The sequence below is a fragment of the Lacibacter sp. MH-610 genome (genome assembly GCF_045780045.1).
GTDB lineage: Bacteria > Bacteroidota > Bacteroidia > Chitinophagales > Chitinophagaceae > Lacibacter.
Window position 1 is genome coordinate 1,843,257 of sequence record NZ_CP116002.1, and the last position, 57,001, is coordinate 1,900,257.

The following is a 57,001-nucleotide window of genomic DNA, read 5'->3' on the forward strand; positions in this document are numbered from 1 at the left end:
AACAAGCGGTACCACCAGCGGGGTTAAATACATCCCCATTACCAAGGATTCTATTCCTAACCATATCAATACGGCCCGGAATGCCCTGCTTTGCTATATCGCAGAAAGCGGCAATAATAAATTTCCCGATGGTAAACTCATCTTCTTATCCGGTTCGCCCGAACTGGAACGGATCGGCGACATACCAACCGGCCGGTTAAGCGGTATTGTGAACCACCATGTACCCGGCTACCTGCGCAAAAACCAATTACCCAGTTTTGAAACCAATTGTATTGAAGATTGGGAAACCAAACTGGATAAAATTGTAGAAGAAACCATTCAAGAAGATATGACCCTCATCAGCGGCATACCACCGTGGATGCAGATGTATTTTGACCGGCTGGTTGAAAGAAGCGGCAAAAAAGTAGGGGAATTGTTCCCTAATTTCAGCGTGATGGTGCAGGGGGGCGTGAACTTTCAACCCTACAAGGCCAAACTTTATGAAAGCATTGGCCGGCAGGTAGATTGTATCGAACTCTTTCCCGCCAGTGAGGGATTCTTTGCCTTCCAGGACAGCCAGAAAGCGGAGGGGCTTTTGTTAAATACCAACAGCGGTATTTATTTTGAATTTGTTCCTGCCAACGAAATTTTTAATGAAAATCCCACCCGTTTGAGTTTGAAGGATGTAAAAGTGGGTGAAAACTATGCCCTTATTGTAAATAGTAATGCAGGGTTATGGGGATATAATATTGGAGATACTGTAAAGTTTGTGTCCACGAACCCTTACCGGTTGATTGTTACCGGACGTATTAAGCATTTTATTTCTGCATTTGGGGAACATGTGATTGGCGAAGAAGTAGAGCAGAGTATGTTGCGGGCTGTAGAGGAAGAAAATGTAAAAGTGGTAGAGTTTACAGTGGCACCGCATATTGCACAGGACAACGGAAAAAGCTATCATGAATGGTTTGTGGAATTTGAACACGGCCCTGCCGACATCCAGGCATTTGCAGAGAAAATTGATAACAATCTTCGCTTGAAGAATATCTATTACGATGACCTGATCACCGGAAATATTCTGGAACGCTTAAAAATCACCCCGGTTCGTAAAAACGGGTTCATTGATTATATGAAAAGCATCGGTAAACTGGGTGGTCAAAATAAAGTGCCAAGGTTGAGTAACGACAGAAAGTTGGCCGATGAACTGCAGCCCTATACAATAAATAATTAGCTTTAGCCCCTCACGAGATGTAATTTAATCATGAAACGTATTGCCATATTCGGTTCAACGGGCTCCATTGGAACACAAGCGCTGGACGTAATCCGTGCCAATCCCCATTTATTTGAAGTAGAAATTTTAACGGCTCATACCAACGAGGAGTTATTGATTCAGCAGGCAAAGGAATTCAAACCTAATGCCGTGGTAATTGTGGATGAAAAGAAATACTCCAAAGTAAAAGACGCATTGGCAGCAACGGATGTTAAAGTGTTTACAGGCGAACAATCACTGGAGGAAGTAGCAGCTTTTGATACTTATGATATGATGCTGGCTGCAATTGTAGGCTTTGCCGGACTGAAACCGACACTCAAAGCCATTGACAATAAAAAGGCAATTGCACTGGCCAATAAAGAAACATTGGTAGTGGCCGGTGATATTGTAATGCAAAGAGCAGTTGATAACCGGGTGCCCATTATCCCGGTTGATAGTGAGCATTCTGCCATTTTTCAATGCCTTGTGGGTGAATCCAGGAATAAGATTGACAAGATTATTCTCACTGCAAGTGGCGGGCCCTTCCGTGGGAAGAAACCCAACTTCTTACTGAATGTAAAACGGGATCATGCTTTGCAGCATCCCAACTGGAGCATGGGTGCTAAAATCACCATTGATTCAGCTACGCTTATGAACAAAGGTTTGGAGATGATTGAAGCCAAATGGTTGTTTAACCTGGCGCCGGAGCAAATACAGGTGGTGGTGCATCCGCAAAGTATCATTCACAGCATGGTGCAGTTTGAAGACGGAAGTATTAAAGCGCAAATGGGTTTGCCGGATATGAAGTTGCCTATCCAATATGCTATGGCGTTTCCGCAACGGATACCCAATGATTTTCCAAGGTATGATTTTAAAAAAATCAATATGCTTACGTTTGAAGAACCTGATCTCAAAACCTTCCGTAACCTGGCATTGAGTATGGATGCGTTAGCAAAAGGCGGCAACCTGCCCTGCATCATGAATGCAGCGAATGAAATTGCCGTGTGGGCTTTTTTGAGAAACCGTGTCGGCTTCCTGGATATGACGGATGTAATTGAGAAAACGATGAACTATGTGCCCTTTATTGAAAAGCCAACCATTGAAGAGTACCTGGAAAGTGATGGTGAGGCAAGAAGCTATGCAGCATCGCTGATACAATTATAAAATACTTTGTGGACACCGGTCTTTCAAGGAATGGAAACAATCGCCGCCATTTGCACATGCTATGATGTGTGCGACGCAAGGGACGATGCCACTTGTACCCAAAGACGGTACCACCCATTTACAAAAAATTGGCAATCCACTTGTTTAATTTCACTGATATTTGCAAACATTAAAACAAAACAATATCCATTATGCTTTTAGCGATTAATTGGGGTAATGTGGGAATACAGGCTGCACAGTTGTTGTTGAGTTTATCTATTCTTGTAATACTTCATGAGTTTGGTCATTATATTACTGCCCGCTGGTTCAAATGCAGGGTAGAAAAATTCTATTTGTTTTTTGATCCATGGTTTTCATTGTTTAAAAAGAAAGTAGGCGAAACCGAATATGGTATCGGCTGGTTGCCATTGGGCGGCTATGTAAAAATTGCAGGCATGATTGATGAGAGTATGGATAAGGATCAACTCAAACTGCCGGCCCAGCCTTATGAATTCCGCAGTAAACCGGCCTGGCAACGTTTGATCATCATGATTGGCGGTGTAACGGTGAATGTGATCCTTGCTTTTATTATTTACGCAATGATTTTATTTGTGTGGGGTGAAGATCGTACTCCCATGAGCAGTGTAAAGAACGGTATCTGGATTACTGATAGTTTGATGTATGATGCAGGTTTGCGTAACGGAGATAAGATTGTGAGTATTGAAGATAAACCCGTAACCTATTTTGAAGATGTTAATAAAAACATTCTTACAGCTAAAAAGATGGTGGTGGAGCGCAATGGTGAACAAAAGACAATTATGTTCCCTACAGATCTTGTAGGAAAGCTGGTTGAAAGTAAACGCAGAAGGAGATTGGTGGAACTGCGTGTGCCGGTGATCATTCCAAAGTTTGAAAAAGCGGATACTACCTTTGCAGCACGCAGCGGTTTGAAAGAAGGTGACCGAATTGTTGCAGTTGATTCCGTAACGGTTAACTTTTTTGATGAAATGGTGCCATTGGTTGAGAAAAAGAAAAACGGCACTGTACAACTTACCGTAAACCGTAATGGTGAAATGGTGAATGTTATTTCAAAAGTAGGAGCGAACGGAAGAATTGGTCTTGGTATGACGGAACAGGAAGTATATGTGAAGGAAGGTCTTTTCCAGGTAGAACATTTATCTTATGGTTTCTTTGAAGCCATTCCTGCCGGTATAAAGAAAACATTTGCCAAGCTGGGTGATTATATTGAACAATTTAAATTGATTCTGCGCCCGGAAACCGGGGCATATAAAGGAGTGGGTGGTTTTAAATCCATGGGTTCTATCTTCCCGCCGGTTTGGGACTGGCAGAATTTCTGGAGCATTACTGCTTTCTTTAGTATTGTACTGGCGTTTATGAACCTGTTGCCTATTCCTGCACTGGATGGAGGGCATGTTGTATTTACATTGATTGAGATGATTACAGGCCGCAAACCCAATGAGAAATTTTTAGAGTATGCACAAATAGTGGGAATGGTGTTATTGCTTGGATTAATGATTTATGCCAACGGTAATGACTGGTTTGGGTGGAACAAATAGAAATTGAAAGTGAAAAGTCAAAAATAAAAAATGGGAGAGTACAGAACTCTCCCATTTTCATTGCTATTGATGAAGAAAATGTAAAAAGTATTTTCTTAGTGCCCTTTGTGCCTTTGTGGGATTTTAAATTTTAACAACATTCATCCAGCAAATAAAATATAGATTGATAATTTTTTCCGGTAGCATCGTACAAACTCATTTCACAGGTTTTGCCTGATGAATAATAACCATCATAGCTGCTGCTGTTCACTTCCGTGGCTTCATTTTTAGTGGCAGCACTTGTGAGTGAAGGGTAATAAAAACCCCTGTCGCCTGCCATGCCGCAACAACCGCTGTTAAATGGAACTACAGCTTCTTGAGAACAGTGCTGCCCGATTTTTTTGAGTTTATGAAGATTATTCATCTTATGGGTAGTGCACACGGGATGAAATACAATTTTTGATTTTTGATTTTTCACGTTCAGCTTTGGCAAAAGATGATCGGCTGCAAAATCAATACTGTCAATAATCTGCAGTTGTTTAAAGCGCTGCTTGTTTTCTTCTGTTAAATATGACTCTGAATGCTGCAATGAATACGTGCAGGAAGTTACATCCATGAGCACAGGTAATTGACCCTGCTTTGTTCTTTGCCATAACAATTCAATGGTTTGATTAACGGTGTATGTATAAGCTGGTATAAATCCTTTGGAGGAGAATAATTGTCCGCAGCAAACACCATTATTGTTGTGTGCAATGAATAATTTCAAGCCTGCTTTGTTGCACACAGATTGAATTACTTCACTGATCGGTTTGCTGTTTTCTTTATCAGCACCCATCATTCGTGTAATGCAGGTAGGAAAGTACACAACATCGGCATCATCTCTTTCATTGGCTTTGATGGCAATAGGTTTGCTCAACGATTTTGTCCATAACGGAAATGCGGGGATGAGTTTCTTTACAGAGGACGTGATGAAATGCATCCCTTTACCACCTGTTATTAAGTTGAAGGCATTACCACTGTATAATGCCAGCTTCACCAATCGCTCAACGGCTCCAAAGTTTTTGGCAATACGCAAAGCTGTTTTATTAGCAGATGCAGAATGATTTTCTCTTCGTAAACGTTTGATCAGTTCACCTGTATTGATATTTACCGGGCAATCTGTAGCACACATGCCATCTACTGCACAGGTATCCATCCCGTTGAATTGATATTCATTGATGAGTTGGTTGTAATCATTCGTATTGCCTTCCGCTTTTAATCGTTGCAACGAACGACGTACCTGGATGCGTTGTCTCGGCGTCATGGTAAAATCCCTGCTGGGACAACGATTCTCACAATAGCCGCATTCCACGCATTTATCCACCTCCTCTTCCACCACAGGCATGCTCTTTAAATTTTTGAGATGACATTTTTCATCACCATTAATGATCACACCCGGGTTTAAAATATTTTTGGGATCAATCAATTGTTTGAGTGATTGCATGATGCGGTAGGCATCATCTCCCCATTCATCTTTTACATAGGGTGCAATTTGCCGGCCTGTACCATGCTCCGCTTTCAATGAGCCATTGTATTTCTGAATGATCAGCTCTGCTAATTCATCATTGAACTGTTCAAACACTTTTGTTTCTTCGGTTGTGTTCACCGGTTGTGTGATCAGGAAATGAAGATTGCCTTCCTTGGCATGGCCAAAGATGATCGCATTGTGGTAATTGTATTTTTGAAACAGTGTTTGTAAATCAGTAACGGCCCGGCCCAAATGCTCCAATGGTACAGCCACATCTTCCAGCATAGCTGTTGTTCCTTTGGCACGAACCGCTGCCACTGAAGGATACATGCCTTTACGCAGCTTCCAGAATTTTTGTTGCTGATACTCATCTGTTGTAAAATCAACTTTGGCGAGTAATGGTAATTGGTTGATGATGGTTTGTGCCGATGAAAAGATTTGTTGCAGTTCATCTTCAGTGGTTGCCTGGTATTCACAAAGAATGGCTGTAGCACCTTCAGGTAATGATCTGATCACATCAGGACAATAATCCAGATGTTCTATGGAACGAAGTGCAGGACGGTCCATCAACTCCAATGCCTCTGCATTGGTGGATTTGAGTAACGGAATATTTTCCGCTGCAACAGAAGGCGATTCAAAAAATAAAAGCCCGGTAGTTTTAAAACGTTTATCAGGAATCGTATTCAATACTGCTTCTGCTATAAATGCCAGTGTTCCTTCACCGCCAATGAGTAAATGTGCAAGAATATCCAATGGATGTTCGTAGTCCAGAAATGCATTGATGCTGTAACCAACGGTATTTTTAATTTTATACTTGGTGCGGATTTTTTGAACCAACACTTCATTATTCAATACTTCATTTCTAAGTTGCAGTATTCCATCGGCAATTTGTTTGTCATCCGTTTCAAAGCGTTGATAATCTTTTTTTATTGCTGTATTGTATTCATTTCCATTGGGTAAAACAAAGTGAGTTGAAGCAACAGTGTGATAGGAGTTAAATGTTACACCACAACACATACCACTGCTATTGTTGGAAAGAATACCACCCATCATCGCTGCAGTAATCGAAGCAGGGTCGGGTCCCATCTTCTTTTGATATTGTTTGAGCGAATGATTTACATGGGCACCAATCGCCGCAGGTTGTGCTTTGATCTGTTGACCGTTGTTCAGCGGTTCAATTTTTTTCCAGTTGCGGCTGAGATCTACCAGGATGCCATCCGTAATGGATTGACCGCTTAAACTGGTGCCACCTGTACGAAAGGTGAGAGGAATATTGTGTTGATGAGCAAATGCAAAGAGTTGTTTTACTTCTTCAATAGAGTCCGGTTGCACAACTGCCTGCGGAAGTAAATAATAAAAACCTGCATCAGCAGCAAATGCATGACGGTCGATTAGTTTGGTTTTGATCTTATGCGCAGGTAAAATTGTTTGAAGCAAAGAAGCAATGGTATTCATAACAATTCTAAAGTACAAAGGCTTATAAGATTCATCAAATAAAATATTAAAACTATGGTAACCACTCTCATTCTCATTTTTAATAGCTAATTTTGAGGTTCTCAGTTCGGGGCTGCCCGGTTTTGACAGCATAGGTCTTTGAAAGTGTAAGCATGCAGTGCGTTGTGTAATTAGCACTTTAATATGAATACTCAAAACTCAAATGGCAATACACAGTATGCCATGGCTGCCTAATCAGTGATTAGTTAGTCATTCGGGCCGCCGAGCAGGTTGACTTGTTACCGCCGCTCCGCCGCCGACTCAAAAAGAAAACAGGTTGCTGTTGTTGAAGGCTGTGACAACAACAAAAGACTTATTCAGCTAAGCTTTGTATTGGTAGGTTCAGGTCCTGTACAAAGCCGACAAACAATCATGAAATAAGCATGTAGAAAGCTTTTGGAGAATGTGTTTGGACAGGGGTTCGATTCCCCTCAGCTCCACAAAGAGGGAAGCAATTTGCTTCCCTCTTTTACTTTCAGTATGTTCTGTTTGTACAAATCAGGTTGATTGTTTAGAGATTTCTCACTCCGCCGAAAGACATAAATAGTTTTATGTGTTCTATGGCTTCGTTCGAAATGACGGCGTGTTTAAGAGTGAGGATCGATATAGAGGAACCCTCTGCTATTATTCATCAACATTTTCGATAATCAGAGGCTCGTCATGTTGACGAAGGAAACATCTCTAAACCTGAAGACTGTTTGATGCAAGTTAAAAAGTAACAAGCCATTAGTTTTCAGTAATGATTATTCTTCACTCTCTACGATCGTACCATAATCAATTAACAATTCTTCTCCGGTTTCTATGTCACGCAGGGTTTCAAAATATTCTCCATCGTTGATGGAAATGATATTGGGTGAATCAGAATGATTTAAGTACAACGATACATCCATTACTTTAAAACCATATTCCGGAATCCAGTAATAGTCATCATCAAACAAACAATAGGTTTCAACCAAATACCTGCTGTGCGCAGGAAGTGCATCCACTTCGCTCCGCTCAACTTTAATAAACTCTCCAATGCCTGTTGAAAACATATTTCTGCAGCCCTTCGGAATGGAGCGAATGGCAAATACGCCGTTTCCATGCAGGGGAGATGGTTTGATGGTAACATATGTTTCGTGACGGAGTTCGTGCAGCAGTTGTTCTTTGGTCATGAAAGCAATTTAAATCTTCCAATCCACAATTTCATTCACCCATTCTTCTTTGTATGGAGTGGTAATCTTGATGTAGTTGTCTGTGTAACCTTCCATCATACCATTTTTGCTATGTCCTTCAAACAACACAGGTCTTGTTTCGCCTGCATGTTGTTGGGTAAAATATTGCATCTTCATATAAGAAAGATTGCGGAGGGTTTTGTTACGTTCATGACGAACTGTGTGAGGTACTACCGGTTTCAGCGTCAATGCATGGGTATTGTCACGTTCTGAATAAGTGAATACATGCAGGTAGGAAATATCCAGTGAATGCAAAAAGTCAAAGGTTTCTTTAAAAAGTGCATCTGTTTCGCCGGGGAACCCAACGATCACATCTACACCAATACAACAATGCGGCATGAGTTCTTTGATGAAAGCCACACGTTCAGCATACAACTCTCTTTTATATCTTCTGCGCATGGCACCTAATACGGTGTTGCTTCCGCTTTGCAACGGAATATGAAAATGCGGCATGAACTTCTTGCTCTTGCTTACAAACTCAATGATCTCATTGGTAAGAAGGTTGGGTTCTATGGAAGAGATGCGGTAACGTTCGATACCGTTCACTTCATCTAATTGCTGAATGAGTTCATTAAAATTTTCTGAACGATTTTTTACTCCCTCTCCTTTGGAGAGGGTTGGTGTGATGTCACCTTTGCCAAAATCGCCAAGGTTTACACCGGTCAATACAATTTCTTTGCTGCCGCCTCTTGCAATTTCTTCAGCATTTTTTACCACATTGGCAATACTGTCACTTCTGCTTTTTCCTCTTGCCTGCGGAATGGTGCAGAAAGAACAGGTATAATCACAGCCATCCTGTACTTTTAAAAAAGTTCTTGTACGGTCGTTGATAGAGTAGGAGGCATTGAAACCGGTTACATCTTCAATTTCACAACTGCTTATTTTGGTACTGTCGCCTTTGCTTAATTCTTTGATATGGGCAGCAATGTTGAATTTTTCTGCTGCGCCCAGCACCAGGTCAACGCCTGGTATCTCTGCAATTTCTTTGGGTTTCAGTTGCGCATAACAACCTGTAATTACTACCAGGCTTTCAGGCGCTTTGCGTTGAATTCGACGTACTAATTGACGGCATTCTTTATCAGCATTATCCGTAACGGAGCAGGTGTTGATGACATACACATCCGCCAGGTCTTCAAACTCTTTTTTCTCAAAACCTTCATTCTCCATCAGTCGGCTGATGGTGGAGGTTTCGGAGTAATTGAGCTTACAACCGAGGGTATGAAACGCTACTGATTTGGTTTTTGTCATCGGGGCGCAAAGATAAGAAAAACCCCCCTCTGACTCCCCCTGAAGAGAGGAGGATGCTTGGGCACAGCCCTTGCTATTTAAAGATCAAAATAGGCATTTAAGCGGTAGAAAATGAGATGATAAAAGAGCTATTGTTTATGTGGAAGTTAAACCGTTTGGCATAAAGAAGATGCGCCGCTCCCTCTCCCATAGGAGAGGGAGAAGGAGGGTGAGGTTGCCTACCTCACCACTCCATCCACCACCTGCTTTAACTCTTTATACTTTTCGTTGCGGCCTTTATGCTGGAGATTGTAAACAAACAAAAAGGCACAGTATTTTTTTTCGGTATCTACCCAGGGGAAGCTTCCAAACAATCCCGGGCTTGTTACCGCACTGCTTCGTTTGCTGTCGGGCATGGCGCCTTTTTTATCAGCAATTGCTAGCGGACTGTCCATCACCCATTCACCAAAACCATAACCCCAGCTACCGGCTTCCGCAGGAGATGATGTTACCAATACATCACGACCAATACGATTCTTTTGCATTTCTACGATCAATGCTTTGCTGATAATACGTTTACCATTAAACTCACCTTCATTTAATATCATCGTCAAAAAGTTCATATAATCCTCTGGTGTACTGTAAGCACCGCCTGCTGCAAGCGGAACGCCTTTTTTACCGAAATCAGTATTCTTCATATTCAAAGGTTCGGCAATGCGTTCTTTAAATGCAGTTTCAAAATCTTTTTCACCTGTTTTTTCTATAATGGCTGCTATGATCTGCAACCCTGTATTTCCATAACGGAATGTTTTGCCGGGTTCTCCTTCCATAGGCGACATGGCAATCTGTTCGATCGCTTCGTTCATGCTCTTGATATTTTTCATGCCCTGCAACCACTCTCTCAAATCACCACCTTTAATGCCGGTGGTATGGCTCAGGCATTGCCAGATGCGGATATGTCCTTTGCCATACTTGGTCATGATGGGAAGAAATTTTCCAACAGTATCGTTCAGGCGAAATTTTCCTTCATCAATATACGTCATCGCTAATGCCGCTGTTAACCATTTGCTGCAACTCGCAATCCGTTCACGGGTGGTAGTGGTATAATCCTGTAACAATACTTCTTCATCAGCACCGGTAATTCTTGCTTTGAGTTTTTGACGGTTCTCCTGCTTTTTGCTCAAATTATTAAAAGCCTGTGTGTACAGCATTTTTCCATCTTTATACACCATCAACACAGCACGGCCGCCTAAATCAGGCAGATTTTCATTCACCCATTTGGTGATTTTAGCAGTATCCTGCGACTGCGTTACCTGAAAAAATAACAGGAAAGCGATTGTAATACTGACGATGGTGCGGATTCTATTGATTCTGAATGACATTCTTTCGGAGTTTTTTACTTGGATAATCATTTGAGGATATGGTTTAGGTCTAAAACAAATTAGAATATGAATTTAGGAAACTTCACTATAAAAGCTGCTGAGGCCGTGCAACAAGCACAGCAATTGGCATTTAATTCACAAAATCCAAATATTGAGACGGAGCATATACTGCTGGCGTTGCTTGAGCAGGAGGACAGTCCCGTTGAGTATTTATTGAAAAAAAATAATGTTACCATCAACCTGGTGGAGACAAAGCTCACGTATGCCATCAGCAAACTTCCCAAAACAAGTGGTGAAGCGGCTCAATCCATCAGCCGTGATGCCAACCAGGTGGTATTGCGTGCAGGAGCATCCCTCAAATCTTTTGGTGATGAGTTTGTAACACCTGAACATTTATTGTTAGCTATTGTACAAGGCAATGATGCAACAGCCAAACTGTTGAAAGATGCCGGCTTAACAGAAAAAGGATTGGTTATTGCTATCAAAGAACTACGCAAAGGTGATACGGTAAAAAGTCAAACACAGGAAACACAGTTCAACGCATTGAATAAGTATGCCAAGAACCTGAATGAAATGGCAAGACAAGGTAAATTGGATCCTGTGATTGGTCGTGATGAAGAAATCAGAAGAACACTGCACATCCTTTCACGCCGTAGTAAAAACAATCCCATTCTGGTGGGTGAACCGGGTGTTGGTAAAACTGCCATTGCAGAAGGGTTAGCCATGCGTATCGTCAACGGTGATGTGCCTGAAAATTTAAAATCAAAAATCATTTATGCACTGGATATGGGTCAGCTCATTGCCGGTGCCAAGTATAAAGGTGAGTTTGAAGAGCGTTTGAAAGGTGTGGTAAAAGAAGTAAGCAGCAGTGAAGGCGAAATCATTTTGTTCATTGATGAAATTCATACACTCGTGGGTGCCGGTGGTGGTGAAGGTGCCATGGATGCAGCGAATATTTTAAAACCTGCATTGGCAAGAGGTGAACTTCGTGCTATTGGTGCTACTACATTGAATGAATATCAAAAATTCTTTGAAAAAGATAAAGCACTGGAACGTCGTTTCCAGAAAGTGATTATCGATGAGCCGAGTGTGGAAGATGCGATTTCTATTTTACGTGGTTTAAAAGACCGTTATGAAACACATCATCATGTACGTATTAAAGATGAAGCGATCATTGCAGCAGTTGAGTTGAGTAACCGTTATATCACCGATCGTTTCCTGCCCGATAAAGCCATTGACCTGATTGATGAAAGTGCTGCCAAGCTGCGTCTGGAAATGAACAGTATGCCGGAAGAGCTGGATAAACTGGAACGGCAGATCCGTCAACTGGAAATTGAACGGGAAGCTATCAAACGGGAAAATGATGAGTTCAAATTAAAAGAGCTCAATACGGAAATTGCGAATCTTTCTGTAGAACGTGATACCTTAAAAGCAAAATGGAAAGATGAAAAAGAAGTAGTGGAGAAAGTGCAAAATGCAAAAGCGGAAATTGAAAATTTAAAACTGCAGGCAGAGCGTGCTGAGCGTGAAGGCAATTACGGATTGGTAGCTGAAATTCGATACGGAAAAATCAAAGAACAGGAAAAGTTGATTCAGGAATACAGCGTGCAGCTTGAAGCGAACAGCGAAAAGCGATTATTAAAGGAAGAAGTAGATGCAGAAGATATTGCTGAAAATATTGCAAAGATGACGGGCATCCCAGTTGCCAAAATGATGCAGGGTGAACGGGAAAAATTATTGCATCTTGAAGATGAATTGCATAAACGTGTAGTGGGGCAGGATGAAGCCATCATTGCTGTTGCAGATGCCATCCGCAGAAGCCGTGCCGGTTTGAGTGATCCCAAAAAGCCAATCGGTTCTTTTATTTTCCTCGGTACCACCGGCGTTGGTAAAACGGAACTGGCCAAAGCCCTGGCTGATTATTTGTTTGATGATGAAAGTATGATGACGAGGATCGATATGAGTGAGTACCAGGAAAAGCATACGGTTTCCCGCTTGGTAGGAGCGCCTCCAGGCTATGTGGGATATGATGAAGGTGGTCAATTAACAGAGGCGGTACGCCGCAAACCGTACAGTGTGGTACTGTTAGATGAAATTGAAAAAGCCCACCCGGATGTGTGGAATGTGCTGCTCCAGGTACTGGATGATGGCCGCCTCACGGACAATAAAGGTCGTGTGGTGAACTTTAAGAACACGATTATCATCATGACCAGTAATATTGGTAGTCATTTAATTTCAGAGGCGTTTGAAGGCGTATCTACTGAGAATCAGGCAATTGAAGCTGCAGATAAAGCAAAAGCGGAAGTTCTGACGCTTTTAAGACAAACCATTCGCCCAGAATTTTTGAATCGTGTGGATGAAATCATTATGTTTGCCCCGCTTCTGAGGAAAGAAATCAAGTCCATCATCCGCATTCAGTTGGCCAATCTGCAAAAGCTCGTAGCGGAAAGCGGTATCGACCTCCGGTTCAGTGATTACGCTTTAGATTATTTGGCAGAACATGGTTTTGACCCGCAGTTTGGGGCCCGTCCCTTAAAGCGTTTGATTCAAAAGGAAATCGTAAACGCACTGAGTAAAAAGATTTTGGCAGGAAACATTGACAAAACCCAGCCTGTTTTGGTAGATGTGTTCGACAACACGGTAGTATTCAGAAATGAACTGCCGGAAAAGGTAAAGTTATAGTCAATCTGCAAAGCAACGCAACATTCAGAAGCCTTGCGTTGTTATACAAAAAGAAACTAAAAAAACCCGGAAGGGAAAAGGAGATATAAAGAAATGGCACAACATTCAAAAGCAGCAGAAATAGAAATCATTCCTCCAAAAGATATTTGGGTAGGTAATACAAAGGCGCCGGTTAAACTGGTGATGTATGGAGATTATGAAAGTGAGGCTTGCGCAAAAGCAAATGAAGTGGTGAATGAATTGCTGGAGAAATATGAAGATAAGGTTCAGTTTAACTTCCGTCATTTTCCGTTAACACGTATTCACCAGCGTGCACAAAAAGCAGCTGAAGCATCAGTAGCAGCGGCACAGGAAGGCAAGTTCTGGCCCATGCATAATATGTTGTTTGCAAACCGCCGCAACCTGGGTACCATCAGTTTAAAAGGTTATGCCAAAGAAATTGGTGTAACGGATAAAAACTTTTTGCCAAAGCTGGTTGATTCCGTTTTTGGCTGGAGTGTACGTGCTGATTTACTGGAAGGTGCTGATAAAGGCATCAGGGACGTACCTTTCTTTTACATTAATGGTGAAGCATACAAAGGTCCTGTTAATGTGAACGCTTTCAGCAAAGTGATTGACCCGCTTACAAAGACGATGAAAAAAGTGGGTGCTAAAACTCCGGTAAAAGCAGCTAAAAAAAGAGCTTAAGTTTTTTTACTGATTAAGAAATGAAACAGTGAGTCCCGCTATCGGCGGGACTTTTTTGTTTTTTAGTATTTATGCTCACGTGTCGGAAGGTATCTGATGCCTTTGAGGAATCCTGATACCGGCCTCCGAATGTTAGAGTGCATGTGATGTCAGGACGTTGCAAACGTCAGACACCATTTAAATATGAAATTAATTTTTTAGAAACCTCATAGAGGTGAAATGTCAGTAGAAAAATTAAAGGATGAATATTAATAAGCCCCATCGGGGCGAAATGTTTCTTACATAGCGCCCCGATGGGGCTCTAAAACGTTTTGTTGTATTTTTCTACTGACATTGACCCCCTCTGGGGTAAAAATGACCTGCAATTTTTAACCTCATCAAAGTGGGTAATTAATTATTTCTCATTCCAACATCTTTAATGTGTGTGTAGTTTATGCTCAATAAAGAACAGAACGTATAAGAGTCCCGCTAAAGACGGGATTTGCAATGCGACGCAAATACGACCCCTCGTATGCACAACCGCCGGTAACCCAACAATTATTTCTCCGTCACCAGCAAACGGTAAAAGAAGATCATATCCTTTAAATCACTCACAGCAATACGTTCATCAATACCGTGAAAACCTTTGGCATCACGCATGGGTGCAAAATTGAGCACCGCATCACTAAACGGACGGAAGTATCTTGAATCAGTTGCACCTACAATGAGGTAAGGTGTTACATGCACATTGGGAACTGTTTTGTATACCGCTTCTTCTACTTTCAAAAACATTGGATGACTGGTGGAGGTAGTAGCAGAAGGTTCAAACAAAGAAATGGTTTGTTTCTTTACCTGCACCCGATCATCATTCACTACTTTCTTAACAAAAGCCACCACATCATCACTTGTTTCGCCGGGCAGGATGCGACTGTTGAAGGTAGCTTTGGCTACCGTAGGAATCACATTGTCTTTAATACCTGCTTTTACAATGGTAGGCACCAGTGTGGTATGCACCATGGCGTTGGTTTGTTTGTCTTTCTCCATCATGCTGATGATGGAACCGCTGAGCAACCATTGATTGCTCACACCCAGCTTGGTAGTAAACTCATCAATTGCTGCAATACGACCCAGCATTTCCTGCACGGGTGGTGTAATGCGGCCGGGCATTTGTTGTGCACGGATTTTTGCAATGGCTTTGTTTAATACATCAATCGCTGTTTCCTGTACCGGCATGGAGGAATGACCTCCCGGAATTTCAACAGTTAAATCAATATTGCAATAACCTTTTTCACCAACGCCGATTACAGCAACCGGTCGTCCGCTCTTTTTGAATTTTTCGGTATCAACCATTCCGCCTTCATCTACCACCAACTGTGGTTTGATGTTGTTCTCTTTAAACCATTGTGCAATTTTCGCAGCGCCACGTCTGCCTGTAATTTCTTCATCATGGCCAAAGCATAAGTAGATGGTTCGTTGCGGTTGAAAATTTTCTTTGAGCAATTGCTCCACTGCTTCAAAAATGCCGATCACACTTGCTTTATCATCCACAGCGCCACGGCCCCAAATGGTATCTTTTAAAATTTTTCCGCTGAAAGAGGGAACGCTCCATTTACTTTCTGCCACCGCTTCCACCGGCACCACATCCATATGCGCCATTAATACATAAGGTGCCAGCGTGGTATCCTTTCCTTTCCAGGTAAACACATAGCTGAATTCGCTGAATATCATTCTGGGTAATTGTGTATGCACTGCAGGATAGGTGCTTTCTAAAAAGGAACGGATTTTTACAAACTCTGCCGTATCAATTGCCAATGTATCACCAAAGGAAACGGTTTTGATTTGCAATGCTTCACTCAGGTGTAATGCCGCTGAATCATTAATACCACTTATTTGCAGCGCCTGCCTGGGCGCAGGTGCAGACGGAAAACGAAAAGTGTTGTACAGCAGAACAGCCGATAAGCCAAGTACAGCAATGAAGAGTACGAGCAGCAGTTTTTTAAACATGTGGTTGGTTTTGGTGAGGGGAAGATAAATGATATTTCAGTTATGTTTTTAAAAATGGATGGAAACGGTACTGAAAAGTTGTACCTTATAGGTCCTTGATTTTTCACACCTAAAACTTACAATGATGGATGCAAACAAAAAAGCCGAAAGCTGGCAAGACAAAGCTGAAGACAAACTCCAGGATTTAAAAGCAACCGCTACCGAATGGGCGGATAAAGTTGAAGACAAACTGGAAGAACTCAAAGACAAAGCAGAAGATAAATTTGAAGAGCTGCGGGATAAGGCAGAAGAACTGGGTGCCGACCTCAAAGAAAAAGCTTCTGATCTCTGGAACAAAGTGGTGGATAAATTTGATGGGGATGATGCGCCAAAGAAGGAAGAAACGAAGTGATTTTTTAACACGGAGAAAGGAGATACAGAGAATACAGATTAAATCAGTGTACCTCATTTACTCCTTTCTCTGTGTTTAATTTTATCTCATGGTTAGTCCGAAGCAATTAATTGAAACCTACAACCTGCAACCGCATCCCGAAGGCGGTTATTATGCCAGGACTTATTGCAGTGATGAACAGATTGCTGCAGCCCATTTGCCGGAACGTTTTACCGGCGATCGGTTTATATCCACAGCTATTTATTTTTTATTAGAAGGAAAACAGTTCTCCGCTTTTCACCGGATTAAAAGTGATGAGCTCTGGCATTTTTATGCAGGTACAGGTTTGCATATTTATGTGATTCATCCCGATGGGGCAGGAGAAGTGCTGATGCTGGGCAGTGATTTACAAAATGGATTCTTATTTCAGCAGGTGGTAAAAGCAGGCTGCTGGTTTGCTTCCAGGCCGGTTGATGAAAACGGATTTGCATTCGTAGGTTGCACGGTAGCTCCGGGTTTTGATTTTGAAGATTTTGAAATGGGGGAGCAGGAAGCGTTAATGAAAGAATATCCGCAACATGCACCATGGATCAAACAATTGTGCCGGTGATGATTACGGATTCCTCATTTTATAAATCACCATAAACGCAATCACAATTAAAACGAGAATGATAAATGTAGTGGCAATCAATAAACTTTGATTGGGCAGTTCCCTGCGTTTACGTTTTCTGCGTTTTTTTAATTGCTCGGTAAGAGCAGCGTTCAATTGAGCTGTGGCTGTATCAATCTGCTCTTTATCTTTTATCATCGCAAGTCCTTCTTCTGCATCGCTCAGCAGTTCATGTTCAGCCAAACGAAGTTCTATTTCATGCCGTTCTTCAGCCGAAAGTTTTCCGCTTAAGTAATCCAGCAATTGCTGCTCACTCACCTCTCCCTGCTCTTTTAATATGTTCAGCAATTGTTCGTTCATTGTTGCATGCCTTTGAGTAAAATCAGTTTCAAGTTACGCTTTCCGTTCTGAATATGGCTTTTTACCTGCATCAGGGAGTAACCTGTGAGTTCTGTTATTTCCAGGTAGCTTTTCTTTTCAATATAAAACAACTCAATACATTGTTTCTGTTCTGCATTCAGTTGCGGCAGTGCCTGTGTTAATTCGTTCAGCAGGTTTTCTTTGTGCAGCAGTTCTTCTTTATTGGCTTCTTCGGCAGGTGTGTAGGAATGCCGTTCGTTGAGCTCTGCCGGCAGTTTACCTTTGTCCCGCAATTTCATTAAGCAATGATTCTTGGCCACCATGTAAATCCAGCTCTTGAAATAATCCACTTTATATTTCCCCAGTTCGTGAATCGCTTTTTCAAACACCTGCTGCACGGCATCTTTCGCTTCCTCTTCATTCTTGAGGTATTTCATACACACACCATAGAGCAGTAAGGTATAACGTTGGAGTAAGATGCCCAGCCAGCGGTTGTTGCCGTCACTCTGGTAGTAAGCCAGCAGTTCAGAATCCGTTATGTGATTGTATTGATTCAGTACAGATGATTTATGTGCAATGATAAAAAAGAAACGATTAAGTTGCCACGGCTTGTCCTGCAATATGCGGGAGCGACAAAGAATAAATCCTTGCCGTCTTCCCTTCTTCCTGGTCTATTCTTTTTGTGTCTTCGTTCCTTTGTGGTTTTTTTAACCACGAATCTGCCTGTCGTCAGACAGGGACTCAAAGAACACCTCTTTACCTCTTCTTCTCTTTGTTTAATTATTTCAAGCAATTCCCTTTTTTGTTCACCCTCTTAATCTCAGCCTTGCACATCAGATGCAGGTACAACCGAAATTCCATATATTCACAGAAACGAATTTTGAATGAATAATACCGCCTTGTGTATTGTACCTGTAGCACCCATCCGCAGAGAGCCACGTCACGAAGCTGAAATTACTTCTCAATTGTTGTTTGGTGAAGCAGTAGAGCTCATTTCCAATCTTGGTGATTGGGTGGAAGTGATCTGCACCTATGATGGTTATGCCGGTTTTTGCATGCGCAATCAATTAACAGAAGTAGATTCCGTTATTGCCATGCAGGACCAGGTGCCGCTGGTAAACACCTGGAGCGGTATTATGATGGTGAATGAAGCACCCATGCATGTGCCCTTTGGCAGTGCCGTACCCGCACTCATCAGCAGCGAAACCACCTGGGGCAGTTACCGCATCAAGAGCAGCAGTAAGCTGGTGATGGAAGGTGCTTATGTGTTTGATGAAGAGAGTATTCGTTTTGTAGCGTTTCAATATTTAAACACACCTTATCTCTGGGGCGGACGTTCCGTGTTTGGTGTGGACTGCAGTGGTTTTGTACAGGTGGTGATGCGTTTCTTTGGCAAGCATCTGCCAAGGGATGCAGCGCATCAAAGTCTGCTGGGCGAAGATGTAGGTTTTTTACAGGAAGCCCGTTGTGGTGATTTGGCGTTCTTTGATGATGAAGAAGGAAAAATTATTCATGTAGGTCTCTTACTCAACGACCGTGAAATTCTCCACGCTGCCGGTCGTGTTCGCATTGATACCATTGACAATGCCGGCATTATTAACCGGGATAATTTTCAACGCACCCATAAGTTGAGGTTTGTGAAGAGGGTGTGAGAAAGTAGGAAGTGAAAAATTGCAAGTAAAAAGTAGGATTATGTTACGGGCACATGTGCAAGTGGCATCGTCCCTTGCGTCGCACACATCATAGCATGTGCATAGATGAGCGATGGTTTGATAAATTAAGCAGCTTTAATGGTACTGAAAAAAGCACAGCTCGGTTTGTATCTTCACGAAAAGAAATAATAGTGCAATTGATTTGGTTAGTGAACAAACAAATCAGGGCGTAAGTGCTCCTGTCAAACACCTTTACCCTAACAATTATTAATCATTTGATGAGCACATCAACTGATTAACTAAGGTTTGTCTCTTGGCTTTTATTTGATCGTTATACCAAGTTTCTTGCATTTGCCTACAAGATAGTTTATAAATGAACTACTAACTACAAGCATATATTTTGCGTCATCAAAGTCAGGATTATTATGCTCTTCAATAATTGCGTGTCGAATACCACTTTGCTTATTATTTGTGAACGCATAAATTTTATCAAATCCGCTCTTTAGTTGATCGTCAATTTTTATTCCTTTATGTTCCAATGAATTTAATGCTTTTCCAAGAGTTGATTCGCCGGTCAACACTCGGCAAGTAGTTTCTATAGCAGAAATTGATTCTTTAATTGAATTTCTATAGTCGGGATTTTTTCTATCAGATAATTTTTCAAGTGCATTTGTCAAATGGATATTTGCCCCACTTAGCGATGTGAAGTAATTTACTTGCTCAAGTGATTGCTGAATTTCATTGACCTCAATCTTGTTTGAGATGGGTGCTATCTTCCCGTCTATAAACCTATAAGCGGAAAACTCGTGTTCCAATAAACTATTAATCGCAGTAATAAAGTCTTTTGTGTTTATTTCATCAAAATCAAGGGAGGTCAAAAATTCTATAAAATCATAAGTTTCATACCACTGTCCTTTAAAAAAATTTTCTCTAATGAACTTTTCGGTCTTAAAGTCGTAATCTGGAATAGTATCAATAGGGAGTCTATAGAATTTGTGCCAGAGAATATTAGAAAAAAGATCAAAGTCTGTATCGCCACCGTATTTAGCTCTTCTTGAGATTCTATCTATAATATAAATTTTTGAAATGTTCCAAAGTCCATTTAATAAGTCTTCATCTATGCTCTCTAGCTGTATATTTTTTGTTGCTGGTTTTTTTCCTATTCTTTGTGAAAATTTCATTTAGGTACTTTTGTGTTTACTATTTTTGATAAATACAAAAACTTTTTCTATATGAAAGCTTAATTGATAGTTGGCTAAAATTTCAGTAAATAAAAATATTAAAGTTTTAAAAAACCAAAACTTAATTTTCTCTCTTAGTGGTTGGTAGGGACACCAACCACCTTTGTTACTAAAATTCTGTTTCGGCCGGGGGAGGGTACACTAACCGATAAACCGAATTAATAAAATCAGATCTTATTAAACAACGACATAAGTGACTTATCCCATCCCATCATCTTAAACGCTGTATAAAACAAAACAATCGCAAACACTTTCTTCAACACCTGCTGGTTTACATTCACGGCCAGCTTGCCACCAATCAATCCGCCAATGATAAAAGCAGCAGCAATAGTGAGTATCGCCTGCCATTGAATGGTGTTGCCCGTTTGCTGTCCCATTTTATAATACTGTAAAAAAGCAAGCAGTACCACGGGCATCATAATTACACCGAGCGATGTGCCCTGTGCCTGGTGCTGTGTATAATGCAGAAAGAATACCAATGCCGGCACCATTACAATTCCTCCGCCCACGCCCACCAGTCCGCTCAGGATGCCTGCCGCCAGCCCGATGAGGAGCAGCGTAATGATAGTTTGTGTATCCATTTGTTTGGTCATTGTTGTAGTGAATAGTGAATGAATAGGAGGTAGGATGTAGGAGGTAAGAAGTAGGAACGCCACAAATAATCAAGTCCTCCTTTACTCTTTCCCCTCCTTAATCTCTTAGCTACTTATTAAATTTCTCCTTATAAAATGCAATTGCTTCTTGAATAATCACATACGCTTCTTCTTTGCTTTGAAACTTATCAATCTCCACCACTTTATTCTCCAGTACTTTGTATTGCTCAAAATATTGTTTGAGTTCATTAAAGAAATGTTCGGGCATTTCGCTCACATCATTGATGTGTTTTACCATGGGGTCGTTACTGGCCACGGCTATGATTTTATCATCATGCTCGCCCTGGTCAATCATTTGCATATTGCCGATGACATTTGCTTCAACTAAGCAAAGTGGTTGAATGGCTTGTGAACATAAAACAAGAATATCCAATGGATCACCATCCTGCCCCAAAGTTTGCGGAATGAATCCATAGTTTACCGGATACATAAACGAGGAGTAAATCACACGGTCCAGTCGTAACAAACCGGTGTCTTTATCAATTTCATATTTACTGCGGCTGCCTTGTGAAATTTCAATCAATGCATTAACACGTTCGGGGGCTTTAGGACCATAATGAGCGCCATGCCAGGGGTGAAGAACAGTAATCATTTTTAAACAGTTATTGAAAGCCGAAGTTAATAAGTTTTTGAATGGTTAAAAAAGGAAAAAGCAGTGTAAGAACACACTGCTTTTGTAGATGAATTTCTGTTTGATTGGTAATTTAAATTTGCCGGTAACTCTTAATTATAAATAGTAGGTGCCATTTTTTTAAACTTCTCTCATTTTCTTTTCGACAAACCTGTAAAAATTCCGCTTCCGGGATAGTTGGCATCATTCATCCACAATACTCTTCCGCCTTTGATGGCCGAGAAATAAACATCAAACGTTTTTTCTTTTCCGCCGATGTTTGAAAAAATCATTTGCCAATTATTAATTGATTTAAAACTGCCATCGCTTTTTGTTTGAGCTGCATTCATTACACCTCCACCTGCATTGGTCATCACGGCTTCCCAGTGATAGTTGTTACCACTGCTGAAGTCAAACCATTCTGATGCAGAAAAAGTGCTCATGCCGGTTGCATTGCCTGTGTAGTAGTTGTAATAAAAGGTATTACTGGCATAGTTAGCATTCCATCTGCCGGTATTATCCAGATCAGAAGTTGCAACTGCAAACTTGTTTCTGCCAAACATGTTGTCAAGTTTATTATAAATATCCGCCTCATCTGCCTTTATCACTACTCCCTGACTGTTATCAACTACATAGCCTCCTGAGTATTCGGTTACTTTGGCCCAACGTATCGTTTCAGGGTTAAAGCCAAATTCCTGTGTAAAGGTTTGAACATCGGGTGTAATTACCTCCATCCATCCGGCACCTCTGCGAAACAGTACAACAAAAACGGAGTTGCCTGAATTTACTTCTGTTACTGTTCCCATTCCAAAATAAGGCCGGTTGTTTATTTCAACATAAGCTGTTTTATAATTTGCTAATTGAGAATAGCGGGGGGCAACCAATATATTCCATGCTGCAGTAGTTAGTTGATCCGGTGCTGCCGGAAAAACGGTTCCTTCTTTTGGAAAATGTAATAATATTTTGATGTTTCCTTTTGTTACTTCCACCCAATCTTCCTGGATGGTGCTTGTCCAGCCATCATCAAAGTTGGTAGTATTAAAAGCGTAACCGTTACTTGTATAATTTGTTGGTGGGGTTGTTGTTGATTGTTGTTGAGTGTTTACTTGTGGCTCTGTAGTTGTTTGTTGCTGAATATTTGTTTGCTGCTCGGTAATGGTTTGTTGCTGTAGGTTGGAAGTGTTGAATGCAGCAGGGGCGGCACCTAATTCTCCAAAATAAAGTTGCGTCTCGGTTTTCTTTGTTTCAAAATACAGAATTAAATAGCGGTTGTCTTTTTGAAGCCATGCAAATTTATCATCCGTTTCCAGAGGAACAATCGTATAGCCTAGATTGATTAGATGTTCTACTAATGAGTCTGCAGTAAAATTAGCCACAGCAGGAATCGTTAATACTTCTACTTTAGATACAGATGAACCTGCTTTTTTAGTTTCCAGTTCAAATAAGGTTTTAGCAGTAAGTTCCGTAAGAAAACGACTGTCCTGTTTACTGCCTGCTGGTAAACTGATTCCTGTAAAAGTAGATTGATTGACGGGGATTACTTTTTTTTGAGCACTTGCAGCCATGCCATGTAAAATAATAACCAGAAAAAAAAGTTGTTTCATTTGAATGCTGTTTGTGTTTCAAAAATATCTGAGTAGCCCATTTTTTTTTATCCCTTAAAAAAGGGAATTATAATTCGGCGTTTATTCTTTTGTAATTTTTACATTACTGATATATACTCCGGTTTCTTTTGCGTTTGTAGTAAAGTTTTCCCAACTGATGGTATTAAAAAAAAGACCTGGAGGTATTTTGCAATCTTTACAGTTACTTCCGTAAGCCAGTTTCATATCTGTAAATGAACCTGCTACTTTTTTGTTATTGATTGATAATTGGATTTCTCCAGTAGTAAAACGCAGTTGTACCTGTATTTTTCTTTTTTTATTTGAGAATTCAGTAAGGCTTTTTGTATAGAAAGCTCCTTCAGTAAAGTTTTCACGGAAGAGCGGCGGGTTGGTATGCAGTTCAAGTTTTGCTTCGCCGGTATAATTGTTATTGCTAAGATCGTTTTCATTGCCTGCCCTGATAGTAAGTTTTAACCAGGCGCCATCTTTTGTTTTATTTTCTGCTCCTGTTGCAAGTAATGGATATGTACTCATATAGAGCATTACAGCGCCACCCGTTCTGCTGCTGAATTCATCAGTGGCTATATCGAAACTGATTGTACAATTTTGTGGCAATGGTTTCTTTAACTTGAAAGGTGATACTGAATTATTGTATCCCAATTTCAGCCATTTGCCGGGTTCGTTTTTAAGCGTTCTAATGGTGGAATGCTCACCGGTAGTACTCATCTTCCAGCCTTTGGCATTAGCGCCTTCAGCATTTGAAGAAAAATCATCTGCCAGTAATACATTGGGCGTTGTGCTTGTATTGGTTATACCGGCCGTTTCTGTGCCCTTTTTTCTATAGGCATCTAAACGTGCTTTAAGTTCACCTTCGTTGGCAGGTGTATAGGGCTTGCCTTTTACTTTTTCAGGATCAAAGAAGTAATTATATGCATACTCATAATTGAAGTTTTCAATAACAGATTTGTACATTTCATATTCCTGGTTGCCATCTGTTTTTGTTCTGTAGGGTACTGATATATTCAGCCATTGCGGTTGGTCTGTCTTACATTTTTGAAGTAATTCTTTTGAGTATTTATAAACCCTGTAATAGTCTTTATTATTCAACGCTAATTCACGAATAACAAACGGATCGGGGTCAGTTTCAAAACTATAAATATTCATGCTGTAATTACTTACTATGGCAGGCTCATTTAATGTAGCACTATGTTTTGTTTTCAATTTTTGAATATTGAGGAGATATTTTTCCATTACTTTCTTTCGGCCCTGATATGCTCTTTCAACAGCTTCTTTATCACGTGTGCCGAATTCTTGCTCAACTGTCATTTTCAATTCTTTCAAAAGTATATCGTATGATTCTTCAGCCATTTGTAATAATTCTCCTTTTGTAACAGCAACGATTGGAAGTTTATTACCGGGGACAAGGAAGATGGATTGTACCTGTTTATTTTGCCATGTTAACCATGGATATAGATTAGGATGAATTTTCTGATCAGCTTTTTTTCTTTCATCACCAATTAAGTTACTTCCTGTTTTATCTTCTTCCCAGGTAAACACATAACGGTCATCATTATTGATCCATGATATGGGCCAGGTGCCAGGCAAAGTATTTACCTCAACATCAAAACGTGTATATTCTTCTGATACGGGTTTGAAATGTCCTTTGGCATCTAACCATCTTCCATTGTAAGTATAGGAAACATTCCATACACGGAAATCTACACCATATGAATGTGGGGGATAGCGTTTAATAGGTCTATATTCGCCTTCTGAAATGAAGTATCCATGCTTATGTGTCCCTAAGCCGCCTACAGGCGTATAGGTTTGGCGCATCCATCTGATAATGTCATTTAAATGTTCCTGTTGTTTTACAGAAAACGTTTTGCCTTCACCTGTTTGCGGTGTGGTTGCTTTTTTGGGTGCTGAACTATACCAGCCAATTATACTGTCCTGTATTCTTTCTTCAGGGGTCAGTTGGGCCGTTAAATGATTAAGTAAAAAAAATATAGAAACTATAAATGCACTTATCTTCTTCATGTTGGTTATTTTAATTTTGAAAATGAACTTTCACCTTTTGCGCTGTAACCACTGTTCACACTCCAGCGGCTATCAGCACTTACCTTTACAGAAGGTGCAGCAGGTAAACTTAGTTTTACCGTTTCGGGTTCAGTTACTTTTCCTGATTTAGAGATCATTCCCGGTGTCATTTCTACTTTATTGTCCACTTCCATTTTGCTTGCAATATCCAGTTCTGATTTTTCTTTTACAATAAAGTCGGCTATGATTCCATCTTCACTTCTTGTAAGTTCCATACTTGCACCCAGTTCATTTTTTAATCCTATTTCTACCGGCGCTTCTTCTTCCAGTGTCTTTGGAAGTAAGCTTAATTCTTTATCAATCCCCAGTTCAACACTTCCTTTTTTAAATCCTTTTTCATCAATTTCGGCTTCCATATTCACATCAATTCCTTTTATTTCAGTACCAATACTGCCGTTACCTTTTTCAAAGTTTCCTTTTTCATCAAACTCAGCACCTACTTTTATTTTTACGCCTTTTACTTCAATGCCAACGGATGCCTGCTCAACAAAGCCATCAAAATTTGCTCTTAAGCTGGCATCAAAAGGAATTAATATCGGATTTAAATGAACACTCATTGTATTGCAGCGCATGACAATAGTGCCTAAGCCGGGTGTATAAATCCAATTAAATATTTTACAGTTTACTTCATCAAAGTCATTCAATGGCTTTAAAATGCTGTATTCCTGTTTTTTCTTAAGATCAGAAGTGCAGGGATAGCCTAAATCACTTTCATGAAATAATTCATATAATTTATCAAGAAAGCCTATCCGTAAGTTCAATACTATTAATTGAGCAGTGGCATCTGTATTGGCAGTAGAGGGGTAGTAATAGTATATGTTATAAAATTCAGTAAGCCAGAATGAAACGGATAGCTCATTGAATTTACGATTCAGCTGATTTGTTTTTTCAAGAAATTCATTGATGATGGGCAGCTGACCTTCACAGTTCGCCTGCTTGTTTGCGCCATTTCTGATTTCTTCGTCAAATCGGTTGCGTTCTTTTTCTAAAGCTGTATTGAATTTAATAGTCAGTTCGGTTTTTTGTTTTATGACCAAAGCCAAATTTTCAGTGTATTGCTTTAAACGACGATCAAAGTCCTTAGTATAACTGTTGTATCGTTCAACGGCTTTGGAATGATAGGGTGAATGAATATTAAACCTTGCGGCCTGTGCTTTTTTATAGAAAGCCTGTTCTCCGGCACTTACGTTTTTACTTGCCAATTCTATTTGCCTTGTAATCTTTTCTTTTTCTGTTTTAATGTATTCCCTGAAGGCACGCCATTGTAATTCTATATTACTTCCCAAAGCCGTTGCATAAGTTTTTGGCACCATCGCTGCATATTCATGTAAGTTAAACGTGGTGGAGTAATATACTCTTGGGGCATAAAATCTCACAGGCTTGTATTCGTTAGCTTCCAGCTCTTTTAAGAGGTTTGTTTTTGGAGTGGTGATGCTGTGTTTTAAAGAGCGGTGCAAAGCTGCAATTGATTCGCCTTTTTTGCCTCTTGCTTTCAGAAGTAAACATTTTGTATAGTTTGCCTGTGGATGGTAAGTATAAACACGAATTGCGCTGTCTAAATATTTTTCGCCTTTCTGTTCATCTCCCAGTTGCAGCCAGGCCTGCCCTAAGTTGTTAAGTATGGTGCTGTTGTTTTTATGTACACTGTTTAACTTTTCAAGAATCGGAATGGCAATATGCGCCGCACCACCCATTGTTAAATAGGAAGCAAAGTTATTAAGATGGTCAGCATTAGGGATTGCTTCCGCTGCTTTTCCCATCAGGTAAGTAGCAGATTCTTTATAACCCATCATCCACATACCATTGGCTGCGGAGGCAATCATGTATCCGTAATAGGGGTCATTTTTAAACTGCTCAATGATTTTATCAGCCATTTGCCTTGCTTCAGGTTTAATAACCGATGGAATGGATAAGTTAGTCTTCTTAATAAATGAAGCTAATTGCTCTTTCGAAAAAATCGTTTTAGGAAGCGTATTGATGAGCGCTGTTTTTCTTGCGGGTACTACTCTGTTTTCATCTTCCCATGCATCCGCCAAATGTTTATCAGTAACACCTTGCATGTTTTTCTTATTCGGAAGCTTGATACCAATGCTGTCGTACATTCTCTTTTGTTCCGGTGTCATGTTTTTTAAGATGTTATCCATCTCTTTCATCATGTCATCCATTTCTTTTTGGGTGGGTGGTTTTTCCTGCGGTTTTACCGGTTTGGGTTTGTTTTGCGCAAATGTATTGCTGCATGCTAAGAGTAAAAACACGAAAAATAGTGATGAATAAAATTTCACAGCTGCTGTTTTAAATGTTATCTATAGTGTTCAGAATTTGTTATTTGAAATTATTTTTTACTTAGTTAAATCCTGTCGCATCTTTTAGAATAGTTGATATGATGGGTGTAAAACTTCCATCAGCCCTGCATTCAAAGAATTTTTCCCAATCATTTAGAAATCCACTGGTATTATTGAACACAATTGTTTTTTTACCAAGCGTTGGATGAAGATTGCCATTCTGATCTTTGAATTCCAATGTTACACTGATACCTTCAATACGCCATGCATCTGTGAACAGGTGTGGCAGATACAAAATGCGGAGTATAATGCCTGATTGCTGAATATCAGTTAACAAAAAACTGCCGATGTTTACAGTATTCGTCCATTTATATAATCCAAACTCATTGGTGCTGTTTACCTGCATTTCATTTCTGGTATTGGAACCCGGTTGTTGAAAAAGAATACCTTTCCCTTTTTGTATAAGCCATACAGTTACTTCAGATGGGAATTCCTTATTGTCTCTTCCGGTAGTAATGCTCACACGGGCATTGGTTAATGTATAAACCGGTACTTGTGAAGTTTTAATTGGTTTAAGAGTTGTTATTCTCGTAGGATTTAATATTTGTGCATTAACTGTTGCCATCTCTAACAGGGTGAGTATGGTAACTATAAATAACTTGTTCATTTTAAGTTGATTTGTTTTCTGAAAAAAGGTTTTCTAAACTGCTTTACCTGATGTTGCTTGTTGCAGATGCTGCGGCCTTCGTCATTACCCACAACCCACCACCACTAACACTGGTTCCGGAGCCCCAGGTACCATTCAACTTTGAACCATTGAGTGTTGCAGCAAATGAAAAAGCACTATTGTTTGCAGTATATCTGTACGTTCCGCTTATTTGATTATTTGTAAATCTGTATGTGCCTGTTGCGATACTTCTTCCAGAGCCATCAAGTACTTGCATGGTGCCGTCTGCATTCAATTGAAAGGAATAAAAATTAGGATTGTTATTGCTGCCGTTTCCATATGTGCCTTTCCAGATACCTGTAATGGCAACCGGGGACGCAACAGTTGAAGGTATATTTTGTATAGGTTGAGGTGTAGCTATTTTATATGTTTGGTTTGTTGCTGTATTTGATGGAGAAGATGTTGGTGAGGTATTGTTAACTGTATTTGTAGTTTGTGAGGGCACAAATTCTATTTTAATAAGTATTGTATAAATGCCATGATCCCGTAAATTGCCCACCGCTGTTTCATCATAATGCACAGCAATTACACCTTTCCCAAAACCCATATCACTATTACTGAGGAATGCAAGATTGGGGGTAGTAATTGCAAGAAACTTGGGCGAGAAATCGCCGTATTTTTCCATCCCTATTGGCCTTGTTCCGGGCTTCCCCAATTCACCCTGCTCGCCCCCTGCTTTTAATTTGGGCATACCAAGTTGACTTGCACCCAGAATAATGGCAGTTGGGTCCATCGTTAAGATGCCAATTCCAATTGCAAGAGGAGCAATTTTTTGATTAATCGAATAACCTATACTTTGAATAGTTGAACTAAAGCTGGCCTGATTATCAGCAATGGGATCTTGTTCCCATCCGGTAGGTATTACAGTTAAGATATCGCCATTTGTCATATCATATTCACCCAATAACAAGGACGTTCTGTAATTGTCACCGGCTTTAATACCGCCTTTGTTATTGTTAAACATATCTACACATGAACCCACACTAATGCGATTTGAAAATTGGCCTGTAGCGTCGCCATATACCGGAGTTCTTTTTTCATAGTTCAATTTTGTATTACCATTTTTGTCGCCCAACAAAAATGAAAATGTAAAATATACTTCATCTCCCTTGCCATCTGTATTGAGGATGTCATCCCATGTTTCTCTGATACAATCAAAACCTGCGAATGAAATTCGAACTCGACCTGTTTGAGACCAGCTGCTTAAAGTGAATAACAGCATTGTAGTAAGGGCAATCATCTTTTTCATGTTTATTTTTTTTGTGACGTAAAAGTGTTGAAATGCGAAATGAGAATCTATCCCTTAAAAAATGGATATTTCAAAAGTTGTTTGAAAATCCCTTGAAAAAGGGAGATACATCTATAAAATGTGTGATTTTATTTGCAGTGTGCTAAATTGATTTTATATTAAACAATGAAACAACTGCTATTTTATATCACTCTCGTTATTTGTTCAATAACTCATGCACAGGAATATGTGAACAAGGATAGTCTTTTGAAGTTGCTGCCAACTATAAAAGAAGATTCAGCAGGGGCTGAATTTTATATAGTGCTTGGGCAGCAATATGAAAGCAGTGAAACAGAGCTGGCAAAATATTATTATCAAAAAGCAGGCCTCATCAGCGAAAAACTCAATTATCAACCCGGGATACTTCGTTATATTTTCAATTACACATTTGTGCTCAATATGCAGGGACGGTTTGACTCCGGCCTGGCACTTAATTTAAAAGCAGTAGCTATTGCACGGAAATTGAATGACCCGGTGATGCTTGGGAAAGCGCTGTTTAACGCTGGCTCTTCATACAGGATGCTGGCGCAATTTGAAAAAGCAATTGCTTTATACGACGAAGGACGCAAAATATTCGCTTCAAATGGAGATAGTTTATTAATGGCCAGGAGTTATGATATTATCCAAATGCTGTATTACAATCTTGAAAACTATGATAAGGGAATCTATTATGGCGAAACAGCAGTAAAATGGCTGCGTACCATTGATGATCCTTTATGGCTGGGTACTACTTTGAATAATTTAGGAATGAACTATTTTAAGAAGGGCAATTATGAAAAAGCAAAGGATGCCTGGATGGAAGCGCTGGCTATTGGTAAAAAAACCGGTAACGTGGAGATGGAAGGTTCGCAAATGCTTAATCTTGGAGAACTGTATACTGCAACGGGAGCATACGCAGTGCTTCAACAGTACTATCAAAAAGCATTGGAGCTTTATACGAAACTGGATGGGGCTGAAGGCATTGCTATTGCTTTACGTGGACTTGCCATTTATGAATTTTTCAACAATAATTATATTGCTTCAAGGGAATATGCAATAAAATCACTGGAAGTGACTGATAAAAACAACCTGCAACTTGAAAAACGGAAAACACTGGAAACTTTATCCTACATCTCTTTCGCTTTACATGATTTGAAAAAGGGACAGCAATATTTGCTGGAAGCAAATGCTCTTTCAGATAGCTTGCTGAATGATCGTATTCGTAAAACATCTATAGAAACTGAAACAAAATATGAAACGGCAAAAAAGGATGCGCAGATACAATTGCAGCAGGTAACCATAAAGCAAAAAAATATGCTCAACTATTTTTTGATATCAGGTGCTGCGGCTTTACTCATCATTTCGTTGCTGGGCTATCGTAATTATACACATAAGCAACATATACAGCAGCAGCGCATCAATGAACTTGAAACGCAACAGCAACTCGCCGCAACTGAAGCAGTGCTCAAAGGAGAGGAGCAGGAACGAACCCGTCTTGCCAAAGATTTGCATGATGGCCTTGGTGGAATGCTCAGCGGTATTAAATATTCAATGAATACTATGAAAGGAAATCTAATCATGACGCCTGACAATGCACAGGCTTTTGAACGCAGCATGGATATGCTGGACAGTTCTATTAAAGAAATGCGGCGTGTAGCACATAACCTTATGCCCGAAGCATTGGTAAAGTTTGGGTTGGATACAGCGCTTAAAGATTTTTGTAATGATATTCATCAATCAGGTGCATTGCAGGTTAGCTATCAATCTGTAGGAATGGAAGGTCATGAGCCTGATCAAACAACAGCTATTACTATCTTTAGAATTGTACAGGAGTTATTGAATAATACATTGAAACATGCCGGGGCTAAAAATGCTATTGTTCAGCTTAACAGAACAGAGAAACAACTTTCAGTGACGGTGGAAGATGATGGTAAAGGGTTCAATACAACTATTCTTCAGCAAAAGGGTGGCATTGGCTGGAGTAATATTCAAAACCGTGTGGAGTTTATGAAAGGAACATTGGATGTACAATCAGCAGAAGGTAAAGGAACATCAGTACATATTGAAATCAGTTTGTAAATGAATATCAAAGTTTTTATAGTGGATGATCATTACATGGTAGTAGAAGGTATTCGTACCATGCTCCAAACAGAATCAACGATTGATTGGCTGGGGCATGCCTCCAATGCTGATTCCTGCCTGGCTTTTTTACAACAGCAGCAACCGGATGTATTATTGATGGATATTAATATGCCAGGCAAAAGCGGCATTGAATTGTGCAGTGAAGTAAAACAGAAATACCCCGGTGTATTTGTTTTGGCACTTAGTACATTCAATCAACAAAGTTTTATTGAAAAGATGATGCAGAATGGTGCATCAGGTTATGTGCTGAAAAATGCATCACAATATGAATTGATGGAAGCAATAGGAACAGTAGCCAAAGGGAAAACATTCTTAAGTGATGAAGCTGCTGCGGCTTTGCGTAAAGACATCAACAGTACTGCACCGGTAATCACCCGAAGAGAAAAAGAAGTATTAGAATTACTTGCAGATGGACTGACCAATCATGAAATTGCTGAAAAATTATTTTTAAGCCATACGACTGTTGACAGCCATCGTAAAAGTTTGGTAACAAAATTGAAAGCTAAAAACACACCTGAGTTAATTAAGCTGGCTTTCGTACACAAACTAATCGGAGCATAAATGAAATGGATTTTATTCATTTCGCTGCTATGTTCAGGTGCTATACTATCTGCACAGGATACAATTCAGCGGGCGAAAATATCAGGAATGCAACCAGGCAGGATTCTTTCATCAAACAGAATCATAAAGCCAACCCTTACAACAGAACAAAAAATAGTGGCAAGCATCAATTTATTTCTCGATTCAATGGTTCGTACGGCAGATGCAAGTCCTTTTTTTATTCAGAAAATAAAAACCGGTGTGAGTAATATATTATTTGGATTCCGGAGAACGGGTGCATTAACAGGTGCCGGCCAGCAAGAACAGGCATTCTTTGTTCAATGTAATGTACAAACCATGACACAAAAAGATATTGCTGATGGACGACTTGTATTAATAGCAGGGTATGCTTTGCTGAAACCTGCTGAGTTTGAAATTCGCCGTTTTGAACGGATACTTATCAATAAGACTCCACTTCAATACACTTCTCAGTTCTGAGTCTTACTCAAAATCTTCATACAGCAAATACTTCTTCCGTATCGCTTTGAATTTGCTCAGTGCAGGTTCCCAGCTTTTTCTGATTTCTGTTTCACTCTTTCCTGCAATAATCTGTTGGCGAAGAGTGCTGTTACCTGCCAGTTTGTTAAAGAAATAATCTTCTTCCTTACCACTCTTAGGCTTCAGCCAAAAAGAATCTTTAGTTGGGAATAGCTTATAGGCTTCCATCAACCACTTCAACTGCACTTTATTATTTACTTTTTTAAATACCTCTTCTTTGGTACCGCTTAAATCCCAGCCATAGCAAAGTTTATCCTGCAGCTTAGGCGTTTTAGCGCCTTCCATGCTTTTCGGTGTAAACTTCACCAATGTTTTGGGTAAGGATGGATGACCAAAGATCTGAAACTGTTTATTCGTGCCTCTTCCTTCACTCAACACAGTGCCTTCAAAAAAACAAGTGGAAGGGTAGAGATAAATGCTTTGAATGTTAGGAATATTGGGCGATGGTTTCACCGGCAGTTCATACAAACTCTTGTGTGTGTAATTAGCATTCTTGATAATCTGGAAATGAAAAGGTGTGTCTTTAGAGTTCTCTGCATTTTTATAGTACGCAAATTTTTCATTGGCTTTTTTGCTCAGCCATCCTTCGCCTGCAATCATCATTCCGTATTCAGCAATCGTCATTCCATATACAATAGGTACGGGCTGCATACCTATAAATGATTTAAATGGGGCTTCCAGTACCGGGCCGTCTACATAATGTCCGTTAGGATTCGGCCGGTCAAGAATCATTAATGGTTTACTGTTTTCAAAAGCAGCTTCCATAAATTCCTGCAACGAAGAGATGTAAGTATAAAAACGAACACCTACATCCTGTATGTCAAAAATCAAAAGATCCGCTTTGGCTAAATCTTCTGCTTTTGGTTTGCGGGTGGCACCGTATAAAGAAATCACTTCAATTCCTGTTTTGGGGTCTTTCATATTGCCCACTTTTTCACCGGCATCGGCCGTACCACGGAAGCCATGCTCCGGGCTGAAGATGACGGTGATGTTAACACCCAGACTCTTCAAGGTATCAATCAAATGAACCTTGCCCACCATGGAAGTTTGATTAGAAAACACGCCTACTTTTTTCCCTTTCAGCAACGGAACATAAACGTCAATTCGTTCAGCAGCGGGTGTAATACGTTGGGCCTCAGTGGTACCGGCAAAGGTTAAAACCAGGAGGACTGTAATGATGCGGAATAATTTCATTTAGTTCATTTATGCCTTCAAAATTGCACAAATAAGATGGTAAAAAAAAGTCAATCTCCTACAGGGGCATCCTCCTACCTTTGCAGAAACATTACAAATATGCAAGCAAAAAAAGGAGATACCGTACGTGTGCATTACACCGGTAAATTAACAAGTGGCGAACAGTTTGACAGCAGTGCCGGACGTGCACCACTGGAGTTTGAAGTAGGCGCCGGTATGATGATTAAAGGTTTTGACGATGCAGTAGTAGGTATGGCCATTGGTGATAAAAAAACAATCAATATTCCTGCACATGAAGGATATGGTGAGCGTAGTGAAGAAATGGTGATTGATTTTCCCCGTTCTAATTTTCCGGATGATATGGCTCCAGAAGTGGGCATGCAACTGGTAATGAATAACAGTGCCGGTCAGCAGTTTCCTGTAACCATTGTGGAAGTGGGAGAGGAACTCGTAAAATTAGATGCCAATCATTTTCTTGCCGGTAAAGAACTGGTATTTGATATTGAAATGGTGGAGATTGATGCAAAGGGATTGATTATTGTTCCATAAGTATTTCTTGTTTGAGGTTTATTGTTTTTGGTTGTGAGCAATAGTTCCTTGATTGAGCTTAAGTTGCGTCGCACTCTTGTACAGCCTTACTACTATTCATCAAAATAAAAACGGTTCGCAAAGCGAACCGTTTTTATTGTATAAAATTCAAACCTACAAGTGTGCGACGCCAATGCAGATGATAGCAGTAATTAGCTTGTAACCAAAAACTATAAATCACAAACCACAAACTATTTCCTTCCCATCCACCAACCCAGCCAAATACCTACCAATCCCCAACTCGCCAGGGCATCTATAAAATACGCTCTGATGTCAAACAAAGGATACCAGATGTGACCGGTATAAGCACCGTTAGTAAAGCAGATTATGCCAACGATTAAACTTGCTGTTAAATACGTACCGAAACCTTCGGGCGCCATTTTAGAAAAAATCCAGCACAGCAGCGATACAATAATGATATTGGCAATCAGGCCACGTGCCATGTTCATGCCCATGTTTATGTTCATGACTTTGTAATAACTGATGCGAGCCCATGGTTTGCCTTCCATTTCTTTCATTACTTTTTCCATTTCATCCATAGAAGCACCGGGCTTTTCACGGGGTACCATGTATGCACCTTCATTCAGTCCGATGGAACTGAGCGCATTTAAAATACTGTCTTGCTTTGGTGTGTATTGCTGGCCTTTGTCGTGAAGGCTTGCAACCGTCCAGGAAATGGTTTGCCAGGCAAACAACAGCAGGCCACCTACAAGGCCGCCGATAATGATTTTTTTCATGTTTGTTGGTTTTAGTGAAGAGTAAAGTAGAAAACCCCTTTGGCAAATGCAAGTAAACTGGCCCTGTTTTATGCAGACGGTACTTTGTATTTCTTATGAAACAATGAGTAAAGTACCGGGATCATCATTCCGAAAACAATGGTTGTAAGCCAGGATGCTTCCAGTCCAAATTCGCCACCGGTTAATAAGATGGAACCACGCAGGTTTTGCTGCAGCAGCGATGGAAGTTCCAGGCCGCTTACTTTAAAGCCAATCACCGGACCTTGTACAAAATTCCAACTGAGGTGCAGCAATATGCCAAACCATAAATTGCGGGTAAAAATGTAATTGATGCCCAGCAGTAAACCCGCCAGCAGAATGTTGAAGAAGGCGGTGAGATTAAATTCAGCATTGAAAGAATGAGCGGCTGCAAAAATGAAAGCGCTGGCAAACAGGGCTGTTTTTTCATTCATGCTTTGCATAAGATTGTTGAGCATATAACCTCTGAACACCAGTTCTTCTGTAAATGCTACCAATACCATGAGCAAGAAAGAGGGTAATAAAGAAAGCAGCGAAACATCATCAGGTATCCATTCCAACAATTGCATCAGCCATAGTACTACAGCAATGAAGTGACAAAGAAAAATACCCGAAACAAAGCCGATCATTGCTTCCCTTGCATATTGCTTTAGCGGAAGTCCCAGGCTTTTTATTGATGCCCGGTCCATCCATTTCCTGAATATCAATACCAATAGTATCCCGACGATTAATTGAATCAGAATGTTTCCCCAAAGTGCCGGTACATCAGGAAGGGAAATGGAAGCAGATAGCTTGCTCAGGGCCGTTGTTGTAAACAGCATCAGCAGCAGGTATGCTATCAAAAACAATACTGCCCGTAACCATCCCTGTTTAATAAGCGGTTGTTGCATGTGAGATTTTGGCCGAATGCTGAAATCAATTTTCTTTACAATTCAAAAATAGGTGGAATGAGTACAAACTACAAATACGGAACGGCTGAGCGGTTGATGCGTTATGTACAGATAGACACACAAAGTAATCCTGACAGCAATACATTTCCTTCTACAGAAAAGCAGAAAAACCTATCACAATTGCTCGTGGCTGAATTGAAGGCCATCGGCATCAGCGATGCACATATGGATGCGTTTGGTTATGTGTATGCGATGATACCTTCTAACTCTGAGAAAACGATTCCGGTTGTTTGTTTCTGCAGTCATGTGGATACAGCGCCTGATTGCAGTGGCACTGGTGTAAAACCCATCCTTCATCAAAACTATAATGGGCAGGATATTGTGTTGCCCGATGATCCATCCCAAATCATTTCACCCAAACAATACCCTTATCTTAATAAACATATCGGTAAAGACATCATTACGGCCGGTGGTAAAACCTTGCTGGGCGCCGATGATAAAGCAGGCGTAGCTATTATTATGAGTATGGCTGCTTACTTACTGCAGCATCCTGAAATCAAACATGGGCCTATCCGTATTTTGTTTACACCCGATGAAGAAGTGGGAAGAGGTACCGAAAAAGTAGATATGCAAAAATTAGGAGCAGCTGTTGGCTATACATTGGATGGCGGTGAGCTGGGCACACTGGAAGATGAAACATTCAGTGCGGATGGTGTAGAAATCGTTATTCATGGTGTGATTGCACACCCGGGCTATGCAAAAGGCATACTGGTTAATGCAATAAAGATTGCTTCTGAAATCATTGATGCATTACCCAAAGATGAATGGAGCCCTGAAACTACAGAAAAACGCCAGGGGTTTGTTCATCCAACCGATATCAATGGACTGGCAGAAAAAGCAACCATTAGATTCATTGTTCGTGATTTTACAGAAGAGGGGTTGTTACAACATGAAGCAAGATTAAAGTCTATTGCAGAAAATGTATTGAAGCAATATCCGGGCTGCAGTATGGAATTTCATGTGAAAGAGCAATACCGTAACATGAAAAAAGTATTGGAACAACATCCCCAAATTGTTGCTTTTGCTCAAGAAGCTTACAAACGCTGCGGTTTAACAGTAGTGAAAGAACCCATACGTGGGGGTACTGATGGCAGCCGTTTCAGTTTTATGGGTATGCCCTGTGCTAACCTGTTTACCGGTATGCAGGCCATACACAGCAAGCATGAGTGGATAGCTGTGGATGATATGGAAACGGCCACCCGCATGTTAGTGGAGCTGGTGCAGGTGTGGGAGCAGCAATCAGCAGTTACATCTTAACAAAATTTGTTTCAGGTTTTGGTTCGGGCCAGATGCGGAGGATCCAGTACACCGGCATTGCAATACTGCTGGCAAGAATAAAAACTACCAGCCAGATAACTCTCTCTTCCTGCTTTACTGCTTTATTATTGAAGGCGTGAATACAGAAATAAATAATCAACGATACCTGCAGCACAATTGACAGTAGCATGATGATAAAGAACGGTGCCATTCTTGAAAAAAACTGAATCGGAAAATCATCTCCTTCAGCAAATTGCTGGTGCAGGGGCAGCGAAGGCATAAACACAGTGAACATATATACTACACTTCCTAATCCAATAATAATCGGCGAAAAGGCGAGCACACCCAGCCAGATTTTTTTATTTCTGTTCATGTTTGTAAGGTTTGATTAAAGTTACACGAAGTTGTTGAGACTTGCTGCTGTTAATCAACTGCTTTGCAGTACATTTATAAAAAAAACAACTATGCCGGAATTAATTCTTTCTAATTGGTGGGTATTAATCGTAATTTTTATTGTTTTCAGCGGACTGGTAACAGTAAACCAGGGTACTATTGCTGTAGTAACCATGTTTGGTAAATATCAACGTGTGCTCAGGGCCGGGTTAAATTTTAAAATACCGGTGCTGGAGCAGATCTACAAACGCATCAGCGTACAAAACAGATCAGTAGAACTGGAGTTCCAGGCAGTAACGATTGACCAGGCGAACGTATATTTTAAAAGTATGTTGTTGTATTCTGTACAGAATGAAACAGAAGACACTATCAAGAAAGTAGCCTTCAAATTTTTTAGTGATAAAGATTTAATGCAGGCGCTGGTACGCACCATCGAAGGTAATATCCGCAGCTATGTAGCTACCAAAAGGCAGGCTGAAATACTTGGTCAGCGTAAGGAAATCGTAGACTATGTAAAAGCTGAAATTGATCATACGCTGGAAGACTGGGGTTATCATCTCCAGGATTTGCAGATCAATGATATTACTTTTGACCAGGTGATTATGGAGAGTATGAGTAAAGTGGTGGCCAGTAACAACTTAAAAGCGGCGGCTGAAAATGAAGGCCAGGCTTTGCTTATTACTAAAACAAAAGGTGCTGAAGCTGAGGGTAATGCTATTAAGATTTCGGCTGAAGCGGAACGTGAAGCTGCCCGTTTGCGTGGACAGGGTGTGGCCCTCTTCCGCCAGGAAGTGGCTAAAGGTATGACTGAGGCAGCCGAACAGATGAAACAGGCGAACCTGGATACCAATGTAATCCTCTTCAGTATGTGGACAGAAGCGGTGAAGAATTTTGCAGAATATGGTAAAGGCAACATTATATTCTTAGATGGCAGTGCTGATGGTATGGAAAAAACTATGAAGCAGATTCAGGCCTTGATGGTGAAACAGGCAGGTCAGTAAATACACATAAATGTAAACAAAAAAGGAGCTTCTACCGGAAGCTCCTTTTATTTTTAAACCAGTTCTAACTGCAGTTTAATAATACGGCTCAATTCTTTTTTAGCAGCCGTTATTTCCTTGGCTGATTTGAAAATGATAATTCTTCTGTCTTTATAATTTCCTTCTAACAGCGGTGAATTGATTTTTACAATTGTCGGGTGATGAAAAATCAACCGGATTAAAGAAGGATTCGACAGGTTGAATGTAAAAAGATCTGCTGTTGTGTAATAGCTGGGTGCATTCCATTTTATACGTTCCCGGAGCGTTGCACTTGTTTTACGGATAAGTTGGCGCAGCACCTCTACTTCATCTTTTAACTCATGTTTCAACTGCTTCATGTAACTCGTTACAGCATCTTCATCAGTGCCGGCTTTCTTTACTTTTTGTTTTTCTGCAGGGGCTGCTTTTTTAGTATTTGTTTCCTCAAGTCTGAATTTTACAATCCGCTCAATCAGGTCAACGGGCAGTTTTTCTTCTATAGGAAACTGTACAGAACCTTTGCCCTGTTTGTATCTGCTCAATTCTTTTTTAAAAGCTGCATGCCCTGTAGGAGTAGCATAAAACCCAATATGTTTTTCGTAGCCTGCAAAATAAACAAGCGGCTTTCCGTTGTTTTTGTAAGCAGGCATGCCATAGCTGATGCTTTCAACCGCATCGGGAGCCGTTTTGCGGATGATGCTACGTATGCGTTTGAGTAACTGTTGCGTGGCCGCAGGAAACGCAGCAATATAATCATCAACGGATGTGCTGTTTATTTTTTTCATCAGGCCCTGTTTCTTTTGGTCCAGAAATAATAAGAGAGTATACCGGTAGCAAACCAGATAATCATACCCAGCATTCCTGCGTTAAAGCCAAATGCAGCTATTATTGAAAAGGTAGCTCCTGCAAGATCAAAAAACAAACCGGCATACGCCCATTCTTTGATTCTGGATAAACCGGGAATGAGCAGCACAATAGCTCCTGCAATTTTTGCATAGCTGATGAACTGAATAAAATAAACAGGATAGCCCATTCCTTTGTGGATCATTTCAATGGTCTGCTCATTAGGCTGCAATCCACCTATTGAAGAGAAGATCATTAACCCGGCAAACAGAACGGTGAATACCCAGTAAAGGATGTTGGTTGTTTTGATTGTCATATTGTTATTTGGTTTGGTTAAAGAATCAGGCCGCTTCTAAAGTGGCAATATCAAGTTTTTTCATTTTTAAAAGTGCCTGCATCACCCGGCCACTTCTTTCACCATCAGTCATGAGTTGTGAAAGTTTTTTGGGAATAATCTGCCAGCTCACTCCGAATTTATCTTTGAGCCATCCGCACATGCTTTCTGCACCGCCATCAGCAGTTAAAGTATTCCAGTAGAAATCAATTTCATCCTGTGTTTCACATTCAACAACAAATGAAACTGCTTCATTAAATGCAAAACTATGTTCACCATATCCATCCATCACCATGAATACTTTTTCATCCAATGTAAATTGTGCATGTTGTACGGCGCCTTCCGCCTCGCCGCTTTCAGGAGGGTACAGCAAAATACCTTCCACAGTTGATTGCGGAAATACTTCCACATAAAACTTCATGGCCGCTTCAGCTTTTTTGAAACTGTTGCCAACAAATAAAAGACAGGGTGTTATTTTTTGATTCACATCACTGTACTTCCCTTTTATAAGTTGCCAGGCAGTACCATATTTATCCTGCAGAAATGCATAACGTTCGCTCCACGGATATTTATCCAGTGGCATTAATATCTTGCCATTATCGGAAAGCTTTGCAAAGAATGTGTTGATTTCTTCCTCTGTTTCGCATATAACAGAAAATGAAATAGAAGGATTGAGCTGAAAATACGGGCCTCCGTTGAGTAACATAAACGATTCTTCGTTTACACGGAATTTTACCACCATGGGTGTATCGGTAGTGATGGAAGCATTTTCAAAAACACTGCAATAAAAAACGGCGGCTTCTTTAGCGTTAACATTAAACCAAAGACAGGGATGAATATGATGTTTCATATCAGGTTCTTTTTAGAAAAGTAAGTATTGATTTTATATTGAATAACAGAGCGGGCTGCTTAGTCGTGTTTATTGTTGATACAAACAATTAAACATCCACTTTACACCAAATTTATCAGTACAGCTTCCGAAGTATGCACCCCAGAACATATCCTGTAATTCCATTTCCACCGCACCATCTTTACTCAAGGCATCAAATAACTGCTTTGTTTCTTCTTTGGTATCCGGCATCAATTGAATATGAATGTTATTCCCGAAGGTTACTTTAAAACCCATTTGTTCAGGCGCATCAGTTCCCATCAATAAATGTCCACCGGTAATGGGCAGTTCTACATGCATCACTAAGTTTTTCAAATCTTCAGGAGTGGAGGGCATACCTTCCATTGGCGGCATTTCACCATAGCGACGGATGCCGGGAGCAGTAAACTCGGTGCCGAAAACTTTTTTATAAAACAGGAATGCTTCTTCTGTTTGATTGGAAAAATTAAGATAGGTGCTAACGCTTGCCATGATGAGTTGATTGAAGGGTTAAATGTTATTGTTCACAAATCGTTTTTAGTTTATTCAAAGCCCGGGGCCATGCTTCTTCAAAATAAGATTTGTAATCAGGGTTTGTATCCATGTCTATTTCAAGAAGCGTACTATTATTTTGCTGGTGGAAGGTGTAGTTTTCCAGCATGCCTGCCCATCCTTCCACTTCAGGGCCTGATGTAATTTGTTCATCTGCTCTTACAAGACCGATATGCTCAATGCTTACATAACTATTGGGTACATGTTCCCTTATGCGGCTTGCGATCCCTTCTTTTTCTCCCTTATCATTAGTGCCTACAAATAATATGGAAGCTCCTTTTTGCCAACTGCCTTCATAGCGGGAGGTGGGGTTAAACTCTGCTGTCCACTGTTGGTAGGTTTCTTCCTGAAGCATGGTAGTAAAAACTTTTTCAACAGGAGCCATAATAGAAACTGAGAAATAAATTACTTCAAATTTGCTGTTACCTTCTGTATGTTTTTTAAAGTTGTTGAGGATGGCCTGCCAGCCCTGTTGCTGCATTTCAACGGGGTTTTCGTTTTCTGCATCAAAGGTGACTTCAACATGAGTTTCATTTTCTTTTGCTGTAAAGTGAACAGCAGCTTTTCTTCCATCGCTCATGGTGTATTGAATGAGTTCGTTATGCTTTACTGCGTCATAAATACCATCAAAGTCAAAGCTGAAACTGCCGTCTTTTGCTGCCATGGTACTGCTGAACTTTCCGCCGGGTCTGAGATCATTGCTTGCTTTAAGAGTGCACCAGTCATCACTGGCATTGTTCCAGCGGATGATATGGCGTGGTTGGGTCCAGCATTCCCAAACTTTATCAATGGGCGACTGAATCTGTGCTGATACAGTAATAGATGTTGGCATGATTGGATGGATTGGTTGATGAATGATGTTGTATAGAAATTTAATGTTCTTAAGTACCGATCGTTCCTGTTCTAACGGGCCCTGCTTTTTTATAGTTAGCGAAAATTACACCGTTTGAAACAACCAGGCTTTCCGTTAATGTAAAACTTGATGGTTGTGTTCCCTCGCCAAACAAACGCTTCCCCTTGCCAAGTGTAACCGGAAAAATTTTCAGCCACAATTCATCCACCAACTCATGTTTCAGCAATGTTTGAACAAGATCACCGCTGCCATGCACCTGTAGATCGGAGCCTTCCGTATTTTTTAGTTTTTTCAACTCATCAACACTGTTCAGGAATACAGAGTTATTCCATTGCCAATGACTTCCGCTCTTACTCATTACATATTTTCTTACTTCGTTTACACCGGGCCAGAAGTCGCCGTGTTGGGGCCAGTACGCAGCAAATATGTCGTAGGTTTTTCGACCTAACAGTAACTCGGATGGCTTCAGTTGCTGTTCCATCATTTCACCTGCTGCTGCATCGGCTTCATAAAAGAAAGGAGCTGTCCATCCGCCAAATTCAAAGCCATCAGAACTGTCTTCCTCAGGGCCACCCGGCGCCTGCATGACACCATCTAAAGAAAGAAATGATGATACAATAATTTTTCTCATGCTTCCTGTGTTTTTGTGTAGTGAAACATCCAGTTAATGCCAAACTTATCAGTAAGTATTCCAAACGTAGAGCCTTTGTAAGTTTCATGTAAAGGTTCTATAACCACTCCTTCTGCTGCAAGTTTATAGAAATACGTATTAATATCCTCCGCCGTACTGCAATGCAGGTGCAGCCAAACATTGTTATTGTTACCGGGATGATGTAAACAATCGCCTGCCATCAGTAGAATATGATTACTCTTTAATGAACTCTCAAGAATCTTATGGCCCATTTCTGCAGGCAATTGAGCAGCCATTGGAGATTCAGCAAACTTCTGCATCACCAACTCACCTCCAAAACATTCTTTGTAATACAGCATCGCCTCCTTTGTATTACCGTTAAACCTGATGTAAGCGTTGATTTGTGACATTTGAATTGGTTGATGAGTACAAAGCTATATTCCTGATGGCTCCTTTGTGTTGTGGTTTTACGACAATGTATGGGGTTGTTTACGACAGTCAATCCAATTATCTTTATCAGCTCAATCAAGACCATGAAACAAATTGCCATTTTGGTTCCTGAAACAGCAGTGGTAGAAGCTGTAGCTGATCCCCGTTATATGTTTACCGCTGTTAATGAGTTTTTAAAAAGCAAAGGTCATGCACCGATGTTTAATGTACAGTTAATCGGCCTCACCAAAGAAGTGAAATTGATGGACGGCCTGTTTACGATTCATACCAATGCAGTTTTAAAAAATGCAATCAAGCCGGATTTGATCATCATTCCCGCCATCAGCGGTAATATGGAGCAGGCTATAAAACTGAATCATGAATTTTTACCGTGGATAGCTTCACAGTATAAAAAAGGAGCGGAAATAGCCAGTTTGTGTTTGGGTGCATTTTTATTGGGAGCAACGGGGTTATTAAAAGGCAAAACCTGCAGTACGCATTGGTTGTTTGCCAATGAATTCAGAACCATGTTCCCGGATGTAGATCTGGTAGATGCAAAGATTGTAACCGATGAGCAGGGCATCTATACCAGCGGTGGTGCAAACTCTTACTGGAATCTTTTACTCCATCTTGTTGAAAAATACACGAACAGGGAACTGGCCATTCTTGCATCCAAATTCTTTGTGCTGGATATTGATCGTAAAACACAATCACCGTTCAGTATGTTTCGTGGACAGAAGATACATGAAGATGAAACCATTAAAGAAGTGCAGCATTTTATTGAAGCCAGTGTAAACGAAAAGTTATCAGTTGAAGCTCTTGCAGATCGTTTTTCAATTGGCCGCCGTACGTTTGAGCGAAGGTTTAAGAAGGCTACACAAAATACGGTTGCAGAGTACATTCAACGGGTGAAAATAGAGGCCGCCAAAAAACAATTGGAAACCGGCCGTAAAACAGTAAGTGAGGTGATGTATGAAGTGGGATACAACGATACAAAAGCGTTCCGGGAAATGTTTAAAAAAATCACGGGGCTTTCACCCATTGAGTATCGTAACAAATACAACAAAGAACTTGCTGTTACTTAAAAGCTGATTACATCTATTCAAAATAAAAAAGCGGTCTCAACTGACCGCTTTTTCTTTGGTGAGTATTTATTATTCCTTGATGCTGGAATTATTCAGCTCTACATTTTCTTTATTCCGCCGCATGCGGATGTTGATCATTTCCACAAAGAGTGCAAATGCCAATGCCGTGTAGATGTATCCTTTGTTAAACTCCTGGTGGAAGCCGTTGGCAATTAAAATAATTCCGATGGCAATTAAGAAGGCCAAGGCCAATACCTGCAGTGATGGATGTTTATTGATGAAGCGGCTGATGGGTCCTGCAAATATCAACATCACCAGCATACTGATGATTACGGCAATAATCATGATTACAATATTGTCCACCAGTCCCACAGCAGTTAAAATACTATCAACGCTGAACACCGCATCAATTAATAAAATCTGTACAATCACAGCAGTGAAAGAAGAAGTGCCGGAAACTGATGCGGGTTTTTCTGAACGTTCCAGTTTGTTATGAATTTCGGTAGTGCTTTTGATGAGCAGGAAAATACCGCCCACAATCAGGATTACATCTTTCCAGCTGATGGCAAGATTAGTGCCCGGGTTAGTGGGATCGTCCAAAAACGGAACCGTTACAACCGGATCTTTCAGTTTCATCATCCAGGTAATAGTAAAGAGCAGACCAATACGCATAATAAGTGCCAGGGTTAAACCGAGATTACGGGCCTTCGCCTGTTGTTCTTTCGGCAGTTTGTTGGCTAAAATGGAAATGAAGATGATATTGTCAATACCCAGTACAATTTCAAGAAAGGTAAGTGTAACCAGGCTGATGAGAATAGCCGGGTTTGAAAAATCAGGCATGGTGAAAAGCAGCATAAAAGAGAGTTTTTACAAACCTATAACAAAACAATATCCAAATGGTTAAAAGATGGTACGATATTGCTACTGTGGAAAATAATTAACAGGCAACACCGTTAATTCACCCATCAGGATTTACATTTGTTTGCTGCCCGGCGGCAAATTCATTAAAACCAGTTAAACCACATGAACTTCTTTTTTTTGCAGGTACAAAACGTAGCCGATTCTCTTTCAAAAACAGTTGCGGCTCCTGTTGCTCCCAAACAAATGCATTTAATTGACCTCATCATCAGCGCCGGATGGATCATGATTCCGCTGTTGCTGCTGAGTGCATTTACCGTTTATGTGTTTGCTGAGCGCTGGATGGCCATTAAAAAAGCCGGGCAGGTAGATGATAATTTCATGAACATCATCCGTGATAATATCCTCAGCGGTAATATTACAGCCGCCCGCAATTTTGCACGGAATACCAATAATCCCGTAGGCCGCATGATTGATAAAGGCATTCAACGCATCGGCAAACCCATTGATGCCATCAACTTCAGCATGGAGAATGTAGCTGAGCTGGAATTGTTCAAACTGCAACGGAACGTGAATGCGCTTTCCATAATTTCCAAAATTGCTCCCATTTTCGGATTTGTTGGTACGCTGGTGGGTTTAATGCAACTGTTCTTTAACATTAACGCTACCGGTGAATACGAGCTCAGTACCATTGCCGGCGGTATTTATACAAAACTCATCAGCTCCATAACCGGTTTGGTGGTAGGTTTGGTGGCGTACCTGTTTCATAATGTGTTGGAAACCCAGGTTGATAAAATGGCCAACAAACTGGAAGCCGCTTCTGCTGATTTCTTAGATGTATTACAGGAACCCACCCGTTAATCCACCAATATGAGACTAAGAAAAAAACATAGAGGTGAAAGCGAGGTTTTTACAGATGCATTGAATGATATTCTCTTCATTTTGCTCATGTTCTTTTTGATTGTGAGTACGCTTGCTAATCCCAATGTGCGGAAAGCAAGTCTGCCGAAAGCAAAAAGCAATACCCGCAGCAAACAAACCGTAGTGGTGACCATTGATAATACCAACCGGTTTTATGTCGGTTCCAAACCTGTCGATCCGTTGATGATGGACAGCACGCTTTCCCAGATCATTAACAGCAAACGAACCAGCGGTGAAGAAGTAAGTATTGTGATCAATGCCGATCGTAATGCCACTATTGAAAGTTTTGCTGCTGTGCTGCGTGCCGCAGATAGATTGGGTGTAAAGGCGGTGATGAGTGTAGATAAAAAAGGAGTGGAGTAGGAGTTTCTTGTTTGAGGTTTTTTGTTTTTGGTTACGGGCTTTTGTATTTTATGGCGACGGTTTTGCCACGCCAGCCTGACGGCATAGGCAGGCTCGTTTCATGGTTCCGTTTCCATAGCGGCAGTACTAAGCTTGGCCTGTACTGAGCGAAGTCGAAGTATCATACACATCAAGGTATGTGCAAATAGCAGCAATTTTAATTTGATTTGTTTGTATTTTTTTTTGAAATGATTCAAGTGTCTGACGCCTCCACGGCGTCCTGACACCAACCTCCGAAATTTTGAGTGCCTCCGGTGTCAGGACATCGCAGATGTCAGACACCTTATGAGAATGTTACCATTTAAAACAAATTCAGCTTCTTAAGGTTCATTATAATTTATAAGCTGCAGGAATAACAAACTACAAACTATAAACTGCAAACCACAAACCTTTCATTCCCGCTCATATCCTTCAACAACTCAACATTTGTAAATCCTTTTTCTGTAAACACAGCTGCTGTTTCTTTTCCTAACTGTTGATTGATTTCCACATATACTTTTCCGCCGGGCTTCAGATGTGTGGTTGCAAATGCAGCAATCTTCCTGTAAAAAATCAACGCATCATCATCAGGAACAAATAAGGCTTTATGCGGTTCATATTGCAGCACATGCTCACTCATCGACTTGCTTTCGCCGGTTTTAATATAAGGAGGGTTGCTTATGATGATATCAAACATGCCCAGCTCTTGCCATTTGCTTTCATCTAAAAAGTCAAGCAGCTGAAAGTTGATTGATGTTTCATGGTTTACTGCATTAGTCATTGCTACATGCAGTGCCTCACTGCAAACATCCACTGCCGTTACTTCCGCTTCAGGGATATTTTTTTGGATGGTGATGGGAATACAGCCGCTGCCGGTACCGATATCGAGTAAGGAAGCAGGAGGTACGATGTAAGAAGAGCTCGTATTTCTTACCTCATACTTCATACTTCTTACATCTTTTATAATCAGCTCTACTAACTCCTCGGTTTCCGGTCTTGGAATGAGTACACTTTCATTCACTTCAAATTTCAGGTTATAAAACCATGCTTCATTGAGCACATATTGTACAGGACGATGGGTCAACAGTTCTTTTAAATAGCGGTTGATCTGTTCTGTTTGCTCGGTTGTAACAATGGATGCTTCAATAGCTCTCATATCAGCCTTTCCTGTATGCTCCACTACCAATCGGGCAATGGCGGATGCCTCGCCTTCTTCATATTGTTGCAGGAGTACTTGCTTCAGCAACCGGTATTGTTCTTTCCACAGCATGGCTGCAAAGCTAATGGCTTGAATCTAATTAAAGAGAGAACTGTCTGTCCCCTCCCGGGAGGGGCATCAGGGTCTGCAATAATCAGAATCTTTCATGGGGGTGGGTTTATTAGCCTGCACCATTTACATTTGCAGGCTGCAATGACCAAAGAGGAACAATACATGCTCCGTTGTATAGAGCTCGCCCGGAAAGGCGCAGGTTTAACTGCTCCCAATCCCATGGTGGGCGCTGTACTGGTGTATCAGGACGAAATCATTGGCGAAGGTTATCATGAACGTTATGGTGCAGCTCATGCTGAAGTGAATTGCATCCAGGCAGCACTGAATGCCGGCCATGCAGATAAATTGCAGCAATCTACCATTTATGTTTCCCTGGAGCCTTGTGCCCATTTCGGCAAAACGCCTCCCTGTGCTGATTTGATTATTCAGCATAAGATTCCGAAAGTGGTCATTGGTAGTCTTGATCCATTTGCTGAAGTGAATGGTAAAGGAAACGACAAGTTAAAGGCAGCGGGTATAGAAGTAGTGAAAGATGTATTGAAAAATGATTGTTTGGAGCTCAACAAACGCTTCTTTACATTTCATCAGCAGAAGCGTCCTTATATTATTTTAAAATGGGCTCAAACCAAAAATCATTACATCAGCACAGGCGGTGCTGAACGTTTAAATATCAGCAATGATTTTACCAACCGGCTGGTGCATCAATGGCGTAGCGAAGAAGCTTCCATACTTGTAGGCACCAATACTGCATTGATGGATGATCCGCAACTTACCAACCGGTATTTTAATAGCCGGCAACCTATTCGGCTGGTGTTGGATAAAGAGTTGAAATTACCTGCTTCATCCAGGCTCATGAATCAGGATGCGCCAACGATTATCTTTAACTATCAGAAACATGCAGAAGAAGGTCAGCCAAAGTATTATCAGATTTCTAAAGATGAAAATGCAGTGCATCAGATCATACGGGCACTCTACCGGCAAAATATTCAAAGTGTATTGGTGGAAGGCGGGGCACAGTTGCTGCAAAGTTTTATGGACGAAGGTTTGTGGGATGAAGCAAGAGTTATTACCAATGAAGAACTGAGTGTTGAGAATGGATTGTCAGCGCCAACACTTCCGTCTGCCTTGAAAATTGAAACTGTAAGTATTATGTCAGACAAGATTGAATTTTATAAACCAAAAACCAAAAACGATCAACTGTAAATGTTATTTCTTCTCGGTTCCATCATACTCACTTCCTGGCTCACACTTTCATTTAAAGTGGTGGAGCGGTTTAATATCCCCGTATTCCAGGCCATCGTGTTTAATTATATCACTTGTGTCATTACAGGATCTTTTGTGAATGGTGCCTTTCCCGTAAGCAGTTCTACAACCGCAGAAAGCTGGTTCAAATGGAGTTTGCTCATGGGCTTCATGTTTGTTTCTATTTTTAATGTAGTGGCGCTTACCGCACAAAAAATGGGTGTGGCCATTGCATCAGTCGCCAATAAATTATCATTGGTAATTCCATTTCTTTTCTCCATTTATCTCTATAACGAAGCCATCACGTGGATAAAAATTGCAGGAATCATCATAGCCCTGGCCGCTGTGGTGCTTACCTGTTTGCCCTCTTCCAAAGGCACCGAACCTTCCGGGCAAATTTTTAAACCGGTAAACCTTTTACTGCCGGTGATTCTTTTTATCAGCAGCGGGTTGCTGGATACGTTGATTAAGTATGTGGAGCAGACAGAATTGAATGAAGCCAATAAAAATGCGTACCTCATCACTTCGTTTGGTGTTGCTGCTTTGTTTGGATCGGTTGCGTTGATTTTTTTGTTGATCACAGGCAAAATGAAATTTGATGTTCGTTCTCTTGCAGCCGGTATTATGATCGGCGTACCTAATTATTTTTCTATCTGGTGCCTGGTACGTGTGTTGAAAGAATACCAGGGAAACAGTTCGGCTATTATACCTGTAAACAATATGGGTATTGTTTTATTCAGCACCATTGCTGCATTGTTTTTATTTAAAGAAAAACTTTCCCGATTGAACTGGCTTGGTATTTTACTTTCTATGTTAGCCATCGCCTTTATTGCATTCGGATAATTCATATGAGTGAACAGGATTTTTATACAACCATTGAGCAATCGGCTGTAGCAGAGTTTAAAGACCGTGGCAGTAAATTTCTCGCCTATGCATTCCCCGCAGCATCTGCAGAGCAGTTTAAAAACGAACTGCAGAAATTAAAGGAATTGCATCCCAAGGCCAATCATCATTGCTTTGCTTATCGCATCGGTACGGATGGTTTGTTGTTTCGTGTAAGTGATGATGGAGAGCCTTCCGGTTCTGCGGGTCGTCCCATTTTAGGACAAATTGATTCCAAACAATTAGTGAATGCAGCTGTGGTTGTGGTTCGTTATTTTGGCGGAACGCTGCTGGGTGTGCCTGGCCTCATCAATGCCTATAAAACCAGTGCGGCACTTGTTTTACAAACCATACCGTCCGTACAAAAGCAAATTGAAGTGTATTACCGTGCTGAGTTTGATTATACACGTATGAATGAGGTAATGATGATCTTAAAACAATGCAACTGTACCATACAGGAACAGGAGCTGCAGTTGTTTTGCAGTATTAAAACAGGTATTCCCAAAAACCGGCTGGAAGAAGTGTTGTACCGGTTTAAAGATTTGCATGATGTGCAGTTGCAGAAACTTGCTTAAGCTTTCCCGGTAAAACGATAGACCCACAAGCCCACTACTTCTTTTAAAAACTGTTCCCATCCATTAAAGGCATGAAAAGAAGGAAGACAAGCTTCATTAAAGCTTTTTGGATTTTGCAATGCATGGAAATTACAGGGGTAAGCTGTTACAGGTATTCCGGCTTTTTTAAAAACTTCCACAGAGCGGCGCATATGCAGGGCAGATGTTATAAGCAGGTAGGGCGGAGGTGTTTGCAATGAGTCGAGCAGCTTTTTTGAATAAACAGCATTTTCATACGTATTCCTGCTTTGGTTTTCACTAAGGATATCCTGTTCAGGAATACCAAACTCTTTAAGCTGATCTACTACAAAATCTGCTTCTTTATGTTCTTGAAAACGGATGCTGCCGCTGCCACCCGTGATAAGTATCTTTTTTATATGACCCAACTTGTACAACCGCACAGCCTGGATAAAACGATCAGCAGCGGCGCCGTAATAACCTTGTTTCTTTTGTGTTTCAAAACTTACAAACCCGGCTAACAGAATACCTGTGTTATATTGCTCATCACGCTTCAGTTCTTTTTTAGGGTATTGCCATGCCAATGTTATGCGATAGATAAGATAGGGATTGGAAAAGACCAGGAAAAGACAGAGAAGCAGGATGCCGGCTTTCCGTTTGCGTTCTTTGTGTTTCGTAAACAACCAATACAGAAACAGCAATAACAGCCAGTTAAACGGCGAGAGAAATACATATAATACTTTAGACAGAATAAAAAACATGGAGCGAAAGATAAAGAATTCCTGAACCTGTTGAATCTGGTACTAATTTTGAAGTTGCAATTGTTTAAAATTTACCGTTATGTTTCGCCTTATAACTTCCTTTATTGCCTGCTTAATGTTGCTGGCAACTGCATCCGCACAATTAAAAACCAAACAGGATTGTAACCTTATTGCAGTTGATGTGTACAAAGGCTGGATCAATGAAGCAAAACCTAATGCAGACCCGGAACAGATAAAAGTAAAACTGCCCTGCTTTAATTCTTTTGAAAAAGAAGGAAATGAAAGTAAATGTGGTGGCGGTATTTATTATGACGATAAGGATTTTAAATTTTACATACAGCGTGATTATGTAGTGCTGGGCGAAAAATTTAAAGGCAAACTGAACATTCCGCTACTGGGGGCCAAAAGGGATGATTTGTTTGCATGGTTTGGCAATCCCAAGTTAAAGGATGCCAACTGGGAAGCCTACCAGATGCAATACGGAACCTTGATTGTTTATTTCAATGCTAAAAAGCTGGTGAATAAAATCATCATGAGTACAAAATCTACGGAAGAGATTGATTTATGTACTGATTAATACCTTCCTCTTCTTGCTTTGTTTCTTTGTTTGTTACCTGCCATATAACCGATACTGAGTGCATGTATTGAAAAGTCAAAAGCTTTGGTGCCAATTCTATTATCGTAATAATTGGTAAAGGCACTTTGAAAACCTGTATTAATAAAAATGCCGTTCCGGAATAAATAACCCAGTGTTGTTCCCCATCCCATTTTAAAAGGATTATAATCTTTATCCTGAAACACATCTGTACTACCGGATGAAAATCCATAGCCTGCATTCAGACTTAAGTTAATGAAAGCGGCCCCTCCACCTGCGGGTAAATACTCTGTAAAACCCATCCATAATTCAGGGTAGGTGAGGGTATGATTGTTTAAACCAAGAATGGAACTGGCATTGATCCGTTGTGCACCTATTTGTGTTTGAAATGATAACCGGCGGGTGATTTCATAATCCAATACAAAAGCGGCACGCCAGGCACCGTTATTATTAATGATTGTTTCAGTGTTTCTGTATTGAAAGCCGGAGTATTGCCAGCCTGCTGTAAATCCCGGGTGCCATTTTTTAGGTTTTTGTGCAACGGCTACCTGTAAAGAACAAATCAAAACCAGCAACAGTGCATAGCTGAATTTATTTTCCATTGCTGCGACGGTATTTAATTTCTTTATTGATTTCAATCAAAGCCTGTAATAACTCCTGCAGCCGTTCGGGGTTATTGATGTAGGCATCCATCGGCATTTTACCGATTTCATAATGAATCACACATCGCCAGCGGTTCACACCTGTGTAGCATTCCAGCATAATACCTGCTCTTGTATAAAACCTGTATTCAGTATAGCGTTGGGCACCATGATCGGTTTTCATGATTTCGTTGCGTACCTGCTGCAGGTAGCCGATGAACTTTTCCAGTTCGTCTTCATCTATGTACTCAGCGTTGGTAGCAGGGGCATCGGTAAACAGATTGCGGTTCAAACGTTGGTCAATCCGCACGGCATACATCTTATGACCGGTGTTGAGTTCTTCCAGGGTGGCCATGTACACCGCCAGTTCCCGCACATTGGCCCATTCATCCAGGTGGTATTTTACATTGGTGCGGTTGTCGTACAGTTTACGGTGAAACTTGCTTTCAAACATAGAGTCAACACGGATCACTACTGTATCTACCTGTGCAAATGTGATGAGTGAAAAAAGACTGAGAAGAATTGTAAAAAGGAATTTCATGTTTGCAGTTTTTTGTATAACTGCAATAATAACCCGTCTGTTTACAGGCAAACGTGAAAGGAAACTTAAACCTCTGACTCTTTATAGCTTTTAAGAATATGTACACAAAAGAACTGAGTTTAAAATAACCTAAGTGCAGTTCGTCTTCTGTTGCCGTATCAGCAGCAGGGCTCAGAATAATTTTATAGCCTTCTTTTTGAGCAGGTGAAAGAATATCTTCAATTTCATATACATCGTCTACATCCACTCCGTATTTATCATCAATATGTGAGTTGGCTCCTTCAAAACCTGTATGCTTGTAAAAAGCGGTTTGTTTGGAAGCATTGATAGATTCAGCTTTATCAACTGCTGCATAAATCATTTTATAATGATATTCTTCAAACTCATTTTGTTTGTAGCCGCCGAGGTTGATGAAAAAAAGTTTGGCGGAAGAAGAAATGGGCTCTGATGCTGGAACAATTTTTACTTCATAACCGTTTACATGGGTCACTTTACGGTATCCATCAATATGCAATTTGCCTTCTGCTTCCGGCCAGAATGAAATGAGTTGCGGAATTAATTCTTTTACTGAAGGTGCTATTCCGAAAAATACATCATGTTGTTCAGTGTGACGGCCCGGCGGTTTGCAGCCGATGAGAAGCATGAAGAGATATTGGTTCATTTTGATATCTTTTTCAAAAAAGCAGTTTGCTCTTTGGTTGATAAAGTATTTGATTTCTTTCCAAGGAGCATGGCATTATACAAAGCTTTTTCATCTGCTTTGCTTCCTTTTGGTTTAATTTTTATCATAATTTATCTGAAAAATTTAATGATGCTCCAGTCCAAGCAAAATTGGATTTTCATAAATAGCCTGTGCGAGTATTATTGAAAGAAATACAGAAACTGTTGTGGCAAGCAAAACAAAAATGTTTCTATAAGTTTGTTTCGTAAAAGCTTTAATAATGTAATAGGTGATCAGCACCAATATAATTACAAAAATGTAATAAATTCTGTTGGAATAAACAGCGATAACTCCAAAAGTCAAACCGCAAATTAGAGTCGAAATCAATCCGCCAATAAGTGAGCCATAAACAGTTTTGGCCTTTATTTTTTGGTCATCTTTCTCTGATTCTATTTCAGAATATGCCTTAGCTACAATTTCTTGTGTTTTTTCTTTTGACAATATGGATGAGTCAGTACTCTTTTCAATAAATTCTTTGTGAACTCCTTTTGCAGACAGATCTCTTATTTCCTTTTTAATACGTGCTTGTTCAGCCGCCAGTTTTTGTTGATCCTGCTCTTGTGAGAGTAATTTTTCCAACCCCCCTTTTCTGTCGATAACAATGGAAAGTGCTTCTTTTGCTTCTTCACTGTAACCTTCAAGATTATGATGAACACTCAGAAGCTCAGAGTTAGAATATGTTTCATACTTAGCAATAAAATCATTTACAGAAAACATATAAGTGATTTATAATAGTGTAGCTCTAAAATATGAATTTATTACAAAAACCTTTCACTCACTTTCGCCTCTTTACTTCCTGCAGTATAAACATAAAACCCTTCACCGCTCTTTACACCCAGTTTGCCGGCAGTAACCATATTCACCAATAACGGACAAGGTGCATACTTGGGATTGCCGAATCCATCCTGCAACACACGAAGAATGGCCAGGCAAACATCCAGTCCTATAAAATCAGCTAACTGCAAAGGTCCCATCGGGTGCGCCATGCCCAGTTTCATCACCGTATCAATTTCTTCCACACCGGCTACGCCTTCATACAAACTGTAAATGGCTTCATTAATCATGGGCATAAGAATACGGTTGGCAATAAAGCCGGGATAATCATTTACTACACAGGGAATTTTGCCTAACTGTTTGCTCAGTTCAACAATTGTTGCTGTTACTTCTTTAATTGTAGCATAGCCGTTAATAATTTCCACCAGTTTCATTACCGGTACCGGATTCATAAAGTGCATGCCAATTACCCGTTGCGGACGGTTAGTAACTGCAGCAATCTTAGTAATAGAAATAGAAGAAGTGTTGGTAGCAAGGATGCAACCCTGCGGTGCATATTTATCTAACTGCTGAAAAATATCCAGCTTGAGGTTCACATTCTCGGTAGCAGCTTCTACCACCAGTTCTGCATTTTGAATGCCTTCAATCAAATCTGTTTTGATGGTAATATTTTTCAGCGCCGTTTGTTTCTGCTCTTCTGTAAGCGTTCCTTTTGCTACCTGGCGGTCCATATTTTTTCCAATGGTAGCTATTGCTTTTTCTAACTGGGAATAATGTACATCTACTAAGTTTACACTGAAGCCTGCCTGTGCAAATACGTGTGCTATACCATTACCCATGGTACCGGCGCCGATAACGGAGATCTGTTTCATGATCTGAAAATTATGAGTAGTTTGAAATCGAAAGTGGGAAGTGAAAAATCGAAAATAGTTTTCACAGCCTGCAATCGTAACACGAAAATCGAAACAATTCATCAAACTAAAAAATATGAGCCAGCAATTAAAAGACCGCACAAAAGCCTTTTCAGTAAGGGTTATTAAAATGTGTAAAGAAATTCCCTCCGGTAAGATTGAAGATATTATTGTAAAACAGGTTGTTCGCTCTGCTACTTCAACAGCGGCTAATTACAGGTCTTCTTTAAGAGGAAGAAGCACGGCAGATTTTATTTCAAAGCTCACAATTGCAGAGGAGGAGGCAGATGAAACCTGCTACTGGCTTGAATTAATGATTGATGTTGAGGTTTTTCCTCCTAAAAGATTAGAGCCGTTATTGAAAGAAGCAACCGAAATAACAGCTATTCTAACCGCTTCCGGCAAAACGGCAAAATCGAAACGTAAGTAGGTTCTCACTTTCAATTTCTCACTTTCCATTTTCTATTTTTTCTTAAAATCCCCCCGCTTCCATGCATTGATAAATTCAGCCCAGGCAGCCGGACTAAAAATGGGTTGCGGGCGAAACTGGCCATTGTAGTAAGTAGCTTGTGCAGCCTGGCGCAGGGTGCGGCTGGAGCCTTCCGTTCCATCACGGGGAAGACTTTGCTGCAGAATACGGCTCTGTGCTGTAAGCGTATTCTGGCGGGCAATTTCAATCTTATCTGCCGGTACATCTGTATTTACAAAATCACGTTCAAACTGCTCACGGCTGGGCCTCGCCTTAATAATTGTGGCAGGCAGGTACACGGTATCGGTCACCATCAGTTGAATAACGCTGAAGCTGTTGCCTTTTAAATCAGCCGGAATGGTAACCGCCTTGGCTTTATAACCGATACTGGTAAAGTCAATCACATCACCCTTCATCACCACAATACTGAATACGCCCTGTTCATTTGTATACGTACCACGGTTTTGATTACGGAGTTTTACAGTAACAGAAGGGATGCCCCGCAAGCTGTCGGCCGTCATTACCACGCCGTACAGTTGCACTACGGAATCTTTAAACGTTTCAAACTGGGCTTTGGCAGCAATGGTAATTCCCCAGCAAATAAATGTGAGAAGTAGAATTTTCTTCATCGGCTTCAAAAATAAGAGGAAATGATCTGAATCATCAACAAATCAACCCCTGCAATGGTTAAATTTGCACCCTCAACAATTTTTTTAACAAAACGATTTTAATAAAAATGACCAGAGAACAAGTGCTGCAGGCTTTGAGTAATGTACAGGAACCCGATCTCGGAAAAGATCTCGTAACCCTCAACATGATCCAGGATTTAAAAATTGAAGGAAACGATGTTTCTTTCACAATCATGCTTACCACGCCTGCCTGTCCTATGAAGGAGATG

At 40.5% G+C, this 57,001-nt stretch carries 59 protein-coding genes and 1 other RNA gene (2 of these 60 only partly in view); 24 read left to right on the plus strand and 36 right to left on the minus strand.

Annotated features, from left to right (window positions below; translation table 11 throughout):
• The 3 genes from PDL71_RS08460 to rseP all read left to right on the plus strand — a co-directional run.
• Positions 1-1,207 carry the 3' portion of a GH3 auxin-responsive promoter family protein gene (locus tag PDL71_RS08460; RefSeq protein ID WP_407528018.1) on the plus strand. 293 nt of this gene lie to the left of the window's left edge, so 1,207 of the gene's 1,500 nt are visible here — the last part of the coding sequence; its start codon lies off the left edge, out of view; it ends in the stop codon at positions 1,205-1,207.
• A 30-nt stretch (positions 1,208-1,237) separates the two neighbouring features.
• Positions 1,238-2,389, plus strand: a complete 1,152-nt coding sequence (locus PDL71_RS08465) for a 1-deoxy-D-xylulose-5-phosphate reductoisomerase (RefSeq protein WP_407528021.1) — start codon at positions 1,238-1,240, stop codon at positions 2,387-2,389.
• Positions 2,390-2,580: 191 nt separating this feature from the next.
• Positions 2,581-3,945 (plus strand): RIP metalloprotease RseP, encoded by a 1,365-nt coding sequence (gene rseP / locus PDL71_RS08470; RefSeq protein WP_407528024.1) that lies wholly within the window; start codon positions 2,581-2,583, stop codon positions 3,943-3,945.
• A gap of 130 nt (positions 3,946-4,075) precedes the next feature.
• Here the strand turns inward: rseP and PDL71_RS08475 are convergent, their stop codons facing one another.
• Positions 4,076-6,886: an FAD-binding and (Fe-S)-binding domain-containing protein gene (locus PDL71_RS08475; RefSeq protein ID WP_407528027.1), complete on the minus strand. Its 2,811-nt coding sequence runs from the start codon at positions 6,884-6,886 to the stop codon at positions 4,076-4,078.
• A 108-nt stretch (positions 6,887-6,994) separates the two neighbouring features.
• On the opposite strand from PDL71_RS08475, the gene ssrA reads away from it, so the two are divergent.
• Positions 6,995-7,368, plus strand: a transfer-messenger RNA (tmRNA) gene (gene ssrA, locus PDL71_RS08480).
• A gap of 300 nt (positions 7,369-7,668) precedes the next feature.
• On the opposite strand, the gene PDL71_RS08485 is transcribed toward ssrA, so the two are convergent.
• The 3 genes from PDL71_RS08485 to PDL71_RS08495 form a co-directional block, all read right to left on the minus strand.
• The gene (locus PDL71_RS08485; protein WP_407528030.1) at positions 7,669-8,079 is read right to left on the minus strand and encodes an SET domain-containing protein; all 411 of its coding nucleotides are present in this window, start codon (positions 8,077-8,079) and stop codon (positions 7,669-7,671) included.
• A 9-nt stretch (positions 8,080-8,088) separates the two neighbouring features.
• Positions 8,089-9,387 carry a tRNA (N(6)-L-threonylcarbamoyladenosine(37)-C(2))-methylthiotransferase MtaB gene (gene mtaB, locus PDL71_RS08490; protein WP_407528033.1) on the minus strand — a complete coding sequence of 433 codons (1,299 nt, stop codon included), beginning with the start codon at positions 9,385-9,387 and terminating at the stop codon, positions 8,089-8,091.
• A 218-nt stretch (positions 9,388-9,605) separates the two neighbouring features.
• Positions 9,606-10,748: a serine hydrolase domain-containing protein gene (locus tag PDL71_RS08495; RefSeq protein ID WP_407528035.1), complete on the minus strand. Its 1,143-nt coding sequence runs from the start codon at positions 10,746-10,748 to the stop codon at positions 9,606-9,608.
• 66 nt (positions 10,749-10,814) lie between these two features.
• On the opposite strand from PDL71_RS08495, the gene clpB reads away from it, so the two are divergent.
• Positions 10,815-13,430, plus strand: a complete 2,616-nt coding sequence (gene clpB, locus PDL71_RS08500; protein WP_407528038.1) for an ATP-dependent chaperone ClpB — start codon at positions 10,815-10,817, stop codon at positions 13,428-13,430.
• Positions 13,431-13,523: 93 nt separating this feature from the next.
• Positions 13,524-14,117, plus strand: coding sequence for a DsbA family protein (locus tag PDL71_RS08505; RefSeq protein ID WP_407528041.1), 594 nt, complete (start codon positions 13,524-13,526; stop codon positions 14,115-14,117).
• A 537-nt stretch (positions 14,118-14,654) separates the two neighbouring features.
• On the opposite strand, the gene PDL71_RS08510 is transcribed toward PDL71_RS08505, so the two are convergent.
• On the minus strand, positions 14,655-16,100 hold the full coding sequence (locus PDL71_RS08510; protein WP_407528044.1) for a M20/M25/M40 family metallo-hydrolase: 1,446 nt from the start codon (positions 16,098-16,100) through the stop codon (positions 14,655-14,657).
• Positions 16,101-16,224: 124 nt separating this feature from the next.
• Between PDL71_RS08510 and PDL71_RS08515 the strand changes: the two genes are divergently transcribed.
• Both PDL71_RS08515 and PDL71_RS08520 read left to right on the plus strand, forming a co-directional pair.
• Complete coding sequence (locus PDL71_RS08515; protein ID WP_407528046.1) at positions 16,225-16,491, plus strand: hypothetical protein; 267 nt, start codon at positions 16,225-16,227, stop codon at positions 16,489-16,491.
• Between the two features lie 88 nt (positions 16,492-16,579).
• Positions 16,580-17,080 carry a cupin domain-containing protein gene (locus tag PDL71_RS08520; RefSeq protein ID WP_407528049.1) on the plus strand — a complete coding sequence of 167 codons (501 nt, stop codon included), beginning with the start codon at positions 16,580-16,582 and terminating at the stop codon, positions 17,078-17,080.
• Positions 17,081-17,083: 3 nt separating this feature from the next.
• Here the strand turns inward: PDL71_RS08520 and PDL71_RS08525 are convergent, their stop codons facing one another.
• Together PDL71_RS08525 and PDL71_RS08530 are read right to left on the minus strand one after the other, a co-directional pair.
• Positions 17,084-17,440, minus strand: coding sequence for a hypothetical protein (locus PDL71_RS08525; RefSeq protein ID WP_407528051.1), 357 nt, complete (start codon positions 17,438-17,440; stop codon positions 17,084-17,086).
• Positions 17,437-18,060, minus strand: coding sequence for an RNA polymerase sigma factor (locus tag PDL71_RS08530; RefSeq protein WP_407528054.1), 624 nt, complete (start codon positions 18,058-18,060; stop codon positions 17,437-17,439). Before PDL71_RS08530 ends, PDL71_RS08525 begins: the two co-directional genes overlap by 4 nt.
• Before the next feature lie 264 nt (positions 18,061-18,324).
• On the opposite strand from PDL71_RS08530, the gene PDL71_RS08535 reads away from it, so the two are divergent.
• Positions 18,325-19,092 carry an NlpC/P60 family protein gene (locus PDL71_RS08535; protein WP_407528057.1) on the plus strand — a complete coding sequence of 256 codons (768 nt, stop codon included), beginning with the start codon at positions 18,325-18,327 and terminating at the stop codon, positions 19,090-19,092.
• 320 nt (positions 19,093-19,412) lie between these two features.
• Here the strand turns inward: PDL71_RS08535 and PDL71_RS08540 are convergent, their stop codons facing one another.
• The 8 genes from PDL71_RS08540 to PDL71_RS08575 form a co-directional block, all read right to left on the minus strand.
• Positions 19,413-20,273 (minus strand): AbiJ-NTD4 domain-containing protein, encoded by an 861-nt coding sequence (locus PDL71_RS08540; protein ID WP_407528060.1) that lies wholly within the window; start codon positions 20,271-20,273, stop codon positions 19,413-19,415.
• Between the two features lie 227 nt (positions 20,274-20,500).
• Complete coding sequence (locus PDL71_RS08545; RefSeq protein ID WP_407528063.1) at positions 20,501-20,989, minus strand: TSUP family transporter; 489 nt, start codon at positions 20,987-20,989, stop codon at positions 20,501-20,503.
• 46 nt (positions 20,990-21,035) lie between these two features.
• Positions 21,036-21,578, minus strand: coding sequence for an inorganic diphosphatase (locus tag PDL71_RS08550; RefSeq protein ID WP_407528066.1), 543 nt, complete (start codon positions 21,576-21,578; stop codon positions 21,036-21,038).
• A 170-nt stretch (positions 21,579-21,748) separates the two neighbouring features.
• The gene (locus PDL71_RS08555) at positions 21,749-23,200 is read right to left on the minus strand and encodes a hypothetical protein (RefSeq protein ID WP_407528069.1); all 1,452 of its coding nucleotides are present in this window, start codon (positions 23,198-23,200) and stop codon (positions 21,749-21,751) included.
• An 81-nt stretch (positions 23,201-23,281) separates the two neighbouring features.
• Positions 23,282-25,237 (minus strand): hypothetical protein, encoded by a 1,956-nt coding sequence (locus PDL71_RS08560; RefSeq protein ID WP_407528072.1) that lies wholly within the window; start codon positions 25,235-25,237, stop codon positions 23,282-23,284.
• A gap of 5 nt (positions 25,238-25,242) precedes the next feature.
• A complete protein-coding gene (locus PDL71_RS08565) occupies positions 25,243-27,579 on the minus strand; it encodes a tetratricopeptide repeat protein (RefSeq protein WP_407528074.1) in 2,337 nt (778 codons plus the stop codon).
• A 61-nt stretch (positions 27,580-27,640) separates the two neighbouring features.
• Positions 27,641-28,246, minus strand: a complete 606-nt coding sequence (locus PDL71_RS08570) for a hypothetical protein (RefSeq protein WP_407528077.1) — start codon at positions 28,244-28,246, stop codon at positions 27,641-27,643.
• A gap of 43 nt (positions 28,247-28,289) precedes the next feature.
• Positions 28,290-29,555 (minus strand): hypothetical protein, encoded by a 1,266-nt coding sequence (locus tag PDL71_RS08575; RefSeq protein ID WP_407528079.1) that lies wholly within the window; start codon positions 29,553-29,555, stop codon positions 28,290-28,292.
• 165 nt (positions 29,556-29,720) lie between these two features.
• Here PDL71_RS08575 and PDL71_RS08580 point away from each other — a divergent pair, with 165 nt between their 5' ends.
• From PDL71_RS08580 to PDL71_RS08590, 3 genes are read left to right on the plus strand one after another with little or no spacing between them, the layout of a single operon-like run.
• Complete coding sequence (locus tag PDL71_RS08580; RefSeq protein ID WP_407528082.1) at positions 29,721-31,652, plus strand: tetratricopeptide repeat protein; 1,932 nt, start codon at positions 29,721-29,723, stop codon at positions 31,650-31,652.
• Positions 31,653-32,276 carry a response regulator gene (locus tag PDL71_RS08585; RefSeq protein WP_407528085.1) on the plus strand — a complete coding sequence of 208 codons (624 nt, stop codon included), beginning with the start codon at positions 31,653-31,655 and terminating at the stop codon, positions 32,274-32,276.
• Positions 32,277-32,753 carry a hypothetical protein gene (locus PDL71_RS08590; protein WP_407528087.1) on the plus strand — a complete coding sequence of 159 codons (477 nt, stop codon included), beginning with the start codon at positions 32,277-32,279 and terminating at the stop codon, positions 32,751-32,753.
• A 3-nt stretch (positions 32,754-32,756) separates the two neighbouring features.
• Here PDL71_RS08590 and PDL71_RS08595 read toward each other — a convergent pair whose 3' ends face one another.
• Positions 32,757-34,007 carry an exo-beta-N-acetylmuramidase NamZ domain-containing protein gene (locus PDL71_RS08595; RefSeq protein WP_407528090.1) on the minus strand — a complete coding sequence of 417 codons (1,251 nt, stop codon included), beginning with the start codon at positions 34,005-34,007 and terminating at the stop codon, positions 32,757-32,759.
• Between the two features lie 99 nt (positions 34,008-34,106).
• Here PDL71_RS08595 and PDL71_RS08600 point away from each other — a divergent pair, with 99 nt between their 5' ends.
• The gene (locus PDL71_RS08600; protein ID WP_407528092.1) at positions 34,107-34,556 is read left to right on the plus strand and encodes a peptidylprolyl isomerase; all 450 of its coding nucleotides are present in this window, start codon (positions 34,107-34,109) and stop codon (positions 34,554-34,556) included.
• Positions 34,557-34,786: 230 nt separating this feature from the next.
• On the opposite strand, the gene PDL71_RS08605 is transcribed toward PDL71_RS08600, so the two are convergent.
• A complete protein-coding gene (locus tag PDL71_RS08605; RefSeq protein ID WP_407528095.1) occupies positions 34,787-35,332 on the minus strand; it encodes a hypothetical protein in 546 nt (181 codons plus the stop codon).
• Positions 35,333-35,400: 68 nt separating this feature from the next.
• Positions 35,401-36,240, minus strand: a complete 840-nt coding sequence (locus PDL71_RS08610) for a type II CAAX prenyl endopeptidase Rce1 family protein (protein ID WP_407528097.1) — start codon at positions 36,238-36,240, stop codon at positions 35,401-35,403.
• A gap of 57 nt (positions 36,241-36,297) precedes the next feature.
• Between PDL71_RS08610 and pepT the strand changes: the two genes are divergently transcribed.
• On the plus strand, positions 36,298-37,557 hold the full coding sequence (gene pepT, locus PDL71_RS08615; RefSeq protein ID WP_407528100.1) for a peptidase T: 1,260 nt from the start codon (positions 36,298-36,300) through the stop codon (positions 37,555-37,557).
• Here pepT and PDL71_RS08620 read toward each other — a convergent pair.
• Positions 37,547-37,930, minus strand: coding sequence for a hypothetical protein (locus PDL71_RS08620; RefSeq protein ID WP_407528103.1), 384 nt, complete (start codon positions 37,928-37,930; stop codon positions 37,547-37,549). The two genes, pepT and PDL71_RS08620, sit on opposite strands and share 11 nt — an antisense overlap.
• Positions 37,931-38,021: 91 nt before the next feature.
• On the opposite strand from PDL71_RS08620, the gene PDL71_RS08625 reads away from it, so the two are divergent.
• Entirely contained in the window at positions 38,022-38,951 is a 930-nt protein-coding gene (locus PDL71_RS08625; RefSeq protein ID WP_407528105.1) for an SPFH domain-containing protein, read from the plus strand.
• Between the two features lie 53 nt (positions 38,952-39,004).
• Here the strand turns inward: PDL71_RS08625 and PDL71_RS08630 are convergent, their stop codons facing one another.
• The 7 genes from PDL71_RS08630 to PDL71_RS08660 form a co-directional block, all read right to left on the minus strand.
• Entirely contained in the window at positions 39,005-39,754 is a 750-nt protein-coding gene (locus tag PDL71_RS08630; RefSeq protein ID WP_407528108.1) for a DUF1801 domain-containing protein, read from the minus strand.
• Positions 39,754-40,128: a DoxX family protein gene (locus PDL71_RS08635; protein ID WP_407528111.1), complete on the minus strand. Its 375-nt coding sequence runs from the start codon at positions 40,126-40,128 to the stop codon at positions 39,754-39,756. Before PDL71_RS08635 ends, PDL71_RS08630 begins: the two co-directional genes overlap by 1 nt.
• A gap of 25 nt (positions 40,129-40,153) precedes the next feature.
• A complete protein-coding gene (locus tag PDL71_RS08640) occupies positions 40,154-40,996 on the minus strand; it encodes a VOC family protein (protein WP_407528113.1) in 843 nt (280 codons plus the stop codon).
• Between the two features lie 69 nt (positions 40,997-41,065).
• Positions 41,066-41,506 carry a VOC family protein gene (locus PDL71_RS08645; RefSeq protein WP_407528116.1) on the minus strand — a complete coding sequence of 147 codons (441 nt, stop codon included), beginning with the start codon at positions 41,504-41,506 and terminating at the stop codon, positions 41,066-41,068.
• 25 nt (positions 41,507-41,531) lie between these two features.
• Positions 41,532-42,398, minus strand: a complete 867-nt coding sequence (locus tag PDL71_RS08650; protein ID WP_407528119.1) for an SRPBCC family protein — start codon at positions 42,396-42,398, stop codon at positions 41,532-41,534.
• A gap of 49 nt (positions 42,399-42,447) precedes the next feature.
• Positions 42,448-43,050: a dihydrofolate reductase family protein gene (locus PDL71_RS08655; protein WP_407528125.1), complete on the minus strand. Its 603-nt coding sequence runs from the start codon at positions 43,048-43,050 to the stop codon at positions 42,448-42,450.
• On the minus strand, positions 43,047-43,460 hold the full coding sequence (locus PDL71_RS08660; RefSeq protein WP_407528127.1) for a VOC family protein: 414 nt from the start codon (positions 43,458-43,460) through the stop codon (positions 43,047-43,049). Before PDL71_RS08660 ends, PDL71_RS08655 begins: the two co-directional genes overlap by 4 nt.
• 123 nt (positions 43,461-43,583) lie before the next feature.
• Between PDL71_RS08660 and PDL71_RS08665 the strand changes: the two genes are divergently transcribed.
• A complete protein-coding gene (locus PDL71_RS08665) occupies positions 43,584-44,564 on the plus strand; it encodes a GlxA family transcriptional regulator (protein ID WP_407528130.1) in 981 nt (326 codons plus the stop codon).
• A 69-nt stretch (positions 44,565-44,633) separates the two neighbouring features.
• Here the strand turns inward: PDL71_RS08665 and PDL71_RS08670 are convergent, their stop codons facing one another.
• Positions 44,634-45,419: a TerC family protein gene (locus PDL71_RS08670; RefSeq protein WP_407528132.1), complete on the minus strand. Its 786-nt coding sequence runs from the start codon at positions 45,417-45,419 to the stop codon at positions 44,634-44,636.
• Positions 45,420-45,587: 168 nt separating this feature from the next.
• Here PDL71_RS08670 and PDL71_RS08675 point away from each other — a divergent pair, with 168 nt between their 5' ends.
• Positions 45,588-46,283, plus strand: coding sequence for a MotA/TolQ/ExbB proton channel family protein (locus PDL71_RS08675; RefSeq protein ID WP_407528135.1), 696 nt, complete (start codon positions 45,588-45,590; stop codon positions 46,281-46,283).
• Between the two features lie 9 nt (positions 46,284-46,292).
• Complete coding sequence (locus PDL71_RS08680) at positions 46,293-46,706, plus strand: ExbD/TolR family protein (RefSeq protein ID WP_407528137.1); 414 nt, start codon at positions 46,293-46,295, stop codon at positions 46,704-46,706.
• A 406-nt stretch (positions 46,707-47,112) separates the two neighbouring features.
• Here PDL71_RS08680 and prmC read toward each other — a convergent pair whose 3' ends face one another.
• On the minus strand, positions 47,113-47,994 hold the full coding sequence (prmC, locus tag PDL71_RS08685) for a peptide chain release factor N(5)-glutamine methyltransferase (RefSeq protein ID WP_407528139.1): 882 nt from the start codon (positions 47,992-47,994) through the stop codon (positions 47,113-47,115).
• 141 nt (positions 47,995-48,135) lie between these two features.
• Between prmC and ribD the strand changes: the two genes are divergently transcribed.
• Genes ribD through PDL71_RS08700 form a run of 3 tightly spaced genes read left to right on the plus strand, consistent with a single transcriptional unit; the run spans position 48,136 to position 50,693 of the window.
• A complete protein-coding gene (ribD, locus tag PDL71_RS08690; RefSeq protein WP_407528142.1) occupies positions 48,136-49,197 on the plus strand; it encodes a bifunctional diaminohydroxyphosphoribosylaminopyrimidine deaminase/5-amino-6-(5-phosphoribosylamino)uracil reductase RibD in 1,062 nt (353 codons plus the stop codon).
• A complete protein-coding gene (locus tag PDL71_RS08695; RefSeq protein ID WP_407528145.1) occupies positions 49,198-50,079 on the plus strand; it encodes a hypothetical protein in 882 nt (293 codons plus the stop codon). It begins immediately after the preceding gene.
• Positions 50,080-50,084: 5 nt separating this feature from the next.
• Positions 50,085-50,693, plus strand: coding sequence for an IMPACT family protein (locus PDL71_RS08700; protein ID WP_407528148.1), 609 nt, complete (start codon positions 50,085-50,087; stop codon positions 50,691-50,693).
• Here PDL71_RS08700 and PDL71_RS08705 read toward each other — a convergent pair.
• Complete coding sequence (locus PDL71_RS08705) at positions 50,690-51,451, minus strand: YdcF family protein (RefSeq protein WP_407528151.1); 762 nt, start codon at positions 51,449-51,451, stop codon at positions 50,690-50,692. The genes PDL71_RS08700 and PDL71_RS08705 overlap by 4 nt on opposite strands.
• Positions 51,452-51,530: 79 nt before the next feature.
• Between PDL71_RS08705 and PDL71_RS08710 the strand changes: the two genes are divergently transcribed.
• A complete protein-coding gene (locus PDL71_RS08710) occupies positions 51,531-52,028 on the plus strand; it encodes a hypothetical protein (protein WP_407528154.1) in 498 nt (165 codons plus the stop codon).
• Here PDL71_RS08710 and PDL71_RS08715 read toward each other — a convergent pair.
• The 6 genes from PDL71_RS08715 to PDL71_RS08740 are packed head-to-tail and all read right to left on the minus strand — an operon-like array spanning position 52,025 to position 55,595.
• On the minus strand, positions 52,025-52,648 hold the full coding sequence (locus PDL71_RS08715) for a hypothetical protein (protein WP_407528157.1): 624 nt from the start codon (positions 52,646-52,648) through the stop codon (positions 52,025-52,027). The two genes, PDL71_RS08710 and PDL71_RS08715, sit on opposite strands and share 4 nt — an antisense overlap.
• Positions 52,638-53,228 (minus strand): hypothetical protein, encoded by a 591-nt coding sequence (locus tag PDL71_RS08720; RefSeq protein WP_407528160.1) that lies wholly within the window; start codon positions 53,226-53,228, stop codon positions 52,638-52,640. Before PDL71_RS08720 ends, PDL71_RS08715 begins: the two co-directional genes overlap by 11 nt.
• On the minus strand, positions 53,146-53,889 hold the full coding sequence (locus tag PDL71_RS08725; RefSeq protein ID WP_407528162.1) for a DUF1543 domain-containing protein: 744 nt from the start codon (positions 53,887-53,889) through the stop codon (positions 53,146-53,148). The genes PDL71_RS08720 and PDL71_RS08725 overlap by 83 nt, the downstream gene beginning before the upstream one ends.
• Positions 53,886-54,017, minus strand: coding sequence for a hypothetical protein (locus PDL71_RS08730; protein WP_407528164.1), 132 nt, complete (start codon positions 54,015-54,017; stop codon positions 53,886-53,888). The genes PDL71_RS08725 and PDL71_RS08730 overlap by 4 nt, the downstream gene beginning before the upstream one ends.
• 16 nt (positions 54,018-54,033) lie before the next feature.
• The gene (locus PDL71_RS08735; protein WP_407528167.1) at positions 54,034-54,666 is read right to left on the minus strand and encodes a hypothetical protein; all 633 of its coding nucleotides are present in this window, start codon (positions 54,664-54,666) and stop codon (positions 54,034-54,036) included.
• 41 nt (positions 54,667-54,707) lie between these two features.
• The gene (locus tag PDL71_RS08740) at positions 54,708-55,595 is read right to left on the minus strand and encodes a 3-hydroxyacyl-CoA dehydrogenase family protein (protein WP_407528170.1); all 888 of its coding nucleotides are present in this window, start codon (positions 55,593-55,595) and stop codon (positions 54,708-54,710) included.
• 115 nt (positions 55,596-55,710) lie between these two features.
• Here PDL71_RS08740 and PDL71_RS08745 point away from each other — a divergent pair, with 115 nt between their 5' ends.
• A complete protein-coding gene (locus tag PDL71_RS08745) occupies positions 55,711-56,064 on the plus strand; it encodes a four helix bundle protein (RefSeq protein ID WP_407528173.1) in 354 nt (117 codons plus the stop codon).
• 32 nt (positions 56,065-56,096) lie between these two features.
• Here the strand turns inward: PDL71_RS08745 and PDL71_RS08750 are convergent, their stop codons facing one another.
• Entirely contained in the window at positions 56,097-56,732 is a 636-nt protein-coding gene (locus PDL71_RS08750) for a carboxypeptidase-like regulatory domain-containing protein (RefSeq protein ID WP_407528176.1), read from the minus strand.
• Positions 56,733-56,839: 107 nt separating this feature from the next.
• On the opposite strand from PDL71_RS08750, the gene PDL71_RS08755 reads away from it, so the two are divergent.
• Positions 56,840-57,001, plus strand: the 5' portion of a protein-coding gene (locus PDL71_RS08755) for an Mrp/NBP35 family ATP-binding protein (protein WP_407528178.1). The gene runs 936 nt beyond the window's last position; the window shows 162 of its 1,098 coding nt (coding positions 1-162); it begins with the start codon at positions 56,840-56,842; its stop codon lies beyond the right edge, outside the window.

Excerpts from the sequence above, each read along its gene's own strand:
- PDL71_RS08610 (WP_407528097.1), bottom strand. The coding sequence starts at position 36,240 with ATGCAACAACCGCTTATTAAACAGGGATGGTTACGGGCAGTATTGTTT.
- PDL71_RS08675 (WP_407528135.1), top strand. The coding sequence starts at position 45,588 with ATGAACTTCTTTTTTTTGCAGGTACAAAACGTAGCCGATTCTCTTTCA.
- PDL71_RS08560 (WP_407528072.1), bottom strand. The coding sequence starts at position 25,237 with ATGAAGAAGATAAGTGCATTTATAGTTTCTATATTTTTTTTACTTAAT.
- PDL71_RS08485 (WP_407528030.1), bottom strand. The coding sequence starts at position 8,079 with ATGACCAAAGAACAACTGCTGCACGAACTCCGTCACGAAACATATGTT.
- PDL71_RS08715 (WP_407528157.1), bottom strand. The coding sequence starts at position 52,648 with ATGGAAAATAAATTCAGCTATGCACTGTTGCTGGTTTTGATTTGTTCT.
- PDL71_RS08640 (WP_407528113.1), bottom strand. The coding sequence starts at position 40,996 with ATGAAACATCATATTCATCCCTGTCTTTGGTTTAATGTTAACGCTAAA.
- PDL71_RS08550 (WP_407528066.1), bottom strand. The coding sequence starts at position 21,578 with ATGATTACTGTTCTTCACCCCTGGCATGGCGCTCATTATGGTCCTAAA.
- PDL71_RS08695 (WP_407528145.1), top strand. The coding sequence starts at position 49,198 with ATGTTATTTCTTCTCGGTTCCATCATACTCACTTCCTGGCTCACACTT.
- clpB (WP_407528038.1), top strand. The coding sequence starts at position 10,815 with ATGAATTTAGGAAACTTCACTATAAAAGCTGCTGAGGCCGTGCAACAA.
- PDL71_RS08710 (WP_407528154.1), top strand. The coding sequence starts at position 51,531 with ATGTTTCGCCTTATAACTTCCTTTATTGCCTGCTTAATGTTGCTGGCA.
- PDL71_RS08700 (WP_407528148.1), top strand. The coding sequence starts at position 50,085 with ATGAGTGAACAGGATTTTTATACAACCATTGAGCAATCGGCTGTAGCA.
- PDL71_RS08625 (WP_407528105.1), top strand. The coding sequence starts at position 38,022 with ATGCCGGAATTAATTCTTTCTAATTGGTGGGTATTAATCGTAATTTTT.
- PDL71_RS08730 (WP_407528164.1), bottom strand. The coding sequence starts at position 54,017 with ATGATAAAAATTAAACCAAAAGGAAGCAAAGCAGATGAAAAAGCTTTG.
- PDL71_RS08620 (WP_407528103.1), bottom strand. The coding sequence starts at position 37,930 with ATGAACAGAAATAAAAAAATCTGGCTGGGTGTGCTCGCCTTTTCGCCG.
- PDL71_RS08555 (WP_407528069.1), bottom strand. The coding sequence starts at position 23,200 with ATGAAACAACTTTTTTTTCTGGTTATTATTTTACATGGCATGGCTGCA.
- PDL71_RS08570 (WP_407528077.1), bottom strand. The coding sequence starts at position 28,246 with ATGAACAAGTTATTTATAGTTACCATACTCACCCTGTTAGAGATGGCA.
- PDL71_RS08655 (WP_407528125.1), bottom strand. The coding sequence starts at position 43,050 with ATGAGAAAAATTATTGTATCATCATTTCTTTCTTTAGATGGTGTCATG.
- PDL71_RS08465 (WP_407528021.1), top strand. The coding sequence starts at position 1,238 with ATGAAACGTATTGCCATATTCGGTTCAACGGGCTCCATTGGAACACAA.
- PDL71_RS08510 (WP_407528044.1), bottom strand. The coding sequence starts at position 16,100 with ATGTTTAAAAAACTGCTGCTCGTACTCTTCATTGCTGTACTTGGCTTA.
- PDL71_RS08645 (WP_407528116.1), bottom strand. The coding sequence starts at position 41,506 with ATGGCAAGCGTTAGCACCTATCTTAATTTTTCCAATCAAACAGAAGAA.
- PDL71_RS08515 (WP_407528046.1), top strand. The coding sequence starts at position 16,225 with ATGGATGCAAACAAAAAAGCCGAAAGCTGGCAAGACAAAGCTGAAGAC.
- pepT (WP_407528100.1), top strand. The coding sequence starts at position 36,298 with ATGAGTACAAACTACAAATACGGAACGGCTGAGCGGTTGATGCGTTAT.
- PDL71_RS08750 (WP_407528176.1), bottom strand. The coding sequence starts at position 56,732 with ATGAAGAAAATTCTACTTCTCACATTTATTTGCTGGGGAATTACCATT.
- PDL71_RS08720 (WP_407528160.1), bottom strand. The coding sequence starts at position 53,228 with ATGAAATTCCTTTTTACAATTCTTCTCAGTCTTTTTTCACTCATCACA.
- PDL71_RS08725 (WP_407528162.1), bottom strand. The coding sequence starts at position 53,889 with ATGAACCAATATCTCTTCATGCTTCTCATCGGCTGCAAACCGCCGGGC.
- PDL71_RS08595 (WP_407528090.1), bottom strand. The coding sequence starts at position 34,007 with ATGAAATTATTCCGCATCATTACAGTCCTCCTGGTTTTAACCTTTGCC.
- PDL71_RS08590 (WP_407528087.1), top strand. The coding sequence starts at position 32,277 with ATGAAATGGATTTTATTCATTTCGCTGCTATGTTCAGGTGCTATACTA.
- PDL71_RS08475 (WP_407528027.1), bottom strand. The coding sequence starts at position 6,886 with ATGAATACCATTGCTTCTTTGCTTCAAACAATTTTACCTGCGCATAAG.
- PDL71_RS08535 (WP_407528057.1), top strand. The coding sequence starts at position 18,325 with ATGAATAATACCGCCTTGTGTATTGTACCTGTAGCACCCATCCGCAGA.
- PDL71_RS08575 (WP_407528079.1), bottom strand. The coding sequence starts at position 29,555 with ATGAAAAAGATGATTGCCCTTACTACAATGCTGTTATTCACTTTAAGC.
- prmC (WP_407528139.1), bottom strand. The coding sequence starts at position 47,994 with ATGCTGTGGAAAGAACAATACCGGTTGCTGAAGCAAGTACTCCTGCAA.
- rseP (WP_407528024.1), top strand. The coding sequence starts at position 2,581 with ATGCTTTTAGCGATTAATTGGGGTAATGTGGGAATACAGGCTGCACAG.
- PDL71_RS08600 (WP_407528092.1), top strand. The coding sequence starts at position 34,107 with ATGCAAGCAAAAAAAGGAGATACCGTACGTGTGCATTACACCGGTAAA.
- PDL71_RS08580 (WP_407528082.1), top strand. The coding sequence starts at position 29,721 with ATGAAACAACTGCTATTTTATATCACTCTCGTTATTTGTTCAATAACT.
- PDL71_RS08740 (WP_407528170.1), bottom strand. The coding sequence starts at position 55,595 with ATGAAACAGATCTCCGTTATCGGCGCCGGTACCATGGGTAATGGTATA.
- PDL71_RS08585 (WP_407528085.1), top strand. The coding sequence starts at position 31,653 with ATGAATATCAAAGTTTTTATAGTGGATGATCATTACATGGTAGTAGAA.
- PDL71_RS08605 (WP_407528095.1), bottom strand. The coding sequence starts at position 35,332 with ATGAAAAAAATCATTATCGGCGGCCTTGTAGGTGGCCTGCTGTTGTTT.
- PDL71_RS08495 (WP_407528035.1), bottom strand. The coding sequence starts at position 10,748 with ATGTCATTCAGAATCAATAGAATCCGCACCATCGTCAGTATTACAATC.
- mtaB (WP_407528033.1), bottom strand. The coding sequence starts at position 9,387 with ATGACAAAAACCAAATCAGTAGCGTTTCATACCCTCGGTTGTAAGCTC.
- PDL71_RS08680 (WP_407528137.1), top strand. The coding sequence starts at position 46,293 with ATGAGACTAAGAAAAAAACATAGAGGTGAAAGCGAGGTTTTTACAGAT.
- PDL71_RS08540 (WP_407528060.1), bottom strand. The coding sequence starts at position 20,273 with ATGAAATTTTCACAAAGAATAGGAAAAAAACCAGCAACAAAAAATATA.
- PDL71_RS08665 (WP_407528130.1), top strand. The coding sequence starts at position 43,584 with ATGAAACAAATTGCCATTTTGGTTCCTGAAACAGCAGTGGTAGAAGCT.
- PDL71_RS08670 (WP_407528132.1), bottom strand. The coding sequence starts at position 45,419 with ATGCTGCTTTTCACCATGCCTGATTTTTCAAACCCGGCTATTCTCATC.
- PDL71_RS08660 (WP_407528127.1), bottom strand. The coding sequence starts at position 43,460 with ATGTCACAAATCAACGCTTACATCAGGTTTAACGGTAATACAAAGGAG.
- PDL71_RS08735 (WP_407528167.1), bottom strand. The coding sequence starts at position 54,666 with ATGTTTTCTGTAAATGATTTTATTGCTAAGTATGAAACATATTCTAAC.
- PDL71_RS08635 (WP_407528111.1), bottom strand. The coding sequence starts at position 40,128 with ATGACAATCAAAACAACCAACATCCTTTACTGGGTATTCACCGTTCTG.
- PDL71_RS08705 (WP_407528151.1), bottom strand. The coding sequence starts at position 51,451 with ATGTTTTTTATTCTGTCTAAAGTATTATATGTATTTCTCTCGCCGTTT.
- PDL71_RS08630 (WP_407528108.1), bottom strand. The coding sequence starts at position 39,754 with ATGAAAAAAATAAACAGCACATCCGTTGATGATTATATTGCTGCGTTT.
- PDL71_RS08525 (WP_407528051.1), bottom strand. The coding sequence starts at position 17,440 with ATGAACGAACAATTGCTGAACATATTAAAAGAGCAGGGAGAGGTGAGT.
- PDL71_RS08745 (WP_407528173.1), top strand. The coding sequence starts at position 55,711 with ATGAGCCAGCAATTAAAAGACCGCACAAAAGCCTTTTCAGTAAGGGTT.
- ribD (WP_407528142.1), top strand. The coding sequence starts at position 48,136 with ATGACCAAAGAGGAACAATACATGCTCCGTTGTATAGAGCTCGCCCGG.
- PDL71_RS08520 (WP_407528049.1), top strand. The coding sequence starts at position 16,580 with ATGGTTAGTCCGAAGCAATTAATTGAAACCTACAACCTGCAACCGCAT.
- PDL71_RS08505 (WP_407528041.1), top strand. The coding sequence starts at position 13,524 with ATGGCACAACATTCAAAAGCAGCAGAAATAGAAATCATTCCTCCAAAA.
- PDL71_RS08650 (WP_407528119.1), bottom strand. The coding sequence starts at position 42,398 with ATGCCAACATCTATTACTGTATCAGCACAGATTCAGTCGCCCATTGAT.